The following is a 57,671-nucleotide window of genomic DNA, read 5'->3' on the forward strand; positions in this document are numbered from 1 at the left end:
ACCGCAGCCAGCGCAGCCCGCGCAGGCCGCCGCGCGAGGCGACGTTGGTGTCATCGTTGTGGGCCATCAGCCACAGCAGGCTGTCCAGCAGCGCCCGCTGTTCGTCGCCGCCGGCGGCCAGCCGTTGCCGATACAGCGGCAGCGCGCCGTCAAGCACCAACCGAAAACCGGACTCCGCCTCGCCGCGCGCGCCGCTGAGGCCATACGCAGCGAACAAGCGCTGGCCGGCGGTCTGCCCGGCGTTGTTGCGCCGCAGCTCACGGTCCACCAGCCCCCGACACATCGCCGCTACCTCGCCGCACAGCGCCTCCGCGCCGATGTCACGGCCCTGCTGCTGCAGGCGGCCGAAGGCGGCGCACAGCAACCCGAGTGAGAACACGCTGCCCTTGTGGGTGTTAATGCCGCCGGTGGCGCGAAACATCTGGTTTTCGCAGGCCATGCCGAGCGGCCGCAGCCGCGCCAGCTGCTGCTCTGCCGGCAAAGCCGCGTCTTCCCGTCCGCGTTGGATAAAGCGCGGCAGCCACACGCCGATGGCGCGGGCGCTGCGGTAGAAGTGCCCGAGATCCATGTCGCGGTGGGCGCCGGTGTTATGGCGATCCACCAGCCCCGGCTTGGGCGTGAGGTTGACTTCCACCAGCAGCGCGCGAAAGGCGGCGCGGGCGAAGTCGCAAGCCGGTTCGGCACGGCGGGCGGGCAGGTTAATCGGCAGAGATCGCATCGTTGAACATCCTTTCCATTTCTTGCAGCAGCTGCTCGCTGCCATGCCGCCGCTGGCGGGCGCAGATCTTGGCCGGTTGGCCGCACAGCAGGCAGCGCCGTTCCGGCAGGCCGATGTCGCGGCGCGACAAAATGCGCCCCTGCGCATCCAGCACGTCGATATCCCACAGCCGGCCGATCGGGCGACTCACCTCCAGCTGCATGGCGCAATCTTTCACCCGCTGGGCGTCGGCGCGCAGCGCCACAAACCCTTCGCAGCCGGTGGAAAGCGCCAGCGCCTCGGCCTGCGGGCTGGGCCAGCCCTGCTCGGCGCACAGCCGCAGCAGCGCCGCCCACCCGAGGTTGAAGATGCCGCGCGTCAGCGCGCTGTCCTTCACCGGGCCGGGGACGACCAGCGTCAGCACCAGCAGCGTGCACTCGTGCTGCGCCAGCCACGCCTGCTGGCGCGCCTGGCGGCATTCGCGGCTGGTGAGCAGCTCCGGCAGGCTGACCGCGCGTTCGGCGGCCAGTTGAGGATCGACGGCGGCCATCGGTTACTCCGCCACCTGATGCACCACGTCGATCACCGAGCCGTCGCGGTAGCGCACCACCGCCACCACCTTGTCTGTAAAGGCGATCGGCTGCGGTTCGCCGGTCAGCTGCAGCGCGCGGGCGCGCAGCCAGTCGATGCTCACCACCTCGAGCCCGGCCTCCCGCAGGCGCTGCGCCAGCTCCGGCCGCGCCGGGTTGACGGCGATGCCGTGGTCGGTCACCAGAATGTCGATGCTGGAACCCGGCGTGACGCAGGTGGTCACCTGCTCCACCAGCGTCGGGATGCGCCCGCGCACCAGCGGCGCGACGATGATCGCCAGCCGCGCGGCGGCGGCGGTGTCGCAGTGGCCGCCGGACGCGCCGCGCAGCACGCCGTCGGAGCCGGTCAGCACGTTAACGTTGAAGCCGGTGTCGATTTCCAGCGCGCTCAGCACCACCACGTCGAGCCGATCGACCGACGCGCCCTTGGAGCTGAAGTTGGCGTACTGGTTGGCGCTGATTTCGATATGGCGCGGGTTGCGCGCCAGCGAGGTCGCCGCCGCCCGATCGAAGCTCTGCACGTCCAGCAGCTTGCCGATCAACCCTTTCTCGTGCAGATCCACCATGGTCGAGGTGATGCCGCCGAGGGCGAACGCGGCGCGAATGCCGCGGGCGCGCATCTTGTCCTCCAGGAAACGGGTCACCGCCAGCGAGGCGCCGCCGGTGCCGGTTTGCAGCGAAAACCCTTCGGTGAAGTAGCCTGAACCGGCGATCACCTCGGCGGCGCGGCGGGCGATCAGCAGCTCGCGCGGGTTCGAGGTCATGCGCGTGGCGTCGGCGCCGATCTTGTCGGCGTCGCCCACCCGCTCCAGCTGCACGATCAGATCCACCCGATCCTGCGCCAGGCTGGCGGGATGATGCGGATACGGCACCAGCTGCTCGGTCAGCAGCACCACGGTGCCCGCCGCCTCGGCGTCCACCCGCGCATAGCCGAGCGAGCCGCAGCAGGCTTCACCGCTGTAGCCGTTGGCGTTGCCGAACTCATCGCAGGCCGGCACGCCGAGGAAGGCCACGTCTATCTTCAGCTCGCCGGATTCAATCAGGTTGACCCGGCCGCCGTGCGAGTGAATTTGCACCGGCTCCGCCAGCAGGCCGCGCGAAACGGCGTCCGCCAGCGGGCCGCGCAGCCCGGAGGTGTAAATGCGGCTTACCACGCCGTGGCGGATATGCTCAACCAACGGCGCATGGCAGTCGGTCAGCGAGCTGGAGGCCAGCGTCAGGTTGCGGAACCCCATCGCCGCCAGCGTCTCCATCACCTGATTGAGCGCCAGATCGCCGCCGCGAAACGCATGGTGGAAGGAGATGGTCATGCCGTCCTGCAGCCCGCTGCGGCGCACCGCTTCCTGCAAGGAGTCGCACAGCTTGAGATCGCGCGGTTTGCGCGCCTGCAGGTTGGCTTTGGACACGTCCTGATAGCCCGGCAGATCCGCCGGGTTGGCGAAGGTCATCAATCGTTGTTGGCGGTTCATCATGCTTCCTCCCCGTGCTGCGCCGGTTCTTCCCGTAAGCCGGACAGCGCGGCGCGCTCCAGCACCAGCCGGGCGCGTTCAATCACCGGGCTGTCGACCATTTTTCCGTTGAGCGACACCACGCCGCGCCCTTCCCGCTCCGCCGCCTCGGCGGCGTCCACCACCCGCTGCGCGTGCGCCACCTCTTTGGCGGTCGGCGCATACAGGTTGTGCAGCAGCTCAATCTGGCGCGGGTTAATCAGCGATTTGCCGTCGAAGCCGAGCTGTTTGATCAGCGCCGCTTCCTGCAGGAAGCCGGCTTCGTTGTTGGCGTCGGAGTAGACGGTGTCGAACGCCTGAATGCAGGCGGCGCGCGCCGCCTGCAGCAGCGAGCAGCGGGCGAACAGCAGCTCGATGCCCTCCGGCGAGCGTTCGGTGCGCAGGTTGCGCACATAGTCTTCCGCCCCCAGCGCGATGCCGATAAGACGCGGCGAAGCGTGCGCGATCGCCACCGCGTTGGTGATGCCCTGCGCCGATTCGATCGCCGCCAGCAGCCCGGTGCTGCCGACCGGCCGGCCGCAGGCCGCCTCGATGGCGGCAATCTCGCGCTCCATGTCGACAACGTCCTGCGCGCTGTCGGTCTTCGGCAGGCGCACGATGTCCGCGCCGCCGCGTACCACCGCCTGCAGGTCCGCCAGGCCGTAGGCGGAGTCGAGCGCATTGACGCGCACGATGGTTTCCACCTCCTGGTACAGCGGGTGCTGCAGCGCGTGGTACACCAGCCGGCGCGCCGCGTCTTTTTCACGCAGGATCACCGAGTCTTCCAGATCGAACATCAGCGCATCGGCCTGATAGATAAAGGCGTTGCTGACCATCGCCGCGTTGGCGCCGGGAACGAACAGCATGCTGCGGCGCAGCCGGGTTTTATTCAGCGTTTTCATCTTTCGCCTCCCACGGCAGTTGGCCGCTCTCGCAGGCGCGCATCAGCGCGGTTTCCAGCCGGGCGCGCAGCACGCAGTCCAGCGCCCCTTTGTCGTCGACGATCACCTGCACCGGCTCCACCTCATAACGCTGCAGCACCTCCAGCAGGGTGCGGCGGATCGCCGCGCCGAACTGTTTTTCCACGCTGCTGGCGATCAACAGATCGTGCTGCGGCCCCTCGGCGGGCGCGATGCGCACCATGACATCGCTGGATTCCAGCGTGCCGGCCATTGCTTCTCGGATAATTTTCATCATTCACCTGATTGTGCGGACTCAAAAGGATGCGGGGCCGCCTTGGCCCGGCGCTGCGTTTGCAGATCCTGCAGGTAGTACAGGGTGTCCGGCGGCACCAGCGGCGCGGCGGCGTGGAAGTCCCCCGCCGCCAGCAGCTTGCGTACCCAGGAGGCGGAGATCGCCGTGCCCTGATATTGCAAACGCTCGATTTCCACCAGCGCGATCGGCGGGCTGGGCAGCGCCGGCGTTTCCAGCCAGTAGCGCATGTCGCGGTTGTATTTCGCGGTCACCGCGCAGAACGGCTCGTTGCCGACGAAGCGGTGGGTAATGCCCAGCGCGGGCGCCAGATACTGGCGGAAGATCTTCAGATCGATTTCGGTGTAACAGTCGTCGGCCACGCCCTGATCCTTGATGAAGTAACAGGGGAAGGTGGCGCGCGAGATCACGTACTGCGAGCCTTCGTGTACCGTGAGGTTGGGGATGTCGGCGGTGCCGGCCAGCACCAGCCGGCGGCGGTCTTCATAGCTGAAGCGCGAGGTGTTTTCCTTCACCAGAAACAGGTGCAGCCAGTCGCAGCGTTTGGCCGCCTGACGCACCAGATACTGATGCCCGCGTGTGAAGGGGTTGGCGTTCATCACGATGCTGCCGATGGTCTCGCCCGGCCGGCGCTGGCTCGCCAGCTGGGCGGCGTAGCGCTTCAGGCGGCACGGGCTGTTTTCCATCAGCACCACGATGCCCGGCACGGTGGCGATCGGGTAGAAACCGCACTGGCGGAACAGCGGCTCGTTCTGCACCTTGGTGTAGATAAACAGCTGGGTGTGGTGGCGCTCGTAGGCCAGGTTCACCAGCTCGGTCGCCAGCGCCAGCGCCAACCCTTCGCCGCGCATCAGCGGACTGATGGCGACGCATTTGATAATATTGTCGGCGATGCCGCCGCAGGCGACCAATTTGTCGTGCTGGGTAACAGTAATAAATATTTCAACCGTGGTGTCGATATTCAGATCGTTACTGCGCAAGAAGGCACTTATTTCCGAAATCGCTTTATGATCCGATCGCTTTACCCGATTAAATACGGCATCGCCTAACATAACACGCTCTCTGGGTTAACTGGCACACAACAAGTTAAATACAAAAAGGCATTTTAATTAACATCAATGACGGCAATTAAAACCTTAAAAACCATGAAGATAAACGCCGCTTCGCGTTCGATAAATCAATGGTAAACAGAAAAAAAACGCCAATTATTGACCTATTTCACAAACCGTTCCCGGTTAATAAGTTATTTAATGTTCTTTATTTGCTTAATTAATCTTATGGTGTTTATTATTGAGATAATCTTTATTTAGCGCCGCAATTTACTTACATTCATTTAGCATCTTGATTGCAATAGTAGGTTTCATTATGGAATGGCTGAACATCCTGATCGTTGAAGACGAAACGCCGCTGGCGGAGATGCACGCGGAGTTTATCCGCCAGAACGGCGGCTGCCGCCAGATTTGGCTGGCCGGCACCCTGGCGCAGGCGCGCGCCATGACCGAGCGCTTCAAGCCGGACCTGATCCTGCTGGACAACTTTCTGCCCGACGGCCAGGGCATCACCCTGCTGCGCGAACTGACGCTGAGCGGGTATCGCGGCGGCATCGTGTTCATCACCGCCGCCAGCGACATGGCCACCGTGGCCGAGGCGTTGCGCTACGGCGTGTTCGACTACCTGATCAAACCGCTGGCCTATGACCGGCTGAGCCAGACATTGCAGCGCTTCAGCCAGCGCCGCGAAGCGTTGAAGGACAAAGCGCGCCTCAACCAGCGCCGCATCGACGAGATGTTCAACACCTATGCCCGCGGCGAGCAGCAGGCGGCGCTGCCCGCCGGCATCGACGAGCTGACGCTGGGCAAGATCCGCGCGCTGTTCGCCGAACCCGCCGCGCGCCACACCGCTGAAAGCGTTGCGCAAAAAATGGGGCTCAGCCGCACCACCGCGCGCCGTTATCTGGAGTTTTGCACCGCCGCACAGCAGCTGCGCGCCGAGATCATTTACGGCAAGGTCGGCCGCCCACAGCGGATCTACCGCGCCGGCGAACCGCATTAACGGTTATTTGATCGCCCTTGCAAGGTTGCGTGTAACCGCTTTACTTTTTATGCGACGGTCAGCATCTTGGTGAGCATCACCTAGACGACTGGACGATCGCCGATGCCTGCTGCGCCCCATGCTTCCCTGACCGAAATCCTCGCCCGCCGTGACTGGCAAAACCCGGCCTGCACCCACTACCGCCGACTGGACGCTCACCCGCCGTTCGCCAGCTGGCGCACGGTGGAAGACGCGCGCGATGACGCCCCCAGCGCCAGCCGCCGGTCGCTGAACGGCGAGTGGCGCTTCAGCTATTTCCCGCGCCCAGAGGCGGCGCCGGAGTGCTGGCTGCAGCAGGATCTGCCGGACGCCGCCCCGCTGGCGGTGCCGAGCAACTGGCAGCTCGCCGGCTACGACGCGCCGATTTACACCAACGTGCGCTACCCGTTCCCGGTCGATCCGCCGCGCGTGCCGGAAGACAATCCGACCGGCTGCTATTCACGCACCTTCAACGTCGATCCGGCCTGGCTGGCCGCCGGCCAGACGCGCGTCATCTTCGACGGCGTCAACTCGGCGTTCTATTTATGGTGCAACGGCCACTGGGTCGGCTATTCGCAGGACAGCCGCCTGCCGGCGGAGTTCGATCTCGGCCCGTGGCTGCAGCCGGGTGAAAATCGGCTGGCGGTGATGGTGCTGCGCTGGTGCGACGGCAGCTATCTGGAAGATCAGGACATGTGGCGCATGAGCGGCATCTTCCGCGACGTCAGCCTGCTGCACAAACCCGCCGCGCACCTGAGCGATGTGCGCATCACCACCCCGCTGCATGACGGCTTTACCCGCGGCGAACTGGTGGTGACGGCGCGCGCCAGCCGGCCCGGCCCGCTGCTGGTGCAGGTTCAGCTGTGGCGCGATGGCGCGCGGGTGGCCGAGCGCACCCAGCCACTCGGCAGCGAGATCGTGGACGAACGCGGCGCCTATGACGATCGCGTCACGCTGCGCCTGCCGGTGGAACGCCCGGCGCTGTGGAGCGCCGAAACGCCCGCGCTGTATCGCGCTACCGTCGCCCTGCTCTCGCCCGAAGGGGAGATTATCGAGGTGGAAGCCTATGACGTCGGCTTTCGCCAGGTGGAAATCAGCGGCGGGCTGTTGAAGCTCAACGGGCAGCCGCTGCTGATCCGCGGCGTTAACCGCCACGAGCATCACCCGCGCCACGGCCAGGTGATGGACGAGGCGACGATGCGCCACGATATCCTGCTGATGAAGCAGCACAACTTCAACGCGGTGCGCTGCTCGCACTATCCCAACCACCCGCTGTGGTATCGGTTGTGCGACCGCTACGGGCTGTACGTGGTGGACGAAGCCAATATCGAGACCCACGGCATGCAGCCGATGAACCGCCTGGCTGACGATCCGCTGTGGCTGCCGGCGATGAGCGAGCGCGTCACCCGCATGGTGCAGCGCGATCGCAACCACCCTTGCATCATCATCTGGTCGCTGGGCAACGAGTCCGGCCACGGCGTAAACCACGACGCGCTGTACCGCTGGGTGAAAAGCCAGGATCCGACCCGCCCGGTGCAATATGAAGGCGGCGGCGCCGACACTGCCGCCACCGACATCATCTGCCCGATGTATGCGCGGGTGGATCAGGATCAGCCGTTCCCGGCGGTGCCCAAATGGGCGATCGGCAAGTGGATCGGCCTGCCGGAGGAACAGCGCCCGCTGATCCTGTGCGAATACGCCCATGCGATGGGCAACAGCTTCGGCGGCTTTGAGCGCTACTGGCGCGCGTTCCACGCACATCCGCGCCTGCAGGGCGGCTTTGTCTGGGACTGGGTCGATCAGGCGCTGATCCGGCGCGACGAACGCGGCGAAGAATTTTGGGCCTACGGCGGCGACTTCGGCGACACCCCCAACGATCGCCAGTTCTGCCTGAACGGGCTGGTGTTCGCGGATCGCACCCCGCACCCGGCGCTGTTCGAAGCGCAGCGGGCGCAGCAGCTGTTCCGCTTCGCCTTCGACGCCGCCTCGCTGACGCTGACCGTCACCAGCGACTACCTGTTCCGCCACACCGACAACGAGCAGCTCAACTGGCGGCTGGAGCTGGACGGCGTGGAGCGCGCCAGCGGCAGCCTCGATCTGGCGCTGCCGCCGCAGGGCAGCGCTAGCTTCACCCTGCTCGACCGGCTGCCGATGCTGCATCAGCCCGGCGAACTGTGGCTGAACGTGGAGGTGGTGCAACCGCAGGCCACCGACTGGTCTGAAGCGCACCACCGCTGCGCCTGGGATCAGTGGCGGGTGCCGCGCGCGCTGCATCCCGCGCCGCCGCCGGCGCAGGGCGTGCCGCCAACGCTTATTGAAAATGATGAAGGGCTGACGCTTACCCATGGCGACCAGCGCTGGCGCTTCGAGCGCAGCAGCGGCCATCTGACGCAGTGGTGGCAGAATGAGCAGCCGCAGCTGCTGACGCCGCTGCGCGACGGTTTTGCGCGCGCGCCGATCGATAACGACATCGGCGTCAGCGAGGCGAACCATATCGATCCCAACGCCTGGGTCGAACGCTGGAAGCTGGCAGGCCTGTACCGGCTGGAAGAGCGCTGCACGCGGCTGCAGGCGGATGCGCTGCAAAACGGCGTGCGGGTGGTGAGCGAACACCAGTTCGGCGTGGACGGGGAGATTTTGCTGATCAGCCGCAAACAGTGGCTGTTCGACGCGCTGGGCGCGGTGAGCGTGAACGTGGAGGTCGAGGTGGCCGACGCCCTGCCGCCGCCGGCGCGCATCGGCCTGCACTGCCAACTGGCGACGGTGCAGCCGCAGGCGGAATGGCTGGGCCTGGGCCCGCACGAAAACTACCCGGATCGCCGCCTGGCCGCGCAGCACGGGCGCTGGCGCCTGCCGCTGGCGGACCTGCATACGCCGTATATTTTCCCCGGCGAGAACGGCCTGCGCTGTGACACCCGCAGCCTGCGCTACGGCGGCTGGCGCATCGACGGCCGCTTCCACTTCTCGCTCAGCCGTTACGGCCTGCAACAGCTGATGGCCTGCAGCCACCAGCATCTGCTGCAGCCGGAAGCGGGCACCTGGCTGCATCTGGACGGCTTCCATATGGGAGTGGGCGGCGACGACTCCTGGAGCCCGAGCGTGCACCGGGATTACCTGCTCACCGCCGGCGTTTACCGCTATCAGCTGCGCCTGCAGCGAGCACCAGAGGGCTAAATCTGCCAAAAAACTCAACGGGTTGCGCATTCTGTAAGCAAACAGTCACAGAATGTGTAATCCGCCTTTGACATGCCGACGGCGCCTCGCTATTATTCGCCCCGTTCACACGATTCCTCTGTAGTTCAGTCGGTAGAACGGCGGACTGTTAATCCGTATGTCACTGGTTCGAGTCCAGTCAGAGGAGCCATATTTAGAGAAGCCCGCTTAAGGAAACTTAAGCGGGCTTTTTGCTGTCAGGCGGTCATAATCGGTGATCCCTACGCCCTCCCTACCCGACACCGTTCAGCCATCCGTTGAACGGGTCAGTTTCTCCCATTGTTCAATTTCCTGACCTAACGCCTCGAGCTTTTGCCGCACCAAACTTAATGCGTCACTGCCTAACAACAGATGCGTGGGTGGGGTCTGGCTCTCGATCAATGCCAGTATGGCGTGAGCCGCCTTCACCGGATCGCCGAGTTGCTTGCCGCTTTTTTCCTGGCGCGCCTGACGAACAGGTTCAAATAACGCGTCATAGTCCGGGAGACGGCGAGGGCTGCGTACCATTGAACGCCCAGCCCAGTCCGTTCGAAACGAACCGGGCGCCACTGCGGTCACGCGTATGTTGAACGGGGTAAGCTCCTGACTTAACGCTTCTGATATCCCTTCCAGTGCAAATTTGCTGCCGCAGTAATAGCTGATACCGGGCAAGGTAATGAAACTGCCCATTGAGGTGATATTGATAATGTGGCCGCGACGGCGCTGGCGCATGCCCGGCAGCACGGCTTTGATCATCGCCACCGCGCCAAACACATTGACGTCAAACTGGCGGCGCAGCTCTGCAAGCGGGGATTCTTCCAGAATGCCTTCGTGGCCGTAACCGGCATTGTTCACCAGCACATCTATCGGACCGACGGCGGACTCAATCTCTCCAACCACCTCATCAATACGCTCAACGTCCGTGACATCAAGCAGATAGCCAAAAGCCCGCTGCGTATCGAGCGCGCCGAAAGCCTGTAGCGCTTCGCTGTTGCGCACCGTCCCTATAACCCGATGCCCCACGGCGAGGGCTTCCCGCGCCAGCGCCTGACCAAAGCCACTGCTGACGCCGGTAATTAAAATCGTTTTTGCAGATGCCATAAAAAGAACTCCCATGAACCATGAAGGTTGCATGGTATTCTCTGCCCTGCCGCATTTTTAGGCCGTATCTTCTCTTTTTCTTGCCTGATTTTATGAGGTGGTGGGATGTCCGACATGATTGCCCTGATGAATAGACTTGCGGTGCAAGAGGGATACAACCTCACTGCCCTACCTGATGTGCGAATTTTGCGTTCCGATCGCCCGCTTGCCAGAACGCCGGTGCTGTACGATCCGGGGATCGTGATTGTCTGCCAGGGCAGCAAACGCGGCTATTTCGGTCAACAGACCTATTTATATGATGAGCAGCACTACCTGGCGGTTTCGGTGCCGGTGCCGTTTGTGATGGAAACTGACGCGTCGGCAGCACATCCGCTGCTGGCGATTTACATGCATCTGGATTTTCAGCTTGCCGCGGAACTGATGTTGCAGATTGAACAACATGGCGCCCCGCATCCTCCCGCCGCGCCGCAAAGCATGATGTCGAGCCCCATGGACGACACGGTAAAAATGGCCGTACTTCGCTTACTTGACGTCCTGGCCAACCCGCTTGAGGCGGCAATCCTCGGTCCGGCGCGGGTACGAGAGCTCTATTTCCGCGTGCTGACAGGCGCACAGGGTAACGCGATGCGTGCCGCGCTGGCCTTACAGGGCCAGTTTGGCAAAATCGGTAAAGCGTTGCAGCACATCCACGCCACTTACGCGGAGCCGTTAACGCTGACGCAGCTGGCGATGCTGGCCGGCATGAGCGTGCCGACCTTTCATAGCCATTTCAAAGCGATAACGCAGATGCCGCCGATGCAGTATGTGAAATCGGTACGACTGCACCAGGCACGGATGCTGATGGTGCGCCAACAAATCACCGCCGCTGCTGCGAGTTACGCCGTTGGCTATGAAAGCCCATCGCAATTTAACCGCGAATTCAAACGTCTGTTTGGCCTGCCACCGGCAGAGGAGATAAAACGCATGCAGCGTCACTTCGCCATTCCGCCCGCGCAGCCTGCCTCGGTATTTGTTTCATCGCACTGAGGCTGATTTGGTATGGCGAACGCGACCTTGAGGTATGGAGTGTTCGCTTCTGGCACTAAGCGGACGAACTAACTGAGTTGACGGCCTGCTGTGAGCGAGAACCTGACGTTGTTATCCTAACTTATATCTAAGCGACTTTTAATATGTTCGGATGCATCTGGGCGAGTTATCAGGAATGCTGAACATTGATGTCAATGAATGCCACTAACATCTGGTCTGGATGTGACCGAGGCAGATAATTCGGGGTAACAACGCTATACGCTTTAAGGTTTTCCGGTCAACTAACCCGCTGAATAAGTGAGATCTTTTTTACCCAATACAGAAGTACTGGAGATTCAGGAAGGAGAGAAAAGCTTAGCTGGCTAATTACGAGCTGATTCCCTTGCAGTTAAATCAAGGTGAAAATCTCAAGGTTTGGGGATTGATTAGTAAGTAGAAAAAAGCGTATCTTAAGAATTATCTGAGTGGAATTACATTGCATACCCGATGAACATTTCCTCCCCAGATATCGCATTTAGAAATTGCCAAACTAAAATCATAATGCATCAAATATGGAGCTGAATATGTCAAAAAACCTATTTATTATCCTGAGTGATATACATATTAAAACATCAAATAAAAAAGATGTTCTTCATAAGCTTGAAGTTTTCATCAAAACATTAAAGGCAATCTGTAAACTAGGTGACCACCATAAAATTATAATACTAGTTTCAGGTGACATTGCATTTAGTGGAAAGACCGAAGAGTATGATTATCTTGAGAGTGTTTTTGAGGAACTTGCAACTAACTATGATTTGATAATGTGTCCGGGAAACCATGATCATGACTTTTCTAGTTATACGTCAAGCATGACACGCAATCATATGTTAAGAATGGATGTCGAACTTCAAGACGAAGAATCGATTAATATTATAAAAAAAGGAATGGGTAGCTTCTTTGATTTTAAAGAAAAATTTCAGACATTTAAACCGAAAAATGTCACCCCTCTTTCAGAAAGTTATGATATTTTAGCACAGCCAACAAATATTACCGTAGCAACATTTAATTCAGCGTGGTGTTCAATGTTGCATGAACGTGGTGGAGATATCAAGTTCCCTATTAAGTATCTTCCACGGGTAGAGAAAGGGCAAAACAATATACTTTTCTTTCACCACCCCCTTTCTTGGTTCGAACCTGATAACCAGAAAGCCATCAGAAATTTGATTCGGGATGACTATGCAATCATCGTGACAGGTCATGAACATCTTAATGATAACTTTAAAATCGTTGGTGAGAGCAATTCATGCCTTATGATTGAAGCGATGCCATTTGACGACCCGCATATTCAGGATAATGGTTTTTTGACATTTGAAATAGACGACTCTGCCGTAACCATTAATAGTTATCTATGGCATGAAGGGCAGTTTGAATTAAGTAATAGTTATAACAAAAATGAAATACTCAAATCATTTTCTATATCCAATAAAAATGCCACGGTGAGTTATGATTATTACACCAACCTTTTAGATATAGGGGTTCATTATATACACCCTGATAAAGACACAATTGACCTTAATGATGTATTTGTATATCCGAATCTTAAAGCCCTCAACGAGGATAATAAATTCGATATGAAGAAGGTATCATCAAGTGTCATTCTAAAAAATGAATACAAAAAAATGTTACTTATTGGCGATGAATACTGTGGTAAATCCACAATGCTTAGAAAATTATTTATAGATGCCATTGAAAATAATCAGATACCGCTTTTGATTGAAGGAAGTTCCATCAGGAATGGAAATATAGAATACGATAAAATAATCTCACGAAGTGTAACAAAACAATATGACGACCTAAACGGCGTTGACTTTATTAATCTTGAAAGTGAAAAGATTTTGCTCCTTGATGGATTTGAATATATTAAGGGTGACAGAAAATCCATCTCATCCTTCTTGGAAAAATCCTCTAACATCTTTGATAAAATTATAATAACAGTCAGTGACACCTATGACTTTAGTGGAAGCGAACTCCTAGGCGACAGTTACTTTGATAATGAGTTTTATAAATATGAGATATTAAAACTTGGGCACAGATTGCGTTATGAACTCGTTAATAAATGGAATCAGCTAAAAGAAGAGTGTAATCAGGATAACGGAGCTCTTATATTCAAAAATAACCATGCAGTTAAAACCATAACAAAGGTAATTGGCAGGAACTATGTTCCATCAACTCCATTTTTTTTACTGACACTTCTGCAGTCTATGGAAAGTGGAAATGCTCTCGAAGTCAGTGCTAATACCTATGGCTATTATTACGAGTATCTTATAACGCAAAGTTTGGGTAACGCCTCGGTCAAAAAAGATGAACTTGATGAGTTATTTAATTACGTGAAAATCCTCGCCAACCATTTCTTTACGAACAATCTCAAAGATGAATCAAGAGATGCGCTGTGGGATTTTAATCGCAATTTCTATGACGTTTACGGTGTTAAAATCGATTTTGAAAGTCGCTTTAAATTACTTATTAACGCCAAGATACTTGAAAGAAAAGAAGGCGATTATTACAAGTTCAAGTATCCCTACGTCTACTATTTCTTTATAGCAAAACATCTCTCGGACACTATCAGAACTCAAGAAACCATTGATATCATAGATGGGCTAGTATCCACGCTAGGACGCAGGAAAAGCATGAGCATATTAATGTTCCTAACACATCATTCCCGTGATGAATCAATACTAGATAAAGTCGTTTTGCAAGCTCAAAGTCTTTTCTCTGAGTCTACGCCATATCGGCTTGATGTAGATACTGAATTCGTTAACAAAATTATTAATAAATTGCCAATGTCTCCTGTAACGTTTGAGCGCCAGAACCTGCTGGAATTAAGGAAACAGATTGAGACACAAAAAGATAATATTGAAGATGGACATGAGCATGATTATGATTCAATTTTGAATCGAGAAGACAATGAAGATGAGCGTGATGAATCACGCCATCCTGTTAAAGTTGGACAGGGTCAAAAAGAGATCGATGATGCAAACAACTATCTCAAGGATATGAATCTTACCTTTAAATCCCTTGAGATTCTTGGACAACTGTCACGAAACTACTATGGCTCTCTGACGGTAATTCAGAAGAAAAAGCTACTTGAAGAAGCCATCAAAGCACCTTTGCGATCACTTGATTATTTTTTTTCACTGATAGAACAAAATACCGAAAATTCATTCGATATGATAGAAATGAAAATATTGGAAAAGTTACAGGCTAAAGTTGAAAGTAACACCGAGAATGGAATGCGGGAAATAGCTCGTAAACTCATGTTTGAAATGATATTTGGCTTATGCTTCTTCTTTATTACGAAAATATCAGCATCTATTGGTAGTACGAACCTTCAGCAGGTTATTGATGACGTCTGTAATGATATGGGTTCAAATGCTGGGAAACTTATAAAACTCGCCACGATGTTAGAGTTGGGGAATTCCGTTTCAGTTGAACAGTTAAGACGTTCGCTTAGCGAATTCGAGAAAAATCACTTATCTGACAGACTCACCAAATCAATTATACTTAATTATTTATATATGTTTGAAAGGTCAGACAAGGATGCCCAGCAAATATGTTCCCTGGCTGGCATCAATTTCGGTAGTGTATCAAAGCAAATTGGATTGGAACGATTAAAGTAAAAAAACAAATCCGAGTTATAGATTCCCCCGTCAGTTTTTGACGGGGGGATTAAACATGAAATAATGTGTGTATTAGAACTGAAAAAAAATAATTGGCATATTAAAACAACCATCATATCCGAATGCGATATTCCAATATCCTCAACTAACACTGATTTTTTTCAGCTACGCTAATAACACACTTGGTGATTATATTTTTAAACCAATTCCTGACATCAGTTAAGTCAGTATTTCTGTTATCAGGTCTAGTACCCGATCAAATTCCTGTACATTATTCGCTCACCAGCGCTTCACTGGCGGCAAAGATGTACATGGCAATTACCTTGAATTAGCTTTTTTCACGTTATGGTTATAAGCCTTGACTTATTATATTAGCTATACTTTAGTGTTCTCAGTCAAAAAGGCTAGTCCGGTTCAGCTAAAAATATATGAATATAACTGGAGAGATTCTACTCATCATTATTTACTACATAACCTTTCTCACTAAGTTTTGATCACTCGGTGAGTTGCACTCCTGAAATCCAACGTCCGCTTCTGGCACAAAACTGCCCCGGCGGATCACCTACTCAACAATCCCCACAAACACCTAAAGGCCCGCCTCGTCCCCCACGCAGGCCTTTAACCTTCAGCCATTTCTCAGCCCCCATCCCGCTCCGCAATCCGTGCCATCAACGCCCCCAACAAGGCCATATCAACCAGCAATGCCAGCGCGAAACAGGCTCCCTTTATCCCCGGTGCGGCGTAGGTTTGCACCAGCGAAACGGCAACTACTACGGCCACGATAGTCACCACCGTCGTCAGCCTGCACGCCACGGCCAACCCCGCTTGCTCCCCCACTGCCGTGCGGTAGGCGACGCCCTGCCCCAGGCCGCCGAGGGCGATGCCCGGCAGCAGGGCCGGCCAGCCGTGGCCGCCGAACAGCATTAGCAGCATCAATAGCCATCCCGCCGCCGCCAGCAAAAAGCCGTAGCGGAGAATCGCCAGCGCAGGCCGGTTCCGCAGCGGCCGTAGACGGGCCAGCGCGGCGCCGCCGAGAAACGCCAGCGCCAATGCCGTCAGCAGCATCAGGGTCGCGCCGATGCCCAGCAGATTTTCGGTCTTCAGCAGCAAGGCGCCCGCCGCGACCGGCACGCTGAGCGCCAGGGCGCTCGCCGCCGTTCCCGGGTGTTCCATGGCGCCCAGGGCGCCGTTGTTGATATAGAGGCTCATCGTTCACTCCGACATGATGGAAATGATGAAATAAATTCATTTCCCTGTTCACATGTCAGTAGCCTATCTCTTGTATAATCGGTCAGACAAACTCATAGTTTTCAGCCTTGGATGAGAATAATTCAGCCATGAGAAAAACCCGTTTGCCGCCGCTGGGTGCGCTGCGCGCTTTCCACGCCGTGGCCGGCTGCCGCAGCTTTAAACATGCCGCCGAGGAGCTGGGCGTCAGCGCGACGGCAGTCAGCCACCAGATCAAGCTGCTGGAGTCGGTGCTGGAATGCCGGGTGTGCGAGCGCAGCGCGCAGGGCGTCAGCCTGACCGAGACCGGCGAGATCCTGTATGCCGGCACCCAGCGCGCCTTTGCCGCGCTGGCGCAGTCCGTCGCCCAAATCACCCGCGCCCGGCAGCCGCCGGCGCTGACCGTCACCACCACCTCCAACTTTCTCACCCACTGGCTGGTGCCGCGCCTGGCGGATTTCAAGGCGGAGTTTCCCGCCATCGATCTGCGCCTGCACACCAGCGTCGAGCGCGTCGATCTCAGCCAGCGCACCGTGGACGTCGCCATCCGCTACCGCGAAATGCCGGAAAGCGATCTGCACTGCACCCTGCTGCATGAGGATCGTTTTATCGTGGTGGCTAGCCCGGCGCTGGCGCTGGAGCGCATCGAAGATTTGCAGCGGGTGACGCTGTTTCACGTGGAGCATCGGCAGGTGCCCGCCGACTCGCCGACCTGGGAGAACTGGCGACGGCGCTACGGGCCGGAAGGATTGAACGTGGAAGCCGGGCTGACCTTCAGTGACGAAACCCATGCGCTGCAGGCGGCGGTGGCGGGCCAAGGGGTGGTGATCGCCAGCCGGCTGCTGGCGCGCGATTTGTTGCAGCGCGGCGTGCTGGCCGCGCCGTTCGAGATGTCGTTGCCCGGCGCCAACTACTATCTGATGACCACCGAGGAGACCGCACAGCGTCCCGATATCATGGCGCTGCGCGCGTGGCTGCTGCGGCAAATGGCGGCGGGCTAACGGCTCTCGGGGGCGATTTCGCCCAGGCGGATCGCCACGCTGATCGCCTGCGCGGTGGTGGCGGCGCCGAGACGCCGGCGAATGCGGCGCAGGTGGTTTTCCACCGTGCGTTCAGACAGGCCGAGCATCGCGGCGATATCCGCCTGCCGCCGGCCGATGGCGGTCCAGCTCAGCACCTCACGCTCGCGCGCCGACAGCCGGCCTTCTTCTTTGCCGGCCGCCGGTTCGAACAGCCGCCGCGCCGCCAGAAAGGCCGCCGAGCCCACGAGCGACAGCGCCAACCGCACCGGCGGCGAGGCGTCGATGCGCTCGCCTCCCAGGCTGACGGCGCCCTCCAGGCCTGCGGGGCCGAACACCGGGATTTGCACGCCGTGCAGGCCCGCGCCGCGCGGCGTGCGCACAATCCGGTAGCGCTCTCCCTGCTGCGCCCGGGTCTTGGTCCAGAAGAACGGCTCGCTGGCCCGCAGCATGTGGCGAGTCACCGGGCAGTGCCGTACGTAGGTCAGCGCATCGACCGCCTCCCCCTCGCCGAACCAGTCGCCTTCGACCCAATAAATATGCTCGATCCCCGCCTCCGCCGTGGCGGAAGCGGAAAACAGCACAAAGCGATCGAAGCCGAACGGCGCGGCGAAGGCGCGAACCCGCCCCTGAATGGCGGACAGGGTTCGCTCGTGGTCCATCGCCAACGCCGTCTGGAAAGCGCGCTGCGCGATCTCGTCGCTCATCGCGTGGCGACGTCGGCCAGCAGCGTCTCCGCCGCCAGTTTGCCGAGGTTGTTGGAAGCCAGCGGGCTGTCGCCGGTCAGCAGGCGCCGATCTTTATGCACCTTGCCGGTGATGTCGGCATTGACGATCTTCACGCCCAGCTCACGCAGGCGTTCGCCCACCAGCCAGGGCATCGGGCCGGGGATATAGCCGATGTCGATGTTGGCGCCGGTATCGAGAGCATCCGGGAACACGCACATCTCATAGCCGCGATAGAGGAAATCGTCTTTGCTCTCGCCAATGCCCGCCGCCAGCAAACCGGCGGGCCCGTGGCACAGCGAGATCACGTAGCGATCGTTGTCATGGGCCCAGTGCAGCGTCTTTTTCACCTCTTCACTGAACGGGATATCATTGAGCACGCCGTGGCCGCCGGGGATGAAAACACCGAGATAGTTGCCGCCATCCAGATCCTTCACCACTTCCGCCAGCTTTTTCGGCTGCTTGAGTTGGCTGCGGTACTTCTCGTAGGTGGCCTTGACCGCTTCATCTTCATGCGGGAACGCCCACATCTCCAGCTTCACCGGATCGCCGGACGGCGTGGCGATGTCGATCTCGAAACCGGCCAGATCCAGGTGATACATCGGCAACAGCATCTCGACCGGGTGGTTGCCGGTGGAGAAGAACTTGCCGTTTTGCATCAGCAGGTAGCGCTCCTGCGAGGCGATCATCAGCACCTTCCACTTGCCGCCGCGATAGGCGTTCGGGTAGCTGGCGCCCGCGAAGTCGGTTTTGGACGAGGTGTACTGGCTGAGGGAGTAAGGCGATGGGAAGAACGCGTTGTCTTCCGCCACATCCGGGGTGGGATTACGATCGTTGGACACTGAATCAGTCATGATTATCTCCATATTCACCGTTGCATTGCCCTTTCAGCTTAAATAACCGCCGGCGGGGCCGCAATGAGGGATATCCCTCAATCACCCTCGCGCTGGCGGCGCTCAAGCGGGGTGCCATAGCCAATAAAAAGCCCCGCCCGGTGAAGGTCGAGGCTCGCTCGCGCCGATCGAGACGGTGGGCAGAGTGATGACAGGGTGCCGAATGCGCCTGCTCATGGCGCGACAGACGCCTTAACGTCGCGCTTGCGCGTTCTTCCACTCCCGCCAAATCGTTTCCAGCCCGGCGCGATACGTCGTGACGGCGAAGTCGGGAAAACGCTGTTTGAACTTGGTCGAGTCGAACAGGTTATCGTGCTCGTAGCGCGGCAGCAGCTCGCGCATCTCTCGCGCCCCGGATGAAAACAGCCCTGCGGCGATCAACGCCCATTTGCCGATAACGGAATATGAAATGTCCTTCCCAAACACCTCGCAGGCCAACGCGGCGAACTGCGCATAGGTGAGCCGCTCGTCGCAGCACGGGAGATGCCACGTCTGGCCGAACGCGTCGGGCGTATTGCCGAGCCGAGCTAACCCGCGGCTGGCGTCGGGCGTCCAAATCAGCGTGCGCAGCCTGTCATCGCGAACCGGCACGCGCGGTTTTTCCCCCGCTTTCAACCTGTCGACGATCAACGCATTGGTGAAGCTCTGCGTTTTCCCCGGCCCATAAAACTCGGGCGCACGGCCGATCAGCACGGGGATCTGCTTGCGCTTCATCTCGTCGAGCACCTTCTCGGTCATCAGAGCGCGCACCCGTCCCTTGCGCCCCCGAGGCGCGAACGGCGTCGATTCCGTCTGCGGCTCGCCGTTCTGCGGATACATATAGGTATTGTCGAAATAGACAAAGGGCACGCCCGCGGTACGGCTGGCGTCCAGCGCATTCTGCAGCATGGTCGGAAATTGTCGCTCCCACAGCGCCGAATCCGGCGGCAAGCCGGCGGCGAAATACACCACCTCGCTGCCCTTCACCGCCGCCAGGGTCTGCTGCGCGTCGAGCAGGTCGGCCGCAACCAGCGTATCGCTGTCGTTGATCTTCTTCGGGTGGCGGCTGACCAATCTTAAATCATCGGTGTGCGCGCGCTTCAGTTCACGCGCCAGCTCTTGGGCAATCTGGCCACTGGCGCCCAGGATCGTTTGCATTGGCGTTCCTCATCGCAATGAAAAAAGCTCCACCCACTCAGGGCGGAGCAAAGGTGCTTTTTCGCGCTTAGCTGTTCACGAACGCCAGCAGATCGGCGTTGACCTGATCGGCATGGGTGGTCGGGATGCCGTGCGGCGCGCCCTTATAGGTATGGAGCGTGCCGTTTTGCACCAGCTTGGCCGAGAGCACACCGGAATCCTGATAAGGCACCACCTGATCGTCGTCGCCGTGGATCACCAGCACCGGAATGGCGATCTTCTTGAGATCTTCGGTGAAATCGGTCTGCGAGAAGGCGACGATGCCGTCATAGTGCGCCTTGGCGCCGCCCATCATGCCCTGGCGCCACCAGTTCCAGATAATCGCCTCCGACGGCTTGGCGCCCGGGCGGTTATAGCCGTAGAACGGGCCGGCCGGCACGTCGTAATAGAACTGCGCCCGGTTGGCGGCCAGCTGCGCCTGGAAATCATCGAATACCGATTTTGGGGTGCCCTGCGGATTGGCGTCGGTTTTTACCATCAGCGGCGGCACCGCGCTGATCAACACCGCTTTGGACACCTTGTCCTCGCCGTGGCGCACGATATAGCGCACCACCTCGCCGCCGCCCGTCGAGTGGCCCACGTGCATGGCACCCTGTACGCCGAGGTGTTTTACCACCGCGGCGACGTCATCGGCATAGTGATCCATGTCGTGCCCTTCCCACACCTGGCTGGAGCGGCCGTGGCCGCGGCGATCGTGCGCAATCACGCGGAATCCTTTGTTCACGAAGAACAGCATCTGGGCATCCCAGTCATCGCTCGACAGCGGCCAGCCGTGGTGGAAATAGATAACCTTGCCGTTTTTGGGGCCCCAATCCTTGTAGAAAATCTCGACGCCATCGCTGGTCGTTACATAACCCATGTCGTTTCTCCCATTTACACTATGGTTAAAAAAGAAGGTTTATACTGCGCACGGCGCCGGGATCTCTGGCTCCCTCATCCCGGTTGGCCGACGATCTTGCGTTGATCGTTTAACGAGTATAGGTTTAAAGTTCACTTTAAGGTCAATAGTGGCCCGGCAAGCGGTATTTCCCACAGTAACGCGATCGGCATCAGGAGTATTCAAGTGCAAGGAGATGACACCGCCACGACGATGGAGCAACGGCTTGCCGCCCAGCGCCACGCCTTCCTGCGCGACGGCGCGCCGACGATGCAACAGCGCAAGGCCGCCCTGCGCCGCTTGCGGAGCGCCATTCTGGCCCAGCGCGCCGCGCTGGCGGCGGCCGTCAGCGCGGACTTCGGCCACCGTTCGCCTTACGAAACCGACATTCTGGAGATTCTGGTCACCGTGCAGGCGATCGATTACCTGCTGCGCAACCTGAAACGCTTCATGCAGCCGGAGCGCCGCCACGTCGCCCTGCCGTATCAGGCCGCACGCGCCTATGTGCAATATCAGCCCAAGGGCGTGATTGGCGTCATGGCGCCGTGGAACTATCCCTTCTCGTTGACCTTCATCCCGCTGGCCACCGCCCTGGCCGCCGGCAACCGCGTGATGCTGAAACCTTCGGAGCTCACGCCGCATACCAGCCGCCTCATCCAAACGATGCTGGCGGCGCGGTTTCCCGCCGATGAGGTCGCCGTCGTGACCGGCGGGCCGGACGTCGGGGCCAGATTCAGCGAGCTGGCGTTCGACCATCTGGTGTTCACCGGCAGCACGGCAATCGGCCGTCAGGTCATGCAGGCGGCCGGCAAACATCTGGTGCCGTTAACGCTCGAACTGGGCGGCAAAAGCCCCGCCGTCATGGCGCGCGGCGCGGTTAACGCCAGAAACGTCCAGAGCGTGGCGTTCGGCAAGCTGTCGAACGCGGGCCAAACCTGCATCGCGCCCGATTACCTGCTGGTTCATCAGGACGATCTGGCAAGCTTCATGGCGCTCTATGACGCGGCGGTTAAAAGCTTTTATCCCGACGGGCCAACCGGCGACGACTACGGCGCCATCATCAACGACAGGCACTACCACCGCTTGCAAGCGCTGCTTGCCGACGCACAGGCGCGCGGCGCGCAACTCCATCCGGTCGGCCATCGCCCGGACTCGGCGTCTGAACGGCCGAAAACCCTGGCCCCCACGCTGGTCGTCGGCGCCCCCGACGACAGCCGGATCATGCAAGAAGAGATCTTCGGGCCGCTGCTGCCGGTGCGCACCTACGCCGCCTTTGATGAAACGATCGACATTATCAACGCCGGGCCGCGCCCGCTGGCGCTGTACTACTTTGGCCCGGCAGACGCGCAGCAGGATCGGCTGCTGGCGCGCACCGCCTCCGGCAACGTCAGCATCAACGCCACCCTGCTGCACTTCGCTCAGGACGACCTGCCGTTCGGCGGCATCGGCCCCAGCGGCATGGGAGCCTGTCACGGCATCGAAGGATTTCGGGCGCTGAGCCACGCCAAAGGCGTTTTCATCCAGAGCCGCTGGCGCTTTACCGACCTGCTGCGCGCGCCGTTCGGCAAGCTGGCGGACGCAGTGCTCGCGTTCATGTTGCGGCGCCGATAACGCGGCGTGTTGACTATCAATAGCACACCCATAAATCGCCGCAAGCTATCACAATATTCACTCATTCCTATTTTATCTCTCCGCCGCCGCTGACTAAGCTTAGCCATGAGTCACCCTTTGCCCGTTGGCGGCGAGGATGACGTAAATCGATTGAGTTCAGTTATTTAGCGCAATACCCGACGCAAGCCTTACCCGCATGCCTTGTTAACCGCTCCACGCCCGGCGGCTGGAGCATCTTTACGGAAGCAGAGAGCGCATTATGACAACTGAAAGCAAATGCCCGTTTTCGGGCGGCAAGCAGCCCGCACCGCAGAACGGCCCCACCAATCAGGATTGGTGGCCTAATCAGCTCAGCCTGAAACCGCTGCATCAGCATTCCCCCCTGTCCGATCCGATGGATAAAGACTTCAACTACGCCGATGCCTTCAACAGCCTCGATCTGGCGGCGGTCAAACAGGATCTGCACGCCCTGATGACCGACTCGCAGGAATGGTGGCCGGCGGACTTCGGCCACTACGGCGGCCTGTTCATCCGCATGGCCTGGCACAGCGCCGGCACCTACCGCATCGGCGACGGCCGCGGCGGCGCGGGCGAAGGCCAGCAGCGCTTCGCCCCGCTCAACAGCTGGCCGGACAACGTCAGCCTCGACAAGGCGCGCCGCCTGCTGTGGCCAATCAAGCAGAAATACGGCCGCAACCTCTCCTGGGCCGATCTGATTATCCTGACCGGCAACGTGGCGCTGGAATCGATGGGCTTCAAAACCTTCGGCTACGCCGGCGGCCGCGCCGACACCTGGGAGCCGGACGACGTCTACTGGGGGTCTGAGAAGATCTGGCTGGAACTGAGCGGCGGGCCGAACAGCCGCTACTCGGGCGACCGCGATCTGGAAAACCCGCTGGCGGCGGTGCAGATGGGCCTGATCTATGTTAACCCGGAAGGCCCGGACGGCAATCCCGATCCGGTAGCCGCCGCGCGCGACATCCGTGAAACTTTCGCCCGCATGGCGATGAACGACGAAGAAACCGTGGCGCTGATCGCCGGCGGCCACACCTTCGGCAAGACCCACGGCGCCGGCCCGGCGTCTCACGTCGGCGCCGATCCGGAAGCGGCCGGGCTGGAAGCGCAGGGCCTCGGCTGGCACAGCACCTTCGGCACCGGCGTCGGCAAAGACGCCATCACCAGCGGCCTGGAGGTCACCTGGACCACCACCCCGACCCAGTGGAACCACGACTTCTTCCGCCACCTGTTCGAATACGAATGGGAGCTGAGCCAAAGCCCGGCCGGCGCGCACCAGTGGGTGGCGAAAGACATCGGTGAAACCATTCCCGACGCCTTCGATCCGAACAAGAAGCGCCGCCCGACCATGCTGACCACCGATCTGTCGCTGCGTTTCGATCCGGCCTACGAGAAGATTTCGCGCCGCTTCTATGAACACCCGGAGGAACTGGCCGACGCCTTCGCCCGCGCCTGGTTCAAGCTGACCCACCGCGACATGGGGCCGCGCGCGCGCTACCTTGGCCCGGAAGTGCCGCAGGAAGAGCTGATTTGGCAGGATCCGATCCCGGCCGTCGATCATCCGCTGATCGACGAGCAGGACATCGCCGCGCTGAAAAACGCCGTGCTGGCTTCCGGCCTGTCGGTGTCCGCGCTAGTCTCCACCGCCTGGGCTTCGGCTTCCAGCTTCCGCGGTTCAGACAAACGCGGCGGCGCCAACGGCGCGCGCATTCGCCTGGCGCCGCAAAAGGACTGGGCGGTCAACCAACCTGCGCAGCTCGCCGCGACGCTGGCCAAGCTGGAGAGCATTCAACGCGCCTTCAACGACGCGCAGACCGGCGGCAAGCGCATCTCGCTGGCGGATCTGATCGTGCTGGCCGGCGCGGCGGGTGTGGAACAGGCGGCGAAGAACGCCGGTTTCGCCCTGACGGTGCCGTTCGCGCCGGGCCGCATGGACGCTTCACAGGAACAGACCGACGTGGACTCCTTCGAGGCGATGGAGCCGCTCGCCGACGGTTTCCGCAACTTCCTGAAGGGCAAATACCGCGTGCCGGCCGAAACGCTGCTGGTCGACAAGGCGCAGCTGTTGACCCTGACCGCGCCGGAAATGACGGTGCTGGTCGGCGGGCTGCGCGTGCTCGGCGCCAACGTCGGCGGCACGCAGCACGGCGTGTTCACCCAGCGGCCGCAGGCGCTGACCAACGACTTCTTCGTCAACCTGCTCGACATGGGCACCACCTGGCACCCGGTCGGTGAAGACGGCCTGTTCGAAGGCCGCGATCGCCGCAGCGGCGCGGTCAAGTGGACCGGCACCCGCGTCGATCTGGTGTTCGGTTCGCACGCGCAGCTGCGCGCGTTGGCCGAGGTCTACGGCAGCGCCGACGCGCAAGAGAAGTTCGCCCACGACTTCGTCGCCGCCTGGAACAAAGTGATGAACCTCGATCGCTTCGATCTGGCGTAACTTAGCGACAGCACAAAGCCCGCCACGGTAAGTCGGCGGGCTTTTTTATTTGAGGGTAAAAAAACCGACGACACAACACATAAAAATGACTAACTGATTGATAAAATTTATAACCCCATGATAGTTTAGGCGATTAAATGCATACAAAGACAATTTAAAAATATTAAAAATCAATTAAATAGGAGTAATCATGGACGATATTAATGTTTACGGAGAAACAGGAATATTTATCATTAAAGAACAAATTTTCAGCAAAAATTGACTCCCGTCCATAGGACACATCTCTCCTTCTGCTGTACAAATCCAGCGCTACGTCTACCAATTGCGTAAGGAACAAGAGGTTTTTTGGGAGGGGCGAAAGATCGACTATACACAGCTCGGCATTTGGGAAAAATTTAAGATACTGATGGGCAACGACTTGGTCAGTAGAGACAAACAAGGGGGCAGCACGCTCTATTCACTGGAGTTCGCCGGATTTGAAACAAGAGTAACGCCTCTGGATGGAGCAAAAGCCCCCCTTCCCGACTTTTTAGGGAAATCCTATAAGATTAACGTACCCACACCTTACATTTATGGCCAAGATCCTATCCCAGAGATGAAGCTCTATAGCAGGAAAGACGTCTCATTCATTATGAGCAACGGTGGACAATCAGCCCCTACTGCAATGGCAAAATACAACAAGACGACCAAGAATCTGATAATGATTCGTACTGAACTAGAAATGAAAAATTTGATGTTATCCTTGAGCAGCGCCAAGGAGCTAAAAAAATGAAGAAAACGATGCTGTTCATTAGTCTGATAGTCATTTATGGTTTTATTGGTTATTTTCTGTACCTCCCAATGGCAAAGCTCTACTTTGCCGGGAAAGCATTGTTTGTTTCTGACGTTGCAGCAACGGTCGTTACCCAGTTCAAGACTGCCGGGATTTTCATTTTGTGCGGTGTCATCATCCTGACGCAGATCGTACTGACAAAAAAATCAAAATCCCTTGGACGATATGCCGTTATCTATAGCACTTGGGTGGGTATCCACTTCGTCTACCTTCTCTTCATCTTGATACTTAAGAGCAAGTTCCTGGAACCTCTCAACAAAATCCCGATGGATGCAATTGCTCTTGAACAGTTTAACCTTGCTGGCCCAGCGCTTATTTCTCTGGTTTTAACCTGTTCGTCGCTATGGCTCGTCAACAAGTCAGGACAATCAGAACGCAATGTCTAAACAACCGAGAATCCTGAATAGTCTACTCAACTGTTACAAAAAGACCTTCACCTACTCAGGCCGCGAAAGCCGTGGGCCTTATTCAATGCTGCTTTTGTGCCAGCACGTTTGGTTTCTGCTTTATCTCGCCGTTATCGCCAGCAAGATGAATGAGATTTCCATTTTCGCGCTTGCGGCGTTTTTGCTGCCTTTGCTAGCGGCCAATGTGCGCCGTTTGCATGATGCGGGTTACTCCGGTGGTTGGTGCCTGACCTAGTTCTGCTTCACACCCTATGTAATGCTGATCTTCGCGCTGTTCCTTCCTGCTAAGAACATCAATAACCCTTACGACGATCGCCCAAACCTGGCGTAAGCCTCCTCAACGGCCTGCTTCGGCGAGCCATGGCTGGCGCTGCGATATTCTCTTTTCTCGCTTATTCGCATTTACTCAACAAGTCATATAAAAATTTGATGGGCGGCAATTCTTTTAATGCTGTATTTATATTTAGAGGGCAATGAAGAACGTAACTTCAGCGCGCTAATACGATATATCCCATCAAGGAGAACACCGTTATGGATTATCCTCGACTCACCTCAACACGCGGCGAGGCGGGCCTAATGACCATCGCCATTCCTTAGCGGCAGCGGGTTTGGCCGGCAAAGGCGCCCTATCGTTTTACGCCATAAAAATAGATGATCTGCACCTGCGCGATATTCGTTCAGGCGTCTGACGTTCGCCCTTCGTTAATGTTTCACGGCGCACGTTGCGTTTTTAGCTTTTATTTTTCAGCCGACGGGAAAGCTCATAGGAAATGACGTTTCACTCAGGAAAATAACCGCTACCTGGAGGTCAACATGCAACATACTATCGGCATTTCTTCTCGTCGGCTGAGGATATCGGCCCTTGCGCTGCTGCTCCCTGCCGTATCATGGGCGGCCGATACGGCGTCTCTTGCCGTGGGGCCGCAATATGACACCACCCATGTCTACGTCGAACGCGGCAAAATGGACGCCTTTGTCGACAGCATCCTGAAAACCTTCGGCGGCACCAGTACCGAACGCGTGCTGGTCAACGTCACGCCCACCCCCAGCGAAACTTACTCCCAGCTGATACTGACGCCGGCCGGCAGCTTCTCGGTGTTCGATTTCAAAACGCCGATCCCGTACCCGTTCGGCGCCGAGCGCAACGGTTTTCTGGTCAGGGATATGGACGCCGCCATCCGGCAGGCCAGGGCCGCCGGCGCCGATGTGCTGGTCGAACCCTTCGACGATCCGATTGGGCGCGACGCAGTGATCCAGTGGCCCGGCGGCGTCAACATGCAGCTCTATTGGCACACCAAAGCGCCCAACTACAAACCGCTGCTGAGCCTGCCGGAAAACCGCCTGTACCTCTCCGCTTACCGCATCGATGACTTCCTGAAAAGCTATCAGACGTTCTCGCACGGCAACGTGGTGAGCGACGAACAGGTCAGCGATGCGGCGATCGGCCGCAACGATAACGGCAAAATCCGCCAGATCGAACTGGACTCGCGCTTTGGCAAAACGCGCATTTTCGTCACCGATGGGCATCTGCCTTATCCGTTCGGCCATGAGCGCACCGGCTATGGCGTCGAGGATCTGCAGGCCACGCTGGCCAAAGCGACGGCCACTGGCGCGCAGGTGCTGTGGCGTTCGACGGCGGCGGAACGCCGCGCCTCGGCGCTGGTGCGTTTCCCCGGCGGCTACATCGCCGAAATTCACCAGACGGCTAAATAAACCCAAGGCGCGCTGCGGCGCGCTTTTTTCTTCGGATATTCATGATGAAACGCACGCTACCCGCACTGTTGCTGTTTTCCACGCTCCCCGCGCTGGCGGCGGAGCCCGTCGCTTCCCCCTGGAAAAACATCCCGTTGGGCGATGCGGCCACCTTATCTTTCGACGGTTCACTGCGCGAGCGCTATGAATGGACGGATCAACGGGATCTGAATGGCGGACGCGACGACACTTTCATGCAGCGCTTGCTGGTTGGCGCGCGCCTCGACTACGGCGACTATTTCGGCGCCTATGTGCAAGTGGGATCGTCGCTGGCCACGCCGCGCGATCGCGGGCGCAAGCCGACCGACGAAGATCATGCCTACCTCGGCCAGGGCTATGTGGATATGAAACTGCCCACTGCCTACGGCCTCGGCACCCTGCGGGTCGGCCGCCAGGAGATTGCGCTGGGCTCGCTGCACCTGCTGGGCACCCGCGACGGCCCCAACGTGCGCCGTTCCTTCGATGCTATCCGCGCCAGCTGGGTCAAGGATAAAAACCGCCTCGACGCCTTTATCGGCCATCCTGTCACCCTTAAAACCGGCAGTTTCGACGACGATACCGACAACAGCCAAAAGGTGTGGGGGCTGTACGGCACCACGCCGCTGACGCCGCTGGCGTCCTCGCTCGATCTCTACACCTTTGGCTTTGAGGATAACGATGCCCACTACGCGCAGCTCAGCGGACAAGAGCGGCGCTATACCGTCGGCGCGCGCATTTTCGGCGCGGCGCAGGGGTTCGACTGGGATAATGAAGCCGCCTGGCAGTTCGGCAGCGCAGAGCAGCGTGATATCCGCGCCTGGTCGGCGTCGGCGCACGCCGGCTATACGGTGAGCGACTGGCGCTGGCAGCCGCGCTTTGGCGGCAAGATTGGCATCGCCAGCGGCGATAAAAACGGTCACGATGGGCAGCTTAACACCTTTAACGCCATGTACCCCAAGCTGCCCTACCTGACCGAGAACGGGCTGGTGGCGCCGGCTAACCTGATCGCTATCCATCCTTCGGTCACGATTACGCCGTGGCAAACCCTGGCCATCGACTTCAGCTGGGACGCCTTATGGCGGCAACGCCGCGAGGACGCCTTCTACCTCGGGCCAATGCGCCCGGTGAAAGGCAGCGGACAGGGCTCGCGCTTTATCGGCAACCAGTACCAGGTCGAAACCACCTGGATGCCGAGAAGCGATCTCCAGTTCAAGGTGGCCTACGTCTACTTCGACGTCAGCAACAGCCTGCAGCAACATGCCGGGCTGAAAAACATGAACTTCGTGCTGGCGCAGGGCACCTACAGTTTTTAAGTATCAGGTAAGTTAATTGGTGTACGCGGGCGCCCTTAATAATCCCGTACTCAATTAATGACGATCGCCGGCGAGTAGCCGCCCATATGCATTGCGGCAATGGCGGCTACTCGCCGCCATTCACAGACAAAAGCCAAATAAAAGCAAAAAGATAAATCAATCACGTAAACTCCGCGAGCCAATTACAGTGTAATATTAAATAAATATTTAATTCCACCTGGTTATTTAAGCACGCCTTTTACGCATATCTTATGTAAAAGATTCATATAAGAATAACTCATTAATAAAATAATTGTGTTTATACTGCTTTAACTCAATCACAGTGCACAATTAATTCCTCACCGTGATTAATGATAAGGATATATTCTGCTTGAACGCAATATTCAAGCCGGACCAAGGAGGCAAGCCAATGATATCACATTAATTACCCCTGATTTTCAAACCTGTGTACGAGCATATAGAGCGTTAGGTGCAATATTGTCAACGTCCAAAGGAGTTTGATATGTCATTAGCGACCGATAAGATTTCCGGTTATTTAACCAGTTATGAAAGAGGCGATCACGCGGGGAGCAGTAAACCGTCATATACCACGCAAGAAGTTTCAGATCTGCTGCTGAGGAGCCATTATTCCGCCAATGGCAAAGGCGTGACCGACCATGCGGCTACCTTGACCTACTCTTTCCCCGTCTATACCGGCAGCGACAAGACGGGCGCCGCGCAGCTTACCGCCGCCCAGCAAGCCCAAACCAAGCTTTCATTGCAATCCTGGTCGGATGTGGCCAACATCACGTTCACCGAGGTTAAAGGCAACGACGCGAAAAATGCAGATATAAAGTTTGGTTTTTATAAGGCGGCCAGCGGGGGCAATTACACCTCGTATGAAAGTACGCAGAGCAATCTCAAAAGCACCATTTGGATCAGCGGCAATAACGGCTACGACGCCTCCAATCCGCAAACCAATAACTACGCCAGGGATACGCTGACTCATGAAATAGGGCATGCGTTAGGGCTTTCTCATCCCGGCAATTATGATGCGTCAAATGCCACCTACCCCACCTACGCCAACTCGGCGAAGTATTATGAAGACGACCATCAATATTCTTTGATGAGCTATTTTAACGAACAATACACCAGCGCTGACTATAAAGGCGTTTGGCCATCAGGGCCGCAGCTGGATGATATTACCGCCATACAGAAGCTTTACGGCGCGAATACCACCACGCGCACCGGTGATACCACCTATGGTTTCAACTCGAATACGGACAGAGACTTTCTGAGCGTTAAGGCGTCCACGGACAAAATCGTGGCGGCTATCTGGGATGCTGGCGGCAATGACACGCTGGATTTTTCAGGCTACAGCCAGGATCAGCGCATCAACATTAACGAAGGCGCATTCTCTGATGTGGGCGGCTTGAAGGCAAATATCGCCATCGCCTACGGCGCGCAGATTGAAAATATCATCGGCGGCAGCGGCGCAGACATTTTAGTGGGCAACGCGCTGAACAATACGCTAAAAGGCGGTGCAGGCAACGACATCATTTACGGTGCCGGCGGCGCCGATCAGCTCTGGGGCAATGCAGGCGCGGACACCTTCGTCTTCCGCGAAGCCGGCGACAGCCAAGCCGCCGCACCGGATTGGATCCGCGATTTCCAGACGGCGGTGGATAAAATCGATCTGTCGTGGCTCAACCAGACGGCTAAGGCCGATGGGAGCGAGCTGCACTTCGTGGATAGTTTAAGCGGCTCGTTGTATGAAGCGGCGCTGAATTATGACGCGCAGCAGAATGTCACCGATCTGGCCATCAATCTCTCCGGCAATCAATTACCTGATTTCCTTGTCAAAATCGTTGGGCATGTCGACGCTTCCGCCGATATTCTCGTCTAGCAGGGGTAAACCCGCAGCCCGGCGTGAACGCCGGGCTATTCATCTCTTCTCAGGCCTCACCCCGGCGTCTTTTTACATTGCCACAGCAATAAATCGCGCAGACGAGCTCACACCGCTTCCAGCTCCGCCGCCAGGGTGGCGACCAGCTCCGCCGCCGGCATCGGCCGCGCCAGGCCCACGCCCTGCCCGGCCCACAGCGACATAAACTCCCCGCGCCCGGCCTTGGCCGCCGCCTGGCGGATATCGCCGGTGAGCGCGTTCTGCACCGGATAGGGCAGGATCTGCGCCTCTTCCGCGCGCATCTGCCGCATGAAGTCATTGACGATGCCGCGCGCCGGGCGGCCGCTGAAGGCGCGCGTCAGGCGCGTGCTGTCATCGCCGGCGTTGCGCAGCGCCGCCCGCCAGGCTTCGGCGATGCCCGACTCCGGGCTGCACAGAAACGCGGTGCCCAGCTGCGCCGCCTGCGCGCCCAGCAATTGCGCCGCCGCAATGCCGCGTCCGTTCATGATGCCGCCCGCGGCGATCGCCGGGATCTTCACCGCCGCCGCCACCTGCGGCAGCAAAGCCATCAGCCCGACGCAGGATTGCTCGATGTCGCCGAGGAAGGTCGGGCGGTGGCCGCCCGCCTCCGCGCCCGAGACGCAAACGAAGTCGGCGCCCGCTTCTTCCCAGGCGCGGGCTTCCGCCACCGTGGTGGCGGTGCCGATCACCCGCGAGCCGGCCTTCTTGAACTGCGTGACCGTGGCGCGCGGCAGCACACCGAAGGTAAAGCTGACCACCGGCGGCGCAGCCTCCAGCAGGGCCGCGATCTGGTCGCGGTTGTTTTCGGCAAATTGGGTGGGGATCGGCGGCTCGCTCAGCCCCAGCGCTTCGCGGAACGGCCGCAGCAGGTGCTGGGCGCGCTTAAGCTCGGCGAGATCCGGGTGCTGCTCATCGAGCAGAAACAGGTTGATGTTGAACGGCGCGGCGGTCTGCGCGCGGATCTGCTGCACCCGTTCGAGGATCACCGCCGGTGAAAACAGCGCCGCCGCGCACGATCCCAGCGCCCCGGCGTTGCTCACCGCCACCGCCAATGCCGGCGGCGACGCGCCGTTCATCGGCCCCTGAACGATCGGATAGCGCAGCCCAAGCTCGCGGGCAAAAGCAGAAGGTGCCGTCATCAATGTGTCTCCCTGTGCTGACTACATTCGTCTTACGGCGGCCACGCCGCCGAACCGACCAAAAGCATAGCACCTTCTCACCGCCCGGCCGTGCAGTTAATGCTTCACCTGCCGCCTGTCCAGCGACAGGAAGTGATGCACCACCGGTTTCTCCGGGCCGATATGGAAGCGCAGCGCCTCCTGCTGCAGGTCGGCGTCGGCGTGCGACACCCGCTGGTGCTGCCGCAGGTGCTCCGCCCAGGACTCCACCAGGAACCACTCCATGATGCATTCCGGATCGCCGGTATGCTCGGTGATGCCCCAGGCGTAAGCGCCATCGCGGCGGCGCGCCCGCTCCAGCATCAGCAGCGTGCGCAAGAACTGCGGCCGATCCTGTTCGCGGATGCGGTACTCCACCTGAATCATCACCGGGCCGCGATCGTTTTCAACCGGCGTGTTGACCAACGGCTCCGGCCAATGGTTCGACGGCTGCAGATCGGCCTCGCCGGTCGGCAGACGCAGGCGGTGGAACAGCAGCCCCGCCGCCAACAGGCCGACGCCGCCGACCAGCAGCGTGGCGGCCACGCCCAGCTCCTGCGCCACCAGCCCCCACAGCAGGCTGCCCGCCGCCATCGCGCCGTTGAACACCATCAGGTAAATGGCCAGGCCGCGGCCGCGCACCCAGTTGGGCAGCACGCCCTGCGCCGCGCCGTTGAGCGTGGTCAGCGCGATAATCCAGCCGGCGCCCAGCACCAACAGCAGCACCACCGCCAGCCACTGCGGCGGCGCCAGCGACAGGGCCGCCATCACCACGGCGGTGAGCACCGCCGCCAACAGCACCAGCCCATCGGCATTCAGCCGCTGGCGCAGGCGCGGCAGCACAATCGCCCCGAGGATCGCCCCGGCGCCTACCGCTCCCAGCAGAACGCCGTAGAAACCGGCGCTGCCGCCCAGCATGCGGCGCGCCACCAGCGGCAGCAGCGCCCAGACCGAGCTGGAGAAGGCGAAGAACACCGCCGCCCGCAGCAGCACCACGTGCAGCTCGCGGCTGGAACGGGCATAGCGCAGGCCGGCGCGGAAGGCGCCGAAAAAGTGCTCCGACAGGCCGCTGTCCTCGGCCTTCGGCCGCTTCCACCACAGCAGCGCCGCGATCACCAGCACATAGCTCATCACGTCCGCGCCGTAGGCCGCGCCGGCGCCGAAACTGGCCAGCAGCAGACCGCCGGCCGCCGGGCCGATGGAACGGGCGATGTTGATGCCCAGCGAGTTCAGCGCCACGGCGTTTTTCAGCTCGGCGCGCGGCACCAGCTCCGGCACGATCGCCTGCCAGGTCGGCCCCATCAGCGCCGCGCCGATGCCGCCGACGAACGTCAGCGCCAGCAAATATTCCACCGTCAGTGAACCGGTCTGCGACAGCACCAGCAGGCTGCCGCTCACGCAGGCCAGCAGAATTTGCACGAAGATCAGAAAGCGCCGCCGATCGAGAATGTCCGACAGCACCCCGGCCGGGATCGCCAGCAGGAACACCGGCAGCGTAGCGGCGGTTTGCATCAGCGCCACCGCCGAAGGGTTGCTCGACAGGTCAGTGATCAGCCACGAGCTGGCGACGTCGCGCATAAAGCTGCCGACGTTGCCGAGCACCGTGGCGCCCCACAGCACCGCAAATAATGGGATTTTCAGCGGCGCGAAGCCGCCCGCCGCCGCCTTGTTTTCCGTCTGTTCAGCCATCCGTTCGCTCCTTCAAATCGTTAAATGCCACCAGCAACAGCGCGCCGGCCAGCCCGAGGTGTTCAAAAAATCCGTTCATCATCTGGCCGCGCTCCGCCCCGTCGAACTGCCAGAACGGATTGGCCATCAGCGTCGCCATCAGGGTAAAACCGGCCAGCGCCAACGCGCCGAGCCAGCGATAAAAGCCGCTCAGGATCAGCGCCGACGCCGCCAGTTCGAGCAGCGTCACCAGCACGGCGAACAGCGCCGACGGCTGCAGGCCGAAGTGGCTCATCTCGGCGATCGCGCCTTCGACGTTCAGCGCTTTGACCAACCCGCCCTGAATATAGGCGGCGCAAATGGCGAGCAGCAGCAGCCAGCGCACCGCGGGCGCATGCAGCCGCTGTGCGCAGCGGGCGGCGATAGCAGTCAGGTTCATCGCGCCCCCTTAAAACGGCGAATTTTGGATGAAGGCCAGCAGATCGGCGTTGAAGCGATCGGGATCGACCTGCGCCAAACCGTGAGAACCGCCAGAGTAAACATTCAGCTCCGCCTGTTGCATAAGCTTAGCGGCTTTCAGCGCCGAGGCGCCGATCGGCACGATCTGATCGGCGTCGCCGTGCACCAGCAGCGTCGGCTTGTCGATCGCCAGCAGGTCGGCGGTGTAATCCACTTCGGAGAACGCGCGCACACACTCGTACTGCCCTTTCACGCCGCCCTGCATGCCCATCAGCCAGAAGTGGTCGATCAGCCCCGCATTGCTCTCCACCTCGTCGCAGTGGAGGCCATAGAACGGCACCGCCAAATCTTTGAAGAACTGCGAGCGGTTGCCCGCCACGCCGCTGCGAATGCCGTCGAAGGCCGCCATCGGCGTACCCTCTGGGTTGACCGGCGTTTGCAGCATCAGCGGCGGTACGGCGCCGACCAGCACCACCTTCGCCACCCGATCGCTGCCGTGACGGCCGATGTAGCGCGCCACTTCGCCGCCGCCGGTGGAATGGCCGACCAGGATCAGATCGCGCAGATCCAGCGTTTCGATCAGCAGGGCCAGATCGTCAGCGTATTGATTGATGTCGTTGCCGTGCCAGGTTTGATCGGAACGGCCGTGGCCACGGCGATCGTGGGCGATCACGCGGAATCCGCTCTGGCCGAAAAACAGCAGCTGGTTGTCCCAGGCGTCGGCGGACAGCGGCCAACCGTGGGAGAACAGGATCGGCTGGCCGCGGCCCCAATCCTTATAGAAAATGCGTGCGCCATCGGGCGCGGTAAGGGTGCTCATGACGTGTTCCCCGCTCGGTATCGAATTGGATTTTGTACGGGTTAACAGTACGGCAGGCGTAAAGGCAGTGATAACGGAATAATTTTCGCATGATCGCGAGTTTTTTTGCTGAAGAAGCCGGCGTCGCCGCCGGCGCAAAACGTCAGATGTTTTCCAGATCGATACCGCGCGTTTTTGGGCCGAACAGCCCGATCACCAGCATCACGATCAGCATGCTGGCGACGATAAACGCGATCACCCCCAGCGAACCGCCGTACTGCAAGATAATGCCGATGATGATGCTGCTGAATACCGTCGACAGGCGGCTGAAGGAGTAGCAGAAACCGACGGCGCGGGCGCGGATATGGGTCGGGAAGATCTCGGATTGATACGAGTGGTAGCTGTAGGTCAGCCAGGCGTTGGACCAGGTGATGAAGAAACCGCACAGGATCAGCCACAGTGGGTTGTTCTGCAGTGCGAACAGCGAGCCGAAGATCACCGTCACCAGGCAGGACAACACGATCTGCCACTTGTTCTCCATCTTGTCGGCGTAGAAGCTGCACAGCAGCGAGCCAAGCGGGTAGGCCAGCGTGATGAAGAAAGCGTACAGCAGGCTGTGGGTGACCGAAGCGCCCTTGCCCGACAGCAGCGCCGGCAACCAGTTGCCGAAGCCGAAGAAGCCGATGGCCTGAAAGAAATTCATCACTACCAGCATCAGCGTGCGATCGCGATATTGCGGCGCCCAGATGTCGCGAAAGCGGCCGCGCAGCGGCGCCCCCTCGGCATCGTCAACCGGGCGCGACGGGAAGTCTGCGGCCGCCACGCCGCAGCGCCGTTCCATGTCCCGCATCACCTGCCGGGCCTGCGCATAGCGCCGCTGTTGCACCAGCCAGCGCGGCGACTCCGGCAGCCCCTTGCGCACCAGCCAGATCACCAGCGAAGCCAGCGCGCCGGCGATCACCACATAGCGCCAGCCGCTCAGGCCCCAAATCGTCTGCGGCACCAGCCACCAGGACATCAGCGCCACCGCCGGCACCGACAGAAACTGCACGAAGAACGCGAAGGCGAAAGCCCGGGTACGCAGATGCGCGGGCACCCACTCCGTCAGGTAGGTATCGATGGTCACCAACTCGATGCCGAGCCCGACGCCCACCAGAAAACGCAGAAAGATCACCCATTCCGCCTGCTGTTGAAACGCCAACAGCAGCGAGAAGGCGCCATACCAGATCAGGGCGAACATAAAGGTGGCGCGCCGGCCGAAGCGATCGGCGTACGGGCTCAGCAGGCTGGCGCCGACGAACAGGCCGAGAAAGGTGGCGGAGGCGAAGGCCGCCTGATCCGACACGCCGAAGACGCCCTGCGCGCCGGTGTGGAAAATGCCGTCGGCGATAAGGCCGGTGCTGATATAGCCGGTCTGGAACAGATCGTAGAGTTCGAAAAAGCCGCCCAGCGACAGCAGAATGATAAAGCGCCACAGGCCGGCCGACGCGGGCAAGGCGTCGATTCTGGCCGCCAAATCCCGCGCATGGATCGGCGACGCCGCTACAGATTCACTCACCGTTAACCTCGCATTAACATTTTTAATGACTTTCTATGCTAGCGAAGCGGCGTCGGAGTTAAATTTTTAATTAGCAGACTATGAAAAAAAGTTAAGCATAAAACGCTGCAGCAGCCTGTTTTATAGCAGGAAAATGCAGCGCGGGATGCCGCAGCGGCATCCCGAATCCGCAGGTTAACGGCTGTGGTGCTGCTGCAGCCGTTCGCTGCGGTAGACGCTCAACAGGCACCAGCCGAGGGCGATCAGCGCCAGCGGCGCGGCGACGAAGCCGATGTTGCCCATGCCCAGATGCAGACTCACCTGGTTGCCCAGCAGCGCGCCGCTGCCGATGCCGAAGTTGTACAGGCCGGAGAAAATCGCCATCGCCACGTCGGTAGCGTCCGGCGCCAGGCTCAGCACTTTGGCCTGCATCGACAGGCCGATCGCCATGATCGCCATTCCCCAGAAGATGCACAGCACCGTCAGGTGGCTTTCGCTGCCGGCCGCCGGCAACAGCAGCAGCAGGCTCAAGGCCAGCAGCGTGATGGCGCCGATGAAGAAGCTGGAAGGAAACCGCTCGCTGTAGCGGCTGAACAGCAGGCTGCCGACGATGCCGGCGGCGCCGAACAGCAGCAGCATCAGCGTGGTGAAGTTCTCCGACAGCCCGGCCACGGTCTGGATAAACGGCTCGATGTAGCTGTAGGCGGTGAAGTGCGCCGTCACCACAATGATGGTCAGCATGTACAGCGCCACCAGCGCCGGGCGTTTGAACAGCAGCGGCACGCTGGCCAGCGAACCGGAGTGCTCGCTTTTCAGCACCGGCAGCAGGCGCCACAGCAGCACCAGCGCCAGCGTGGCGCACACCGCGATGCCGATAAAGGTCATGCGCCAGCCGAGCAGTTGCCCGACCACCCGCCCGAGCGGCAACCCGAGCACCATCGCCAGCGCGGTGCCACCCGCCAGCAGGCTCAGCGCCTGGGCTTTCTTACCCGGCGGCGCCACGCGGATCGCCAGCGAGGCGGTGATCGACCAGAACACCGAGTGCGCCAGCGCCACGCCGGCGCGCGAGATAACCAGCGTGGTGAAGTTCCAGGCCACGGCGGTCAGCACGTGGCTGGCGATAAACAGCATGAACACGCCGATCAACAGTTTGCGGCGCTCAATTTTGCTGGTCAGCAGCATGCACGCCAGCGAGGCGGCGGCGACGATCCAGGCGTAAATGGTGATGATCAGGCCGACCTGTTCGGTTTGCATCGAGAAGCTGGCGGCGATATCGCTCAGCAGACCGACCGGAATAAACTCGGTGGTGTTGAAAATAAAGGCCGAGACGGCGAGGATGACCACGCGCAACCAGGCGGTTGAGCGCGAAACGGGAGCGTGTTCCATGGTAAAAGAAATCCGGACAGGTGCGGGCAAGTCGCGATATTTTAACCAACCGGCCCGCTAAATGCGATACGCGTCACACTTTAATTGTGTGGTTTTTTTCGCCGCATTTCGACACATTCGCAGACACACGGTTGCACAAATGCTGTGCTAATCTATTGAAGCGTACCAATTTTTCCTGCCGTTTCTCCCCGGCCGTCCACGCGCCGCGCCGAAGAAGCGCGCAGTGTCCCTTTGGCGTTTCCTGAGGCGAGGTCATTATGATGTCCGCGATTTATGATTGGTCCGTACTTGCCCTGCGCAATGTTTACGATCGCCGCATCCAGGGCCAGCCGGTGCTCGACAGCGCGGCCCTCTTCCCCGACGCCGAACGCTTCACCGCCCAATGGCGGCAGATCCGCGAAGAGGCGCTGACGGTCGCCCACGATCTGCACAATATCCCGCGCTTTCACGAGATCATGAGCCAGCAGGCGTCCATCTCCGCCAACGACGCGCGCGACTGGCGCATGTTCATCATGAAGGCCTATGGCCAGCCCATCCCCCGCAACCTGGCGCGCTGTCCGACGCTGGCGGCGCTGATCGCCTCCTCGCCGGACGTGCTGTCCGCGTCGCTCTCCTTCCTGGCGCCCGGCAAACAGGTGCCGCCCCATCGCGGTCCGTTCCGCGGCATTCTGCGCGGCTATCTGGTGCTGGACATGCCCAAACGCGCCGACGGCGCGCCGGCGGCGGTGCTGAAGGTGGACGGCCGCGAATACCGGCTGCACGAGGGGGAGTTCATGCTCTGGGACGATACCTTCGAGCACGAGGTATGGAACGACAGCCCGCAGGTGCGCACCGTGCTGCTGCTGGACATTCGCCGCCGCGACATGCCCGGCGGGCTGCGGCTGCTCTCCAGCGCCATCATCGCGCTGGTGCGGCTGAACGTGCGCTGGATGCAGCGCCAGTTCTGACTGCGGCGCTCAGGCGATTAACCGTCCTGAGGGATCGGCCATTGCTGCGCCAGCCACTGTTCGGCGGTGGTGGTGGCTATGCCCTGGCGCGCATTGAAGGTTTTCGCCTTATCCCACGCCACGCCGTCGGGCCGGGCGAAAGCCAACCGGTATTTGGCGCCGACGTCACGCGGATGGTTCCGCACATCTTCCCGCAGCCGCTCTTTGTCCAACAGGATCCTGTTGACCTCCACGCCCCAGCGCGCCTGCATGACATCGGCAAGCTCGCGGTAGGTCAGCGTGTCGCCGGCGATATAGACCACCTGGTTGCGAAACGCGGGCCGATGGAAAAAAATCGCGGCCGTCAGCCGGCCAATGTCCTCGGGGGTGGTCAGCGTCACCGCGTAGCGCCAGTCGCCCAGCGCGCGCACCGTTTTGGTTGCCGCGTCCACCACGCCAAAGCCGGGGTCAAACAGGTAGCTGGTGAAAATGCCCGTGGAAACAATCACCCACTCCGTCGCACGCTGCGCACGCAGCAGGTGACGCACCTCGAGCTGTTCATCCCACACCTGTTGCCCGCTGCCTTTGCCGACAACATCGTAGTCCACGCCGAACTGCCACGGGAAGTAGCGCGCCACGCCCGCTTGCAAGACGGCCTGGGTGATCTTTATCTGCGTGCCCGCCCCGCCGACAAAGCCGCTGCAGTTGATCACCGCGTCGAAGGAACGGAATAGCGCACTCAGCGCCTCCACGCCGTTTTGCTGCAGATCGCCTTCCACCACGGCGATGCCGAGCCGCGCCAGCGCATCCCGCCGCGCCCGGAGCGGGCCGTTGACGGCGCGGGCGGCCTCCGGCCGGAGCAGCACGCTGATTTTTAAAGATGGATATAGCCGAGCCTGCCGGCTCATCGCACGCAATACCGGCAGCCCCAGTTCACCGGCGCCGAGTATGAGCACGGTATTGATGGATGGATTTGTGGATTTCATGCTTGCCTCCTGTCTTGACACTGCGTCATCCTGACAGCTGACAAAAACGGGTTCAATTAGGTACACGCGTGATACCGGAGAGGAATATGACGAGCGATCGGGAAGCGCTGCTGCAATTTTCGCAGGCGTTCTGTGAAGCATTGAGCAACGACGATGAAGGGCTGAAGCGCGAGATCCTCGCACATGCGGGCAACCGTTGGTCGCTGGGGGTATTGCATATCCTGGGCACCCACGGGCCGCTGCGCCACGGCGAAATAAGCCGCCAATTAGCGGGCGTGACGCAGAGAATGCTGACGCGGACGCTGCGCCATCTCGAGCGGGATGGGTTGATATCGCGCTGCGATTATCAGGAAAAACTGCCCCGCGTGGTTTACACCATCACCGACGCGGGGGAAGAGATGCTGCTCAACATGCTGCCGCTCTGGTCGTGGATTATCGCCTCCGCCGACGCCTTCAGAGCGGCCCGCTCGCACTACGATGATCAAGAGCGAAACGCCATCGAGGGATGAACGCGGGCATCCCTGCCCGTGAGGCGGCGTTCAGCCGCCGCCCAGATAGGCCTTTCTCACCTCCGGATCGTTCAACAGCTCCTGGCCGCTGCCGGTGAGGCGGATCTGGCCGTTGACCATCACATAGCCGCGATCGGACAGTTTCAACGCGTGGTTGGCGTTCTGCTCCACCAGAAACAGCGTCATGCCGCTGCGGGTCAGCTCGCGCAGCACCCCGAAGATCTGCCGCACCACGATCGGCGCCAGCCCCAGGCTCGGCTCGTCCAACAGCAGCAGCTTCGGCCGGCTCATCAGCGCGCGGGCGATCGCCAGCATCTGCTGCTCGCCGCCGGACATGGTCATCGCCCGCTGGTTGCGCCGCTCCTTGAGGCGCGGAAACAGCTCGAACATGCGCGGCAAATCCTCCTCCAGGTAGCGATTGCCGACGGTGATGGTGCCCATCAACAGGTTCTCCTCCACGCTCATGTCCGGAAAGATGCGCCGCCCCTCCGGCGCCTGCGCGATGCCGCTGCTGGCAACAAAGTGCGTGGAGCGGCGGCTGATGTCCTCGCCGCCAAACAGGATCTGCCCGCCGGCGATGCGCGGCTGGCCGAAGATCGACATCAACAGCGTGGACTTGCCCGCGCCGTTGGCGCCGATCAGCGCCACCGTCTCCCCGGCGTTCACCTGCAGCGACACCTGGCGCAGCGCCTGGATCGGCCCGTAAAACACGTCCACTTCGCGAAATTCCAACATCGCTTCGCTCATCCCGCCAGCTCCTCTTCGTCCGCGCCCAGGTAGGCGGCGATCACCGCCTCGTTGTGCTGGATCTCTTGCGGCGTGCCGCGGGCGATCACATCGCCGTGATCGAGCACGATCACCCGATCGGAGATCTCCATTACCATGCCCATGTCATGCTCGATCAGCAGCACCGTGATGCCGTGATGCTGGCGCAGGAAGCGGATGATGCGGCTCAGCGCGGCCGTCTCCACCGGGTTCAGCCCGGCGGCCGGTTCGTCGAGGCAGATCATCTCCGGCGCGGTGCACATGGCGCGCGCGATCTCCAGCCGCCGCTGCTGGCCGTAGGACATCTCCCCCGCCAGCCGGTTGGCGCAGTCCGCCAGATCCACCACCTCCAACCAATAGAAGGCGTGATCGAGCGCGGCGCTTTCCGCCCGGCGGTAGCCCGGCGTATTCAGCACCCCGGCGATCAGGTTGCGGTTGCTCTGCATGTGCTGCGCCACCAGCAGGTTCTCCACCACCGACATTTCGCGGAACAGGCGGATATTCTGGAAGGTGCGCGCCAGCCCGGCGCGGTTGACCAGATGGGTGCCGCCGAACATCTTGTAATAGAGGCGCGAACCGAGCCGCTTCGGGCGTATCCAGTCGCCGGCGCGGAACTTCTGCCCCAGCACTTGGATCACGTCGGTCGGCCGCTTGTGGGTATTGAGCAGGATCGCACCGCCGCTGGCGCGGTAAAAGCCGGTCAGGCAATTGAACACCGTGGTCTTGCCGGCGCCGTTGGGGCCGATCAGGGCGGTGATGGAACCGCGCTCCACCTCCAGATTGACGTCGTTCAGCGCCTTGATGCCGCCAAAGCGCATCATCAGGTGTTCCACCCGCAAAATGGCGTCGCTCATGGCGCCACCCCCTTGCGTTCGGCGAAGCTGGATCGGCTGATGCGCACCAGCCCGCGCGGCCGCCAGATCATCATCGCCACCATCAGCACGCCAAACAGCAGCACCCGGTATTCGGCGAAGCTGCGCAGCAGCTCCGGCGCCACCGTCAGCACGAAGGCCGCCAGCACCACGCCGAGGGTGGAGCCCATGCCGCCCAGCACCACGATCGCCAGGATCAGGGCCGACTCGAAGAAGGTGAACGAAGTCGGGTTGACGAACCCCTGGTAAGTGGCGAAAAACACCCCCGCCAGCCCGGCGGTGGAGGCGCCGAGCATAAACGCCGACAGCTTCACCAGCACGTGATTCAGCCCCAAAGAACGGCAGGCGATCTCGTCCTCGCGCAGCGCCTCCCAGGCGCGGCCGATCGGCATGCGCGTCAGCCGGTGCTTGATGTACAGCACCAGCAGCACCACCAAAAACAGCATCGCGTAGATGAAGATGAACTTGAGGTTGGGATTGTAATCAATGCCGAGAAACTCGTGGATCGGCACCCCGCCGTCCTTGGCGCGCCGGCCGAACTCCAGACCGAACACCGTCGGCGCCGGCACCGAAATGCCGTTCGGCCCGCCGGTGAGCGACATCCAGTTGTTCAGCACCAGCCGGATGATCTCGCCGAACCCGAGCGTGACGATGGCGAGATAGTCGCCGTGCATACGCAGCACCGGAAAGCCCAGCAGCGCGCCGGCCAGCGCCGCCATCAGCGCCCCGAGCGGCAGCATCGCCCAAAAACCGAGCCCGAGATACTGGTAGCCCAATGCCAGCCCGTAGGCGCCGATGGCGTAAAACGCCACGTACCCCAGATCCAGCAGCCCCGCCAACCCGACCACGATATTCAGCCCCAGCCCGAGCAGCACATAGATCAGGCCGAGGATCGCCACCGTCAGCAGGTACTTGGTGGCGACGAACGGGAACAACAGCGCGATCGCCGCCATCAGCGGCAGGAACCAGCGCAGATTGGATTTATAGCCCAGCGGGCGCACGTAAACGCCGTCGTTGCCGCCGTCGAAGCGAGCCAGCACCTTGCGGCCCGGCGCGGTTTGCAGGAACAGGCTCAGCAACAGCCGCCCGGCCATCACCGCGACGATGATCCACACCAGCCGGCGCGGCTCGACGTTGAAGCTGTAGCCGTTCAGCACGATGCCGACGATCGGCCCGAACACGATCAGGGCGATCAGCCCGGCCAAAACGGCATCCAGCAGGCTGCGTTTAACGTCCAGCCCGCCGTTGATTACGGATTGCGACATGGCGTTCTCCTTAAACCTTGGCGACCAGCGGCCGGCCGAGCAGGCCCTGCGGGCGGAAGATCAGGATCGCCACCAGCAACCCGAAGGAGAACACGTCCTTGTAATCCGAATTCACCATGCCGGCGAACTGCGCCTCCGCGACCCCGAGCAGCAGCCCGCCGAGCATCGCGCCCGGCAGCGAACCGATGCCGCCCAGCACCGCGGCGGTGAAGGCCTTGATGCCGATGATAAAGCCGACGTAAAAATCGAAGGTGCCGTAGTTCATGGTGATCAGCACCCCGGCCAGCCCGGCCATGGCGGCGCCGATCACGAACACCAGCGAGATCACCCGATCGGTATTGATGCCGAGAATCGAGGCCATTTTGCGATCCTGCTGGGTGGCGCGGCAGATGCGCCCCAGCCGGGTGCGCTGAATGATGTAGGTGAGGATCGCCATGCCGAGCAGCGACGCCACCAGAATGAACACCTTGGTGTAGGTGATCTGCACCACGCCGCCGTCGAACTCCAGGCGGAACACGCCGCTCAGCAGCGTCGGGATGCCCTGCTGGCGCGGCCCCTGGCTGATCTGCGCATAGTTTTGCAGGATTAACGACATGCCGATGGCGGAGATCAGCGGCGCCAGGCGGGTGGAGTTGCGCAGCGGCCTGTAGGCGATGCGCTCGATCACCCAGCCGTACACCCCGGTGATGACGATGGTGAATACCAGCGTGCCGAGGATCAGCAGCGGGAACGAGTGCAGCCCGAAGAACGACAGCAGCGCCAGACCGATGGCGCACAGGTAGGCGGAGATCATGTACACCTCGCCGTGGGCGAAGTTGATCATGCCGATGATGCCGTAAACCATGGTGTAGCCGATGGCGATCAGGCCATACACCGCGCCGAGGGTCAGGCCGTTGATCAGCTGTTGCAGAAAGAATACATCCATAATGAGCAGTCTCGCCTGGTAAGGCCGCCAACGCAGTCCGACGCGGCCAAAGGTAGTCGCGGAACGGGCGCGCCAGGGCGGCGGCCCGTCGGTCATAGGGTCATAACTTCACGGTTCGGCCGTTTACAGCTGGTGATATTTGCCCTTGTCATCCCATTGATAGACCACGTAGTCCGAGACCTTCAGATCGCCCTTCTGATCCCAGGCTTTTTTGCCCATCACGGTGTCCACGTCGTGCGACTTCAGCCATTCGGCGGCCTTGGCGCTGTCTTTGCCGCCGGTGGCGTTGAAGGCGGCGGCGATCGCCTGGATCGAAGCGTAGGAGTAAAGGGTGTAGCCTTCCGGCTCAAAGCCGCTGGCGCGGAACTTGGCGATCACCGCCTTGCCTTCCGCGATCTGGCGCGGATCGTTGCCGAAGGTCATCAGCACGCCGTTGGTGTACTGCGGCCCGCCGGCGGCGGTCACCAGCTCTTCGGTCACCACGCAGTCGCCGGAGAAGAACTTGGCGGTCACGCCCTGCTCGCGCATCTGGCGCACCAGCGGCCCGGCTTCGGGATGGCAGCCGCCGAAGTAGACCACGTCAGGTTTGACCGAGGCGATCTTGGTCACCAGCGCGTTGAAGTCTTTCTCGCCGCGCGACAGCCCCTCATACAGCACCTCTTTAACCCCGCGCTTGTTCATCGCCGCCTTGGCGGCGTCCGCCAGCCCCTGGCCGTAGGTGTCTTTATCGTGGATCACCGCGATGCGTTTGGCCTTCAGGGTATCCAGCATGTAGTTGGTGGCGATGACGCCCTGCTGATCGTCGCGCCCGCACATGCGGAACATGGTCTTCATGCCGCGCTCGGTGATCTGCGGGTTGGTGGAGCCGGGGGTAATGGCGATGATGCCGGCCTCGTCATACACCTCGGAGGCGGGCATGGTGGATGAGGAACAGAAGTGGCCGACCACCGCCGAGACCTTGTCCTGATCCACCAGCCGGTTGGCGACCGCGACCGCCTGTTTCGGTTCGCAGGCGTCATCCCCCTGCACCAGTTTGATTTTTTCCCCTTTGATGCCGCCGGCGGCGTTGATGTCCGCCGCCGCCTGCGAAGCCCCGCGCCAATACTGATCGCCGTAAGTGGCGTTCGGCCCGGAGAACGGCCCGGCGACGCCGATGACGATATCGGCCTGCGCGGAAAACGCCGTACCTAAACAACCGATGAGCAAAGCAGCGAGCGGACTTTTTATCAATTTCGATGACATTGTTATCTTCCTCAGCACTGTTGTAGCGAAACGCCCTGGGGCGCGGATCAGTCACTTTATGTGTAGACGGGGAAAATAATTTTCTTGAGAGCGCAGTCGCATTCCCCAAAAATGGGTAAGCAAAAATCCAGCCATTGTGACGACGAATACATATTGTTTGCTTATTCATCCTACATATCAGTTGCGGCGCGGCGTGTGGCGGGGATAACAGGGGCTGAGCCGTACGGCCAAGATGGGAAGGTGCAGGATAGCGAGAGTGACCCTGCACCATCGCCGTGCAAAGGCGTGTGCAAGCGGCGTCAAAACGATTTGGGATGCAAAAATCAACGCATCGCGATGGAAAATGCCGAAAAACAGCGCAAGGTGCTCATTCCCTCAGCAAACGCGCTTTTTTTGCAGTTTAGCGCTTTGACAAACCCCAGGCGCCCCGCTATTATTCGCCCCGTTCACACGATTCCTCTGTAGTTCAGTCGGTAGAACGGCGGACTGTTAATCCGTATGTCACTGGTTCGAGTCCAGTCAGAGGAGCCATATATTTAGAGAAGCCCGCTTAAGGAAACTTAAGCGGGCTTTTTGCTTTAACGCTAAATGCATCGACAGGCAGCGTTACTCTGTGGCTATCGGCGCGTCATTCTCATCAATTTTTACCTTGCCCTGAATATCCGCAATCTTCTGCGCCAGACCCGCCACCTGCGCTTTGCTGTGCAGCAAGGTATAGGTCAGATCAAACTGCGCACTGGCGCCAGGCTGCAACTGCTTAACGCGTTTTTGTTCGCGCTCGACAGTGACCGGGTAGGCATAGCTGGTGCCCGGCTCAATCCCCGTTACATACCCCTGTTTTAACGTATCGGTATTCTTCCACAGCGTCAGGACGGGCAACTGGCGGGTATCGAACTGAATCGCCACCCCTTTGTCGCCCGCGTTATTGACCAGCGCCGCCAGTGTCTGATGATTCGGATCCGATAATGGCTTAATGTTAAAGACCATTTCATCGAACCCTTTGGTTGGACCGGCATAGGTTCCCCAGGTCTTCAGCCCGGCTTTGGCATAGTCGTTAAACGGACTGATGCTGGCCATCGGCGCCAGGAAGCGAGCGCCATTTTCCAGAATCGGCGCGCCGAAATTGCTGTGATAAATAATCTGGTAGTCATGGGGATAATCCGCCCGGTTGGTTAACACATCATGCAGGCGGAAACTGTTGCTGCCGGGCACATAGCGCAATTCGGTCAGGGTTTGCAGATCGGCTTTTTTGAATGTGCTCTCTTTGATCAGGCCGCGAACACGAATTTCATATGGCGCCGTATCCGCGACCTCAACCTCAACCCGCGAGGCCGGCGTATTGCCCGCTTTGCCGTGCAACGTGTAAATTTGCCCTCCTTCGGTCACTGGATGACCGGTCCACTCATAGCCACAACGCACCATCATCTCATTGAAACCTTCCAGCCAGCCGAGCCCATTGCGGCTTTCCAGGTTGATAAAGGCGGGGTTGACCACCTCTTTGACCGGGGAATCCCATCCCATTTTCGCGCCAAATCCTTCTGCCCGCAGGAGGTTCATGCCGCGGGTGGGACTCAGCGTGATGGTCAGGCCATCCTCGCTGCGGATAATCACGACTTTGCTGCCTTCTTGCTTACCGCCGTGCAATACCTTCTGCTCAATGCTGAACGTTTTATCCTTAATCTTCAGCGCCTCGCTCGAAATCTTCCAGTTTCCTTTCTCCACGCCATCTTCAGCGCTGGTCAGCACCCAACTCTGCGCCGCCGCCTGTCCTGAAATCAGGGCCGAAAACACCGCCATCACCCATGTCTTTTTCATTTCCCTTCCCCTTTAGCTGAATCGATTTTTTATAAACAAGGGAAAATCTACTGTTAAGCAGGTTAAAGAAATGTGATGAGCTTCACCGGGTGAGTATTTGAAGAAATAGTGCGACAAAAATACGAATTTCATCGCAGTTTTAATGAAAGACGTTGAGTTTTTGCACATGAAACGAGCTACTTATCAACATAATTTGTATCGTTTCAGCTAAGGAGCAAGGAGACAGTTACGGGCAAGCAAGACATCGCGAAGGGAGTGCGGGTGGCTTGTTTAACGCTATCCGGCCCAAACGAAAGTGCTCAGACAGCCTGCCCGTCTTGAGCCTCGTTGCTTTCACGGCCGCCTGCTTGTGTCAAAGCACAAAGCCCGCACCGGGGAATCTGAGCGTGCTTTGTGCCTTTCTGCCGTTAGCGCTTACAGCACAAACTCGTAGTGAGAGCCGTCCGGCAGTTCAATGTCCAGGCGCAGTTTGCCGCCGGCCGCCTCAACATAGCGTTTAAGCGAAGACAGTTTCAGATCGCGGCCAGGTTTTTCCATCACGGCAACGGTCGGCTGCCTGATCCCCAGCGCCTGCGCCATTTCAACCTGCGTTTTCTGTACTTTTTCACGCAGCTCGGCAAGGTGAATGTTCAGCATGATGTCCGCCGCCAGCGCCTGCGCTTTGGCCACGACCTCGGGCTTTTCATCCGCAATAAGCTGTTCCAACGTTCTGCCCATCGCGTCACTCCTTCTCGTTTAATGTGTTCAGCCAGTTCGTGAATTCCCGATCGGCAACCTGGATCATCCCATCGTAAAAACGCTTTTCATTACCGGCTTTATTGCCCGCGCAAAGCACAATGCCAATACGGTACGGATCGAAAGCGAAGAATGCCCGCAACGGTTCGCCTCGGCACTGAATGCGCAACTCTTTCATATTGCTGTAACGTGAGCCTTTAACCGTATCGGCATAGGGTCTGGGCAACCCCGGCCCCTTTTCCCGCAGGACCATCAATGCGGCAAGTACGCCGGCCCGATCGGCATCGCTGAGTGATCTGAACCAATGATCAAATGCATCCGTTGTTTTAATTTCCCACACGGGACCTCCCTAAAATATAGATCAGTAACTATATAGATGTAAAGCTATAGCAGAGAGGCGCTGGGATAGCATGCAAAGGCATGCGTGGATACTGCAAGGCTGAACGTACATCCACGCATTTTGCAAACGCAGTGCGAGGCATTCACCTTTTTACGCGCGGTATCGAACAATCGTTCAGAGGCACGGAACGTTTCCCCGCCGCCCCTTTATGAACCCTGTCACAAAAAGCGCATAACGTTTTCGACGTTCTACGCAGCGGGCGGTGAGCGGCAAACTTGTTAACGCCACGTTACATCGGGTTAGGCAACATTGTTAACGCCGATTGATGCGCCAAACGCATCGCGCCATGCGTTTATTGCGCTTATTTACTTTATTTTCCTGAGCGAGTCTTCAGCAACAGGCGCGGCGTCAGGCGCCAATAACAAACTGGAGATAAAGATGCATTCCTCTACCTCACCCATGACTCCCCGGGCCAGAGCCGGCGCGATATTGCGCGTCACCTCCGGCAACTTTTTAGAGCAGTTCGATTTTTTCCTGTTCGGCTTTTACGCCACCTACATCGCACACACCTTTTTTCCGGCCAGCAGCGAGTTCGCCTCACTGATGATGACCTTTGCGGTGTTCGGCGCGGGCTTTTTGATGCGCCCGATCGGCGCCATCGTGCTGGGCGCTTACATCGATAAAGTCGGCCGCCGCAAAGGGCTGATCGTGACCCTGTCGATCATGGCCGCGGGCACCTTCCTGATTGTGCTGATCCCCTCTTACCACAGCATCGGGCTTTGGGCGCCGCTGCTGGTGCTGTGCGGGCGCCTGTTGCAAGGCTTCTCGGCGGGTGCGGAGCTGGGCGGCGTGTCCGTCTATCTGGCCGAAATCGCCACGCCGGGCCGTAAAGGCTTCTACACCAGTTGGCAGTCCGGCAGCCAGCAGGTGGCGATTATGGTGGCGGCGGCAATGGGCTTCGCGCTCAATGCGGCGTTGGAAGAAAGCGCCATTCGCGAATGGGGCTGGCGCATTCCTTTCCTGTTCGGCTGCCTGATCGTTCCCTTCATCTTCCTCCTGCGCCGCAAGCTGGAAGAAACGCAGGAGTTTACCGCCCGCCGTCACCACCTGGCGATGCGCGACGTGTTTAAAACCCTGCTGAAAAATTGGCCGGTGGTGATCGCCGGCATGCTGATGGTCGCCATGACCACCACCGCGTTTTATCTGATCACCGTCTATGCGCCGACCTTCGGCAAAAAGGTGCTGCTGCTCAGCGCTTCCGACAGCTTGCTGGTCACCCTGCTGGTGGCGATCTCCAACTTCATCTGGCTGCCCATCGGCGGCGCGCTGTCGGACCGCTTCGGCCGCAAACCGGTGCTGGTCGCCATGACGCTGCTGACGCTGGCCACCGCCTACCCGGCGCTGAGCCTGCTCGCCGCCGCCCCCAGCTTCGGCATGATGCTGGCCGTGCTGCTGTGGCTATCCTTCATTTACGGCCTCTATAACGGCGCCATGATCCCGGCCCTGACGGAGATCATGCCAACGGAAGTGCGGGTGGCCGGGTTCTCGCTGGCCTACAGCCTGGCGACGGCGGTGTTCGGCGGCTTTACGCCGGTGATCTCCACCGCCCTGATCGAATACACCGGCGATAAGGCTTCACCGGGCTATTGGATGAGCTTCGCCGCGCTGTGCGCCTTGCTGGCGACGCTGTATCTGTATCGCCGCATCGCCATGCCGCTGCAAACCGCACGCTAACCCGCAATCGCAACAGGGAATCATGTCATGCAGAAACTCACTCGTTCGATCCTCGCCGCGCTGGTGTGCGCCTCCTGCAGTACGGCGGCGCTGGCCAAAGACGTGACCGTGATGATCTCCGGCGGCTTCAAAGCCGCGCTGGAAAAACTGGCTCCGGAATATGAAACCCAAAGCGGCGACAAAATCATTCTGGTGTCCGGCCCCTCGATGGGTAAAACGCCGCAGGCGATCCCCGCGCGGCTGGCGCGTGGAGAGCAAGCCGATGTGGTAATCATGGTGGGCGACGCGCTGGCCCAACTGGACAAAGGCGGCTGGATCCAGCCGGGTTCGCGCGTGGAGCTGGCCGACTCGCCGATCGGCATGGTGGTGAAACAGGGCGCGCCCAAACCGGCGATAAAAACGGATGCCGAGCTGCGCAATGTCTTGCTGCAAGCTGACTCTTTCGCCTATTCCGACAGCGCCAGCGGCCGCTACGTCAGCGGCCAACTGTTCAAAAAGCTCGGCATCGAGGAACAGGTGAAAGGAAAGGCGCATAAGGTTGAGCGCATCCCGGTGGCCTCTGAAGTGGCGCAAGGGAAATACGCGCTGGGCTTCCAGCAGGTCAGCGAATTGCTGCCCGTGGCGGGCGTCACCTTTATCGGCGAGCTGCCGGAAAACGTGCAGTACATCACCCGCTTCGCCGGCGCGGTGACCGCTAAGGCGGAGCACCGCCGCGAAGGCAAAGCGCTGCTGAACTTCCTCGCCTCCTCTCAGGCGCAGCCGACCATTCGCACGACCGGCATGCGAACCGTGCCGGCGCAGCAGCCGGTCAGGCAGAGTGATACTGTTCAGTAATCAGCTTTTCCAGCTCGGCGGCGACAAAAGACTGCATGCGGCCGCGGCGCCGGATCAGACCGACGGTGCGTTTCACCACCGGATCAACCAGCGACACCGACGTCAACACCGAATGTTCTGAAGCGGGCATCGACATGGCGGGCACGGCGGCAATGCCGATGCCCGCCTCAACCATGCCCAGCATGGTTGTCACATGGCGAGTTTCACACACGCTGGGGCGTTCCGGCACGAGGTGTTCCAGGCGCTGATCGAGCAGATTGCGATTGCCGGAGGTTTTATCCAGCGAGACGTAATCCTGCTGATAAAATTCCCGCCAGGTGAGGCTCTTTTTACCGGCGAGCGGATGGTCACGTCGGCAGGCGGCCACGTAGACGTCCCCCACCAGCGGCACAAATTCAAGATTAGGCTGCAGCCGCCCGGCAAAGCAGATGCCGAAATCGGCCTGGCCGCCGGTGACCGCCTCAATCACATTGCCTGCGCTGCCGTCGATCAGCTTGACGCGCACGCGCGGATAGCGCAGCCGGAAACGGCGTATCACGTCGGGCATGAAATAGTAGGCCGCCGAGGGCACCGTGGCGACGGTAACCAGCCCCACCCGCTCTTGACTGACCTTATCGATATCGGCCATCACCGCTTCGACGTTCATCAGCAACTGCTCAGAACGTTCGGCAAAGGCCTGCCCGTACAGCGTCAAGGTCACGCGCCGGGTGGTGCGATCGAACAGTTTGATGCCCAGCGCGTTTTCCAGTTTCTCAATCCTGCGGCTCAATGCCGACTGCGACAGGCAGATAGACTCTGCGGCCAGCCGAAAATTGCCGTACTCCACCAGCGCGCGAAACGCATAGAGATCGTTGAGATCAAAATTCACGGGCATAACGACCAACTCTCCTTGCTGAAAATGGCAGAAGACGCAAAACAGCGATGATAACCGCTTATATCGCCACGTTCACCGACTGGGTGGTTGAACCACCAAAGCCCCTATCGCCCCAGCAGCACCATTCCCCAAATAATGATAGTCATCACCACGGCCACCAGCTGCGCTGCGCCGCCCAAATCTTTGGCGCGTTTGGATAACGGATGTAATTCCAGCGAAATGCGATCGACCACGGTTTCAATCGCCGTATTAAGCAGCTCAACCACCAATAGCAGAAAACTGCAGGTGATTAATAACAGCCTTTCTATATTTGTAATATCTAAACCAAATGTAACAACCAGTAAAATGGCGTTAATAACCAATAATTGGCGGAACGCATCTTCGGTAAGCACAGCATCAATAAACCCGGCCCAGGAATTCCTAATGCTGTAGGTTAATCGGCTTATTCCTTTTTTCTTTTCCACAGGCATACAATCAGCTCTCGTCAAAACTGCGACAGTCACTCGCAAATAAATCACGCAACGTGAATTTATCTCGAGTTTATTAATTAAAAACCTTAACCGTTCTCTTTCCGGAGACGATGCATTCACTCACTCGCCGTCCCCCTGCTCCTGAAACGCCACCGCCCGAAAATGCCCTGGCGCGGTTATTATTCTGGGAGCGTAAAAAGGGGACGCGATATCAGCCGCTTAAAGCGTTTTCTCGTACAAGCGGTAACGCTTGTACGGCACCGCGCCGATGCGTTCTAAAATCGTCCGCATGCCGGTATTGGTTTCCAGGATCCACGACATTTCCAGCGCGTCGATATTGCGCTTCGCGAAAGGCTCGCGCAGCGCCTCAATCAGCAGCAGCGCAATAATGGGCCCGATGCGGCTGAATTGATATTCCTGGCGTACGCCCATCAACGGCACGCGCGCGGTGCGCACGCCGCTGACTTTCAGGCGCCACAATAGCTTCGCCCAGCCGAACGGCAATAAACGCCCCTGCAGATCGGCAATCGCTTCGTTAATGTTCGGCAGACCGACGATAAAGGCGCAGGGGGCGCCATCCACCTCGGCGATATGGATCATATCGTCGGGCACCAGGAACTTCAGCTGATCCCCCATGGTGGCGAACTCGTGCTCGGTGAACGGGACAAACCCCCAGTTATGTTGCCACCCGGAGTTGAACACCTCGCGCAGCACCTGCATCTCCTCGCGAAAGCGCTTGCGATTGAGACGGCGGACGGTCACCTTTTTACGCACCTGATCCATCATCCGGGTTAACGACGGCGAAAAATGCAGGTCGGTTCTTTTCATCCAATAGGCAAGCAAATCAATCCCTTCACTGTAGCCCTGCTGCGCTATCTGGGCCGCGTAGTAAGGTTTCGCGTGCGTCATCAGGGCGGAAGGCGGGGTATCGAACCCTTCGACCAACAGGCCGCTTTCCTGATTGATATTGAGGCTGAATGGCCCGGTGATTTTACGCGCGCCTTTCGACCTCAGCCACTCCTCCGCTACCGTGAATAAGGTGCTGAACACGGCGGGATCGTCAACGGCGTCAATCATGCCGAAATGGCCGGTATCCTCACCATGCAGCTCCCGGTGCAGAGAATCGATTTGCGCAGTGATGCGTCCAACCACTTTGCCCTGTTTTTTGGCCACCCATGCCTGCCATTCAATATGGTCGGTCCCGGGATTCTTCTTTGACAGGTGCTCTTCGCGCTCTACATGCAGCGGCTCAATCCAGTTCGGATCATCGCGAAACAGTTGCGAGGGGAAAGCAATAAATTCTTTAAGTTCGCGTTTATCCAGAACTTTCTCAATACGGATCATAAATAGCCTTACGTTTTAATAAAATAATTAAATAAGCACGCGACAACGCCTTTAGCATTTTTTATGCTGTTGCCTTTTATTGAATTGTGTATTGCCTCCGGCTCACTGATAAGAAAAACCGAATATTCCCCCTCGGCGAATCAGCAACGTGTTGCCTGACATTCACCCTGTGATGTCCATAATTGATAAAAAAAGGAAACAGAAAGCGGCGCAGCCAGGCTACGCTAATAGTGCTCTTTTATTATTTCGTGCTGTTATGGTAAAAGAAACTCGCCGCTTTTAGTGTACCGACTTTAATCAGGAGGTGCGCCGCCATTTTTACCACTTAATGCTATTTTTAAGATTAGCCTTAAATGAATCGTTCACTTTTGAATTTCTTGCGGCATACTGTTTAGGAAGTGTTTAAGTTCCAAGATAGCCATGCATGAGGTCATAACCTATGAGCCGACAGTTATTTCCTGCCCGACAGATGCAGACTAAAGAACGGCGAAGTCCGGATATTACAATAGTCTCTCATATCTCGCCAGGGTGCCGCTCAAGGCTGATGACTCGGGCTACTTACGCTCTGCCCGGTTAATAACCGGCATGCCGCTCGAGCACGGCAATATACGCTGTTCGCGGAATGAAGATGGTTGAATAACAAACTTATTCAAAACCTATTCATAGTAAAACATCAATTACCTCGCCAAGAGTGATTTCTCTCTTTTGGTGATTTTTAATCTATGGCTAAGTTTGTCTATGTCTGAAACAAGTTCCGTTCATTCTCTTCCCATGCGCTATGCGGACTTCCCCACGTTAGTGGACGCGTTGGATTACGCGGCACTCGGTAATACGGGAATGAATTTTTACGACCGTCGCAATCAACTCGTGACCGTTCTCGACTATCGCACGCTGCAGCAAAAAGCGATCGCGGGCGCGCGGCGTTTATTGTCCCTGAAGCTCAAGAAAGGCGATCGCGTGGCGCTTATCGCCGAAACCAGCCCGGGCTTCGTCGAAGCCTTTTTCGCTTGCCAATATGCCGGCCTGGTGGCGGTGCCGTTGGCGATCCCGATGGGCGTTGGCCAGCGCGACTCCTACACCGCCAAACTGAAAGGGCTGATCGCCAGCTGCAACCCCGCGGCGATCGTCAGCAGCGAAGAGTGGACACCGCTCATCGCGTCGGCCACGGAAAACACGTCGGCGATGCACATCCTCAGCGACGCGGACTTTAACGCCTTGCCAGAACCGGAAATCGCGTTGCCGGCGCCTTCGCCCGACGATATCGCCTATCTCCAATACACCTCGGGCAGCACCCGCTTTCCGCGCGGCGTGATCATTACCCAGCGGGCGGCCATGGCGAACCTGAACGCGATCAGTCGCGACGGGATCAAGTTGCGCGCCGGCGACCGCTGCGTTTCGTGGCTGCCCTTCTATCACGATATGGGCCTGGTCGGTTTCCTGCTTACGCCGGTGGCGACCCAGCTGTCCGTCGACTACCTGCGCACGCAAGATTTCGCCATGCGCCCGATGCAGTGGCTGAAACTGATCGCCAAGAATCGCGGCACGGTGTCCGTCGCCCCGCCGTTCGGCTACGATCTGTGTCTGCGCCGCAGCAACGCCAAAGAGCTGGCCGATCTGGATCTTTCCAGCTGGCGGGTTGCGGGCGTGGGCGCCGAGCCGATCCCGGCCGAGCTGCTCGCCCAGTTTGGCGAACACTTCAGCAGCATCAACTTCGACAGCAAAGCCTTCATGCCGTGCTACGGCCTGGCCGAGAACACCCTGGCGGTGAGTTTTTCCGACCCCTGCTCCGGCCCGCAAACCAACGCGGTCGACCGCGATATTTTGGAGTACGAGGGTAAAGCGGTCGCGCCGGGCAAGAAGACCCGCGCCGTCTCGACCTTCGTCAACTGCGGCCGTGCGCTGCCCGGCCATCGCATCGAGATCCGCAGCGAAACCGGGCAACCGCTGCCGGAGCGCCAGGTCGGCCATATCACGATATCCGGCCCCAGCCTGATGAACGGCTATTTCTGCGACGATGAATCCCAGCAGCAGATCCAGGTGACCGGCTGGATGGACACCGGCGATCTCGGCTATCTGCTGGACGGCTATCTGTACGTCACCGGCCGCAAGAAGGATTTGATCATCATTCGCGGCCGTAATATCTGGCCGCAGGATATTGAGTACGTCGCGGAATCCGAACCGGAAATCCGTTCCGGCGATGCGATTGCCTTCGTGACCGAAGAACACGACGAAGCGGCCAGGATCATTTTGCAGATCCAGTGCCGAGTCAGTTCGGAAGAGCGCCGTGAACAAATCGTGCATTCGCTGAGCGCGCGCATTCAAAGCGAGTTCGGCATCGCGGTGGACATCGAGCTGCTGCCGCCGCACAGCATTCCCCGCACGTCGTCGGGCAAACCCGCGCGCGCGGAGGCCAAGAAACGCTGGCTGAGCGCTTCGCTCTACCCGCAAATGCCGCAGCTGGCCGGTTTCGCGCAATGAGCGGCACCGTGGCAGTGACGGGCGCGACCGGCTTTATCGGCCGGCATATCGTCCAGGAACTGCTGGCGCAAGGGTTTAGCGTGCGCGCCCTGACGCGGCAAGCCGGGAAAGCCGCCGTAGACAACCTGCAGTGGATCCCCGGCGCGCTGGAAGATCGGCCCTCGCTCACCGAACTGGTGCGCGGCGCGGAGTGCGTCGTGCATTGTGCGGGCCAGGTGCGCGGGCATGCGGAAGCGGTGTTCACCCGCTGCAACGTCACCGGCAGCCTGAATTTGATGCAGGCGGCCAAACAGAACGGCCGCTGCAATCGCTTCTTGTTCATGTCGTCGCTGGCGGCCCGCCATCCGGCGCTGTCCTGGTACGCCCATTCAAAACAGGCCGCCGAGCAGCAACTCATCGCCGCCACGGGCGATATCGCGCTGGGGATTTTCCGCCCGACGGCGGTTTACGGGCCCGGCGATAAAGAGCTGAAACCGCTGTTCAACGGCCTGCTGCGCGGCGTGCTGCCCCGGCTGGGCGCGCCTGACGCCAGGCTCTCTTTTCTGCACGTGAGCGATTTGGCAAAGGCGGTCAGCCAATGGGTGCAGACCGAACCCGCGCAGCCGAATATTTACGAACTGTGCGACGGCGTGGCCGAAGGCTATAACTGGCTGCGCCTGCGGGACATCGGCGCCGCCGTGCGTCACGGGCCGGTGCGCCTGGTGGGCATTCCGCTGCCGCTGCTGAAAGCCCTGGCGGATATCAGCGTGGTGTGGAACCGCCTGGTAAAACAAGAGCCGATGCTGACGCGCAGCAAAATACGCGAATTAACGCATCGCGACTGGTCCGCCAATAATCAGGCGCTGTCGCAACAGATTAATTGGTTTCCACAGGTGAGTTTGGAACGCGCGCTGCGTGAAGGGCTGTTTTAATTATTCCAAGTAGAGGTGTGTCAACGTTCTTATGCTAAATCGCGATGCTGTAATGGATTATATCCTGACGTGTTTGCAAGGTATCGTCGAAGGCGGAGTGGAAATAAAACCTGATAGCGATCTCGTCAATGATCTTGGCCTGGAATCCATCAGAGTCTTGGATCTGCTGATGATGCTGGAAGATGAATTAGATATCTCCATTCCTATCAATATATTGCTTGATGTCAGAACGCCTGAGCAACTGCTTGACGCGCTGCGCCCTTATCTGGAGAAAAACCATGGGTCTGTATGATAAGTTTGCGCGGCTCGCCAATGACCGTGAACAATTTCAAACGTCCGGTCTGAATCCGTTCGGCACCTGTATCGACGAAGTGTATTCCGCCACCCAGGGGCGCATCGGCGCTCAAAAGATTGTCCTCGCCGGCACCAATAATTAC

At 59.2% G+C, this 57,671-nt stretch carries 51 protein-coding genes and 2 tRNA genes (1 of these 53 running past the window's edge); 23 read left to right on the forward strand and 30 right to left on the reverse strand.

All coding sequences use genetic code 11. From position 1 onward, the window contains the following. The 6 genes from citG to citC all read right to left on the reverse strand — a co-directional run. The coding region (citG, locus tag ACTJJ6_RS04645) for a triphosphoribosyl-dephospho-CoA synthase CitG (RefSeq protein ID WP_440827394.1) at positions 1–718 on the reverse strand (718 nt) is incomplete at its 3' end. Continuing rightward, complete coding sequence (gene citX, locus ACTJJ6_RS04650) at positions 699–1,247, reverse strand: citrate lyase holo-[acyl-carrier protein] synthase (RefSeq protein WP_033639902.1); 549 nt, start codon at positions 1,245–1,247, stop codon at positions 699–701. The genes citX and citG, both read right to left, overlap by 20 nt. A gap of 3 nt (positions 1,248–1,250) precedes the next feature. Continuing rightward, a complete protein-coding gene (gene citF, locus ACTJJ6_RS04655; protein ID WP_028130661.1) occupies positions 1,251–2,756 on the reverse strand; it encodes a citrate lyase subunit alpha in 1,506 nt (501 codons plus the stop codon). Next, positions 2,756–3,676 (reverse strand): citrate (pro-3S)-lyase subunit beta, encoded by a 921-nt coding sequence (gene citE / locus ACTJJ6_RS04660; RefSeq protein ID WP_060452550.1) that lies wholly within the window; start codon positions 3,674–3,676, stop codon positions 2,756–2,758. The genes citF and citE overlap by 1 nt, the downstream gene beginning before the upstream one ends. Beyond that, positions 3,660–3,968, reverse strand: coding sequence for a citrate lyase acyl carrier protein (gene citD, locus ACTJJ6_RS04665; RefSeq protein ID WP_046687418.1), 309 nt, complete (start codon positions 3,966–3,968; stop codon positions 3,660–3,662). Before citD ends, citE begins: the two co-directional genes overlap by 17 nt. Beyond that, positions 3,968–5,038: a [citrate (pro-3S)-lyase] ligase gene (citC, locus tag ACTJJ6_RS04670; protein ID WP_028127715.1), complete on the reverse strand. Its 1,071-nt coding sequence runs from the start codon at positions 5,036–5,038 to the stop codon at positions 3,968–3,970. Before citC ends, citD begins: the two co-directional genes overlap by 1 nt. Before the next feature lie 313 nt (positions 5,039–5,351). Here citC and dpiA point away from each other — a divergent pair, with 313 nt between their 5' ends. The 3 genes from dpiA to ACTJJ6_RS04685 all read left to right on the forward strand — a co-directional run bounded on the left by dpiA (position 5,352) and on the right by ACTJJ6_RS04685 (position 9,420). Continuing rightward, the gene (gene dpiA / locus ACTJJ6_RS04675; protein WP_004940807.1) at positions 5,352–6,038 is read left to right on the forward strand and encodes a two-component response regulator DpiA; all 687 of its coding nucleotides are present in this window, start codon (positions 5,352–5,354) and stop codon (positions 6,036–6,038) included. 102 nt (positions 6,039–6,140) lie between these two features. Continuing rightward, positions 6,141–9,230, forward strand: coding sequence for a beta-galactosidase (locus ACTJJ6_RS04680; protein ID WP_143778298.1), 3,090 nt, complete (start codon positions 6,141–6,143; stop codon positions 9,228–9,230). 114 nt (positions 9,231–9,344) lie between these two features. Next, positions 9,345–9,420 (forward strand) — tRNA-Asn (locus ACTJJ6_RS04685). Positions 9,421–9,515: 95 nt separating this feature from the next. Here ACTJJ6_RS04685 and ACTJJ6_RS04690 read toward each other — a convergent pair. After that, positions 9,516–10,349 (reverse strand): oxidoreductase, encoded by an 834-nt coding sequence (locus tag ACTJJ6_RS04690; protein ID WP_049299767.1) that lies wholly within the window; start codon positions 10,347–10,349, stop codon positions 9,516–9,518. 105 nt (positions 10,350–10,454) lie between these two features. Here ACTJJ6_RS04690 and ACTJJ6_RS04695 point away from each other — a divergent pair, with 105 nt between their 5' ends. Together ACTJJ6_RS04695 and ACTJJ6_RS04700 are read left to right on the forward strand one after the other, a co-directional pair. Further along, a complete protein-coding gene (locus ACTJJ6_RS04695; RefSeq protein WP_049299768.1) occupies positions 10,455–11,375 on the forward strand; it encodes an AraC family transcriptional regulator in 921 nt (306 codons plus the stop codon). 563 nt (positions 11,376–11,938) lie between these two features. Continuing rightward, on the forward strand, positions 11,939–15,031 hold the full coding sequence (locus ACTJJ6_RS04700; RefSeq protein ID WP_440803204.1) for an STAND family AAA ATPase: 3,093 nt from the start codon (positions 11,939–11,941) through the stop codon (positions 15,029–15,031). A 636-nt stretch (positions 15,032–15,667) separates the two neighbouring features. Here ACTJJ6_RS04700 and ACTJJ6_RS04705 read toward each other — a convergent pair. After that, the gene (locus tag ACTJJ6_RS04705; RefSeq protein WP_143778300.1) at positions 15,668–16,240 is read right to left on the reverse strand and encodes a hypothetical protein; all 573 of its coding nucleotides are present in this window, start codon (positions 16,238–16,240) and stop codon (positions 15,668–15,670) included. Between the two features lie 128 nt (positions 16,241–16,368). On the opposite strand from ACTJJ6_RS04705, the gene ACTJJ6_RS04710 reads away from it, so the two are divergent. Then, entirely contained in the window at positions 16,369–17,259 is an 891-nt protein-coding gene (locus ACTJJ6_RS04710) for a LysR substrate-binding domain-containing protein (RefSeq protein ID WP_049299770.1), read from the forward strand. Here ACTJJ6_RS04710 and ACTJJ6_RS04715 read toward each other — a convergent pair. The 4 genes from ACTJJ6_RS04715 to ACTJJ6_RS04730 all read right to left on the reverse strand — a co-directional run bounded on the left by ACTJJ6_RS04715 (position 17,256) and on the right by ACTJJ6_RS04730 (position 20,930). Next, positions 17,256–17,984, reverse strand: a complete 729-nt coding sequence (locus ACTJJ6_RS04715) for a PA1136 family autoinducer-binding transcriptional regulator (protein WP_049299771.1) — start codon at positions 17,982–17,984, stop codon at positions 17,256–17,258. The two genes, ACTJJ6_RS04710 and ACTJJ6_RS04715, sit on opposite strands and share 4 nt — an antisense overlap. Next, positions 17,981–18,856, reverse strand: coding sequence for a glyoxalase III HchA (hchA, locus tag ACTJJ6_RS04720; protein ID WP_164053038.1), 876 nt, complete (start codon positions 18,854–18,856; stop codon positions 17,981–17,983). Before hchA ends, ACTJJ6_RS04715 begins: the two co-directional genes overlap by 4 nt. A gap of 231 nt (positions 18,857–19,087) precedes the next feature. Next, a complete protein-coding gene (locus ACTJJ6_RS04725) occupies positions 19,088–20,032 on the reverse strand; it encodes an NAD-dependent epimerase/dehydratase family protein (RefSeq protein WP_016927062.1) in 945 nt (314 codons plus the stop codon). A gap of 67 nt (positions 20,033–20,099) precedes the next feature. Then, positions 20,100–20,930, reverse strand: coding sequence for an alpha/beta fold hydrolase (locus tag ACTJJ6_RS04730; RefSeq protein ID WP_049299773.1), 831 nt, complete (start codon positions 20,928–20,930; stop codon positions 20,100–20,102). 204 nt (positions 20,931–21,134) lie between these two features. Between ACTJJ6_RS04730 and ACTJJ6_RS04735 the strand changes: the two genes are divergently transcribed. From ACTJJ6_RS04735 to ACTJJ6_RS04770, 8 genes are all read left to right on the forward strand, one after another. After that, a complete protein-coding gene (locus tag ACTJJ6_RS04735) occupies positions 21,135–22,559 on the forward strand; it encodes a coniferyl aldehyde dehydrogenase (protein WP_240430003.1) in 1,425 nt (474 codons plus the stop codon). A gap of 259 nt (positions 22,560–22,818) precedes the next feature. Next, positions 22,819–25,014, forward strand: coding sequence for a catalase/peroxidase HPI (katG, locus tag ACTJJ6_RS04740; RefSeq protein ID WP_143778301.1), 2,196 nt, complete (start codon positions 22,819–22,821; stop codon positions 25,012–25,014). 322 nt (positions 25,015–25,336) lie between these two features. Further along, positions 25,337–25,786 (forward strand): hypothetical protein, encoded by a 450-nt coding sequence (locus ACTJJ6_RS04745; protein WP_197758458.1) that lies wholly within the window; start codon positions 25,337–25,339, stop codon positions 25,784–25,786. Further along, positions 25,783–26,232, forward strand: a complete 450-nt coding sequence (locus tag ACTJJ6_RS04750; protein WP_193842900.1) for a hypothetical protein — start codon at positions 25,783–25,785, stop codon at positions 26,230–26,232. Before ACTJJ6_RS04745 ends, ACTJJ6_RS04750 begins: the two co-directional genes overlap by 4 nt. Further along, positions 26,225–26,488: a DUF805 domain-containing protein gene (locus ACTJJ6_RS04755; protein ID WP_440803198.1), complete on the forward strand. Its 264-nt coding sequence runs from the start codon at positions 26,225–26,227 to the stop codon at positions 26,486–26,488. Before ACTJJ6_RS04750 ends, ACTJJ6_RS04755 begins: the two co-directional genes overlap by 8 nt. A 578-nt stretch (positions 26,489–27,066) precedes the next feature. After that, positions 27,067–27,966: a VOC family protein gene (locus ACTJJ6_RS04760; protein WP_033639885.1), complete on the forward strand. Its 900-nt coding sequence runs from the start codon at positions 27,067–27,069 to the stop codon at positions 27,964–27,966. 41 nt (positions 27,967–28,007) lie between these two features. Next, entirely contained in the window at positions 28,008–29,297 is a 1,290-nt protein-coding gene (locus ACTJJ6_RS04765; RefSeq protein WP_143778302.1) for an alginate export family protein, read from the forward strand. 502 nt (positions 29,298–29,799) lie between these two features. Then, positions 29,800–31,182, forward strand: a complete 1,383-nt coding sequence (locus tag ACTJJ6_RS04770; RefSeq protein WP_049299778.1) for a serralysin family metalloprotease — start codon at positions 29,800–29,802, stop codon at positions 31,180–31,182. Positions 31,183–31,289: 107 nt separating this feature from the next. Here the strand turns inward: ACTJJ6_RS04770 and ACTJJ6_RS04775 are convergent, their stop codons facing one another. From ACTJJ6_RS04775 to ACTJJ6_RS04800, 6 genes are all read right to left on the reverse strand, one after another. Further along, positions 31,290–32,342: an NAD(P)H-dependent flavin oxidoreductase gene (locus tag ACTJJ6_RS04775; protein ID WP_049299779.1), complete on the reverse strand. Its 1,053-nt coding sequence runs from the start codon at positions 32,340–32,342 to the stop codon at positions 31,290–31,292. A gap of 96 nt (positions 32,343–32,438) precedes the next feature. Further along, positions 32,439–34,049, reverse strand: coding sequence for an MFS transporter (locus ACTJJ6_RS04780; protein ID WP_016927051.1), 1,611 nt, complete (start codon positions 34,047–34,049; stop codon positions 32,439–32,441). Next, entirely contained in the window at positions 34,042–34,467 is a 426-nt protein-coding gene (locus ACTJJ6_RS04785; RefSeq protein ID WP_016927050.1) for a DoxX family protein, read from the reverse strand. Before ACTJJ6_RS04785 ends, ACTJJ6_RS04780 begins: the two co-directional genes overlap by 8 nt. A gap of 9 nt (positions 34,468–34,476) precedes the next feature. Continuing rightward, on the reverse strand, positions 34,477–35,307 hold the full coding sequence (locus ACTJJ6_RS04790) for an alpha/beta fold hydrolase (protein WP_337061001.1): 831 nt from the start codon (positions 35,305–35,307) through the stop codon (positions 34,477–34,479). Positions 35,308–35,449: 142 nt separating this feature from the next. Next, a complete protein-coding gene (locus tag ACTJJ6_RS04795; RefSeq protein ID WP_015378463.1) occupies positions 35,450–36,844 on the reverse strand; it encodes an MFS transporter in 1,395 nt (464 codons plus the stop codon). A gap of 174 nt (positions 36,845–37,018) precedes the next feature. Next, a complete protein-coding gene (locus ACTJJ6_RS04800; protein ID WP_028128352.1) occupies positions 37,019–38,209 on the reverse strand; it encodes a sugar transporter in 1,191 nt (396 codons plus the stop codon). 260 nt (positions 38,210–38,469) lie between these two features. On the opposite strand from ACTJJ6_RS04800, the gene ACTJJ6_RS04805 reads away from it, so the two are divergent. After that, complete coding sequence (locus ACTJJ6_RS04805) at positions 38,470–39,156, forward strand: aspartyl/asparaginyl beta-hydroxylase domain-containing protein (protein ID WP_028127723.1); 687 nt, start codon at positions 38,470–38,472, stop codon at positions 39,154–39,156. Positions 39,157–39,173: 17 nt separating this feature from the next. Here the strand turns inward: ACTJJ6_RS04805 and ACTJJ6_RS04810 are convergent, their stop codons facing one another. Next, on the reverse strand, positions 39,174–40,121 hold the full coding sequence (locus tag ACTJJ6_RS04810) for an aromatic alcohol reductase (RefSeq protein ID WP_016927045.1): 948 nt from the start codon (positions 40,119–40,121) through the stop codon (positions 39,174–39,176). Positions 40,122–40,207: 86 nt separating this feature from the next. Here ACTJJ6_RS04810 and ACTJJ6_RS04815 point away from each other — a divergent pair, with 86 nt between their 5' ends. Further along, entirely contained in the window at positions 40,208–40,630 is a 423-nt protein-coding gene (locus tag ACTJJ6_RS04815; RefSeq protein WP_016927044.1) for a winged helix-turn-helix transcriptional regulator, read from the forward strand. Between the two features lie 30 nt (positions 40,631–40,660). On the opposite strand, the gene ACTJJ6_RS04820 is transcribed toward ACTJJ6_RS04815, so the two are convergent. The 5 genes from ACTJJ6_RS04820 to ACTJJ6_RS04840 form a co-directional block, all read right to left on the reverse strand. Beyond that, positions 40,661–41,377: an ABC transporter ATP-binding protein gene (locus tag ACTJJ6_RS04820; protein ID WP_004928599.1), complete on the reverse strand. Its 717-nt coding sequence runs from the start codon at positions 41,375–41,377 to the stop codon at positions 40,661–40,663. Further along, positions 41,374–42,249 (reverse strand): ABC transporter ATP-binding protein, encoded by an 876-nt coding sequence (locus ACTJJ6_RS04825; RefSeq protein WP_016927043.1) that lies wholly within the window; start codon positions 42,247–42,249, stop codon positions 41,374–41,376. Before ACTJJ6_RS04825 ends, ACTJJ6_RS04820 begins: the two co-directional genes overlap by 4 nt. Beyond that, complete coding sequence (livM, locus tag ACTJJ6_RS04830) at positions 42,246–43,532, reverse strand: high-affinity branched-chain amino acid ABC transporter permease LivM (protein WP_033639877.1); 1,287 nt, start codon at positions 43,530–43,532, stop codon at positions 42,246–42,248. Before livM ends, ACTJJ6_RS04825 begins: the two co-directional genes overlap by 4 nt. 10 nt (positions 43,533–43,542) lie before the next feature. Beyond that, complete coding sequence (locus ACTJJ6_RS04835) at positions 43,543–44,457, reverse strand: ABC transporter permease subunit (RefSeq protein WP_016927041.1); 915 nt, start codon at positions 44,455–44,457, stop codon at positions 43,543–43,545. Positions 44,458–44,580: 123 nt separating this feature from the next. Continuing rightward, positions 44,581–45,699, reverse strand: coding sequence for a branched-chain amino acid ABC transporter substrate-binding protein (locus ACTJJ6_RS04840; protein ID WP_016927040.1), 1,119 nt, complete (start codon positions 45,697–45,699; stop codon positions 44,581–44,583). A gap of 455 nt (positions 45,700–46,154) precedes the next feature. Between ACTJJ6_RS04840 and ACTJJ6_RS04845 the strand changes: the two genes are divergently transcribed. Beyond that, a tRNA-Asn gene (locus ACTJJ6_RS04845) sits at positions 46,155–46,230 on the forward strand. A 75-nt stretch (positions 46,231–46,305) separates the two neighbouring features. Here ACTJJ6_RS04845 and ACTJJ6_RS04850 read toward each other — a convergent pair. The 3 genes from ACTJJ6_RS04850 to ACTJJ6_RS04860 all read right to left on the reverse strand — a co-directional run bounded on the left by ACTJJ6_RS04850 (position 46,306) and on the right by ACTJJ6_RS04860 (position 48,589). Beyond that, the gene (locus ACTJJ6_RS04850; RefSeq protein WP_079449935.1) at positions 46,306–47,514 is read right to left on the reverse strand and encodes an aldose 1-epimerase family protein; all 1,209 of its coding nucleotides are present in this window, start codon (positions 47,512–47,514) and stop codon (positions 46,306–46,308) included. Between the two features lie 414 nt (positions 47,515–47,928). Beyond that, positions 47,929–48,231: an XRE family transcriptional regulator gene (locus tag ACTJJ6_RS04855; protein ID WP_016927038.1), complete on the reverse strand. Its 303-nt coding sequence runs from the start codon at positions 48,229–48,231 to the stop codon at positions 47,929–47,931. A gap of 4 nt (positions 48,232–48,235) precedes the next feature. After that, positions 48,236–48,589 carry a type II toxin-antitoxin system RelE/ParE family toxin gene (locus ACTJJ6_RS04860; protein WP_016927037.1) on the reverse strand — a complete coding sequence of 118 codons (354 nt, stop codon included), beginning with the start codon at positions 48,587–48,589 and terminating at the stop codon, positions 48,236–48,238. 438 nt (positions 48,590–49,027) lie between these two features. On the opposite strand from ACTJJ6_RS04860, the gene ACTJJ6_RS04865 reads away from it, so the two are divergent. Beyond that, positions 49,028–50,323 carry an MFS transporter gene (locus ACTJJ6_RS04865; RefSeq protein ID WP_028127724.1) on the forward strand — a complete coding sequence of 432 codons (1,296 nt, stop codon included), beginning with the start codon at positions 49,028–49,030 and terminating at the stop codon, positions 50,321–50,323. 27 nt (positions 50,324–50,350) lie between these two features. Next, positions 50,351–51,157 (forward strand): substrate-binding domain-containing protein, encoded by an 807-nt coding sequence (locus tag ACTJJ6_RS04870; RefSeq protein ID WP_440803191.1) that lies wholly within the window; start codon positions 50,351–50,353, stop codon positions 51,155–51,157. On the opposite strand, the gene ACTJJ6_RS04875 is transcribed toward ACTJJ6_RS04870, so the two are convergent. The 3 genes from ACTJJ6_RS04875 to ACTJJ6_RS04885 form a co-directional block, all read right to left on the reverse strand. Beyond that, positions 51,132–52,031, reverse strand: coding sequence for a LysR family transcriptional regulator (locus ACTJJ6_RS04875; RefSeq protein WP_049298857.1), 900 nt, complete (start codon positions 52,029–52,031; stop codon positions 51,132–51,134). The genes ACTJJ6_RS04870 and ACTJJ6_RS04875 overlap by 26 nt on opposite strands. A gap of 104 nt (positions 52,032–52,135) precedes the next feature. Continuing rightward, positions 52,136–52,501, reverse strand: a complete 366-nt coding sequence (locus tag ACTJJ6_RS04880) for a diacylglycerol kinase (protein WP_004935528.1) — start codon at positions 52,499–52,501, stop codon at positions 52,136–52,138. A 219-nt stretch (positions 52,502–52,720) separates the two neighbouring features. Further along, the gene (locus ACTJJ6_RS04885) at positions 52,721–53,845 is read right to left on the reverse strand and encodes a hypothetical protein (RefSeq protein ID WP_016927031.1); all 1,125 of its coding nucleotides are present in this window, start codon (positions 53,843–53,845) and stop codon (positions 52,721–52,723) included. 738 nt (positions 53,846–54,583) lie between these two features. Between ACTJJ6_RS04885 and ACTJJ6_RS04890 the strand changes: the two genes are divergently transcribed. The 4 genes in view from ACTJJ6_RS04890 to spt are tightly spaced (at most 31 nt apart) and all read left to right on the forward strand, a layout consistent with a single transcriptional unit that may run on beyond the window. Next, positions 54,584–56,323: a fatty acyl-AMP ligase gene (locus tag ACTJJ6_RS04890; protein WP_033634185.1), complete on the forward strand. Its 1,740-nt coding sequence runs from the start codon at positions 54,584–54,586 to the stop codon at positions 56,321–56,323. Then, positions 56,320–57,234: an NAD-dependent epimerase/dehydratase family protein gene (locus tag ACTJJ6_RS04895; protein WP_440803188.1), complete on the forward strand. Its 915-nt coding sequence runs from the start codon at positions 56,320–56,322 to the stop codon at positions 57,232–57,234. Before ACTJJ6_RS04890 ends, ACTJJ6_RS04895 begins: the two co-directional genes overlap by 4 nt. A gap of 31 nt (positions 57,235–57,265) precedes the next feature. After that, positions 57,266–57,526, forward strand: a complete 261-nt coding sequence (locus ACTJJ6_RS04900) for an acyl carrier protein (protein WP_016927028.1) — start codon at positions 57,266–57,268, stop codon at positions 57,524–57,526. Then, positions 57,513–57,671, forward strand: the beginning of a protein-coding gene (gene spt / locus ACTJJ6_RS04905; RefSeq protein WP_143778304.1) for a serine palmitoyltransferase. The gene runs 1,014 nt beyond the window's last position; 159 of the gene's 1,173 nt are visible here — the first part of the coding sequence; the start codon lies at positions 57,513–57,515; its stop codon lies beyond the right edge, outside the window. The genes ACTJJ6_RS04900 and spt overlap by 14 nt, the downstream gene beginning before the upstream one ends.

Origin of the sequence: Serratia sp. 22278 (assembly GCF_052045405.1) — a bacterium.
GTDB lineage: Bacteria > Pseudomonadota > Gammaproteobacteria > Enterobacterales > Enterobacteriaceae > Serratia > Serratia marcescens.

Coding starts and splice junctions, on each gene's coding strand:
- ACTJJ6_RS04785 (WP_016927050.1), bottom strand. CDS start 34,467: ATGAACCTGACTGCTATCGCCGCCCGCTGCGCACAGCGGCTGCATGCG.
- ACTJJ6_RS04750 (WP_193842900.1), top strand. CDS start 25,783: ATGAAGAAAACGATGCTGTTCATTAGTCTGATAGTCATTTATGGTTTT.
- ACTJJ6_RS04855 (WP_016927038.1), bottom strand. CDS start 48,231: ATGGGCAGAACGTTGGAACAGCTTATTGCGGATGAAAAGCCCGAGGTC.
- ACTJJ6_RS04890 (WP_033634185.1), top strand. CDS start 54,584: ATGTCTGAAACAAGTTCCGTTCATTCTCTTCCCATGCGCTATGCGGAC.
- ACTJJ6_RS04725 (WP_016927062.1), bottom strand. CDS start 20,032: ATGCAAACGATCCTGGGCGCCAGTGGCCAGATTGCCCAAGAGCTGGCG.
- ACTJJ6_RS04730 (WP_049299773.1), bottom strand. CDS start 20,930: ATGGGTTATGTAACGACCAGCGATGGCGTCGAGATTTTCTACAAGGAT.
- dpiA (WP_004940807.1), top strand. CDS start 5,352: ATGGAATGGCTGAACATCCTGATCGTTGAAGACGAAACGCCGCTGGCG.
- ACTJJ6_RS04820 (WP_004928599.1), bottom strand. CDS start 41,377: ATGAGCGAAGCGATGTTGGAATTTCGCGAAGTGGACGTGTTTTACGGG.
- ACTJJ6_RS04695 (WP_049299768.1), top strand. CDS start 10,455: ATGTCCGACATGATTGCCCTGATGAATAGACTTGCGGTGCAAGAGGGA.
- ACTJJ6_RS04810 (WP_016927045.1), bottom strand. CDS start 40,121: ATGAAATCCACAAATCCATCCATCAATACCGTGCTCATACTCGGCGCC.
- citE (WP_060452550.1), bottom strand. CDS start 3,676: ATGAAAACGCTGAATAAAACCCGGCTGCGCCGCAGCATGCTGTTCGTT.
- ACTJJ6_RS04875 (WP_049298857.1), bottom strand. CDS start 52,031: ATGCCCGTGAATTTTGATCTCAACGATCTCTATGCGTTTCGCGCGCTG.
- ACTJJ6_RS04835 (WP_016927041.1), bottom strand. CDS start 44,457: ATGGATGTATTCTTTCTGCAACAGCTGATCAACGGCCTGACCCTCGGC.
- citC (WP_028127715.1), bottom strand. CDS start 5,038: ATGTTAGGCGATGCCGTATTTAATCGGGTAAAGCGATCGGATCATAAA.
- ACTJJ6_RS04705 (WP_143778300.1), bottom strand. CDS start 16,240: ATGAGCCTCTATATCAACAACGGCGCCCTGGGCGCCATGGAACACCCG.
- citX (WP_033639902.1), bottom strand. CDS start 1,247: ATGGCCGCCGTCGATCCTCAACTGGCCGCCGAACGCGCGGTCAGCCTG.
- livM (WP_033639877.1), bottom strand. CDS start 43,532: ATGTCGCAATCCGTAATCAACGGCGGGCTGGACGTTAAACGCAGCCTG.
- ACTJJ6_RS04690 (WP_049299767.1), bottom strand. CDS start 10,349: ATGGCATCTGCAAAAACGATTTTAATTACCGGCGTCAGCAGTGGCTTT.
- ACTJJ6_RS04850 (WP_079449935.1), bottom strand. CDS start 47,514: ATGAAAAAGACATGGGTGATGGCGGTGTTTTCGGCCCTGATTTCAGGA.
- ACTJJ6_RS04900 (WP_016927028.1), top strand. CDS start 57,266: ATGCTAAATCGCGATGCTGTAATGGATTATATCCTGACGTGTTTGCAA.
- ACTJJ6_RS04840 (WP_016927040.1), bottom strand. CDS start 45,699: ATGTCATCGAAATTGATAAAAAGTCCGCTCGCTGCTTTGCTCATCGGT.
- ACTJJ6_RS04790 (WP_337061001.1), bottom strand. CDS start 35,307: ATGAGCACCCTTACCGCGCCCGATGGCGCACGCATTTTCTATAAGGAT.
- ACTJJ6_RS04715 (WP_049299771.1), bottom strand. CDS start 17,984: ATGAGCGACGAGATCGCGCAGCGCGCTTTCCAGACGGCGTTGGCGATG.
- ACTJJ6_RS04765 (WP_143778302.1), top strand. CDS start 28,008: ATGATGAAACGCACGCTACCCGCACTGTTGCTGTTTTCCACGCTCCCC.
- ACTJJ6_RS04825 (WP_016927043.1), bottom strand. CDS start 42,249: ATGAGCGACGCCATTTTGCGGGTGGAACACCTGATGATGCGCTTTGGC.
- ACTJJ6_RS04755 (WP_440803198.1), top strand. CDS start 26,225: ATGTCTAAACAACCGAGAATCCTGAATAGTCTACTCAACTGTTACAAA.
- citD (WP_046687418.1), bottom strand. CDS start 3,968: ATGAAAATTATCCGAGAAGCAATGGCCGGCACGCTGGAATCCAGCGAT.
- citF (WP_028130661.1), bottom strand. CDS start 2,756: ATGAACCGCCAACAACGATTGATGACCTTCGCCAACCCGGCGGATCTG.
- ACTJJ6_RS04885 (WP_016927031.1), bottom strand. CDS start 53,845: ATGATCCGTATTGAGAAAGTTCTGGATAAACGCGAACTTAAAGAATTT.
- ACTJJ6_RS04815 (WP_016927044.1), top strand. CDS start 40,208: ATGACGAGCGATCGGGAAGCGCTGCTGCAATTTTCGCAGGCGTTCTGT.
- ACTJJ6_RS04680 (WP_143778298.1), top strand. CDS start 6,141: ATGCCTGCTGCGCCCCATGCTTCCCTGACCGAAATCCTCGCCCGCCGT.
- ACTJJ6_RS04870 (WP_440803191.1), top strand. CDS start 50,351: ATGCAGAAACTCACTCGTTCGATCCTCGCCGCGCTGGTGTGCGCCTCC.
- ACTJJ6_RS04800 (WP_028128352.1), bottom strand. CDS start 38,209: ATGGAACACGCTCCCGTTTCGCGCTCAACCGCCTGGTTGCGCGTGGTC.
- hchA (WP_164053038.1), bottom strand. CDS start 18,856: ATGACTGATTCAGTGTCCAACGATCGTAATCCCACCCCGGATGTGGCG.
- ACTJJ6_RS04865 (WP_028127724.1), top strand. CDS start 49,028: ATGCATTCCTCTACCTCACCCATGACTCCCCGGGCCAGAGCCGGCGCG.
- ACTJJ6_RS04700 (WP_440803204.1), top strand. CDS start 11,939: ATGTCAAAAAACCTATTTATTATCCTGAGTGATATACATATTAAAACA.
- ACTJJ6_RS04805 (WP_028127723.1), top strand. CDS start 38,470: ATGTCCGCGATTTATGATTGGTCCGTACTTGCCCTGCGCAATGTTTAC.
- ACTJJ6_RS04710 (WP_049299770.1), top strand. CDS start 16,369: ATGAGAAAAACCCGTTTGCCGCCGCTGGGTGCGCTGCGCGCTTTCCAC.
- ACTJJ6_RS04895 (WP_440803188.1), top strand. CDS start 56,320: ATGAGCGGCACCGTGGCAGTGACGGGCGCGACCGGCTTTATCGGCCGG.
- ACTJJ6_RS04880 (WP_004935528.1), bottom strand. CDS start 52,501: ATGCCTGTGGAAAAGAAAAAAGGAATAAGCCGATTAACCTACAGCATT.
- ACTJJ6_RS04770 (WP_049299778.1), top strand. CDS start 29,800: ATGTCATTAGCGACCGATAAGATTTCCGGTTATTTAACCAGTTATGAA.
- katG (WP_143778301.1), top strand. CDS start 22,819: ATGACAACTGAAAGCAAATGCCCGTTTTCGGGCGGCAAGCAGCCCGCA.
- ACTJJ6_RS04780 (WP_016927051.1), bottom strand. CDS start 34,049: ATGGCTGAACAGACGGAAAACAAGGCGGCGGCGGGCGGCTTCGCGCCG.
- ACTJJ6_RS04760 (WP_033639885.1), top strand. CDS start 27,067: ATGCAACATACTATCGGCATTTCTTCTCGTCGGCTGAGGATATCGGCC.
- ACTJJ6_RS04775 (WP_049299779.1), bottom strand. CDS start 32,342: ATGACGGCACCTTCTGCTTTTGCCCGCGAGCTTGGGCTGCGCTATCCG.